Annotated in this window: 47 protein-coding genes and 1 pseudogene (1 of these 48 only partly in view); 33 read left to right on the top strand and 15 right to left on the bottom strand. The window is 60.4% G+C overall.

Going from position 1 to position 57,671, the window contains the following annotated elements:
- From V1290_RS32370 to V1290_RS32420, 11 genes are all read left to right on the top strand, one after another.
- Positions 1-207: the 3' end of a carboxypeptidase regulatory-like domain-containing protein gene (locus V1290_RS32370; RefSeq protein ID WP_442893731.1), read on the top strand. 549 nt of this gene lie to the left of the window's left edge; only the last 207 of its 756 coding nucleotides appear in the window; the start codon falls outside the window, past its left edge; its stop codon occupies positions 205-207.
- A gap of 138 nt (positions 208-345) precedes the next feature.
- Entirely contained in the window at positions 346-1,476 is a 1,131-nt protein-coding gene (locus tag V1290_RS32375; RefSeq protein WP_334368107.1) for a metallophosphoesterase family protein, read from the top strand.
- 10 nt (positions 1,477-1,486) lie between these two features.
- On the top strand, positions 1,487-1,939 hold the full coding sequence (locus V1290_RS32380; protein WP_334368108.1) for a c-type cytochrome: 453 nt from the start codon (positions 1,487-1,489) through the stop codon (positions 1,937-1,939).
- A 109-nt stretch (positions 1,940-2,048) separates the two neighbouring features.
- Positions 2,049-3,506 (top strand): cbb3-type cytochrome c oxidase subunit I, encoded by a 1,458-nt coding sequence (locus V1290_RS32385; protein WP_334368109.1) that lies wholly within the window; start codon positions 2,049-2,051, stop codon positions 3,504-3,506.
- The gene (locus tag V1290_RS32390) at positions 3,503-5,182 is read left to right on the top strand and encodes a cbb3-type cytochrome c oxidase subunit II (RefSeq protein ID WP_334368110.1); all 1,680 of its coding nucleotides are present in this window, start codon (positions 3,503-3,505) and stop codon (positions 5,180-5,182) included. The genes V1290_RS32385 and V1290_RS32390 overlap by 4 nt, the downstream gene beginning before the upstream one ends.
- Positions 5,183-5,188: 6 nt before the next feature.
- A complete protein-coding gene (locus V1290_RS32395) occupies positions 5,189-5,380 on the top strand; it encodes a hypothetical protein (protein ID WP_334368111.1) in 192 nt (63 codons plus the stop codon).
- Positions 5,340-5,549, top strand: coding sequence for a hypothetical protein (locus V1290_RS32400; RefSeq protein ID WP_334368112.1), 210 nt, complete (start codon positions 5,340-5,342; stop codon positions 5,547-5,549). Before V1290_RS32395 ends, V1290_RS32400 begins: the two co-directional genes overlap by 41 nt.
- 62 nt (positions 5,550-5,611) lie before the next feature.
- Positions 5,612-5,734, top strand: coding sequence for a hypothetical protein (locus V1290_RS32405; RefSeq protein WP_334359519.1), 123 nt, complete (start codon positions 5,612-5,614; stop codon positions 5,732-5,734).
- A 14-nt stretch (positions 5,735-5,748) separates the two neighbouring features.
- Complete coding sequence (locus V1290_RS32410; RefSeq protein WP_334359520.1) at positions 5,749-5,871, top strand: hypothetical protein; 123 nt, start codon at positions 5,749-5,751, stop codon at positions 5,869-5,871.
- A gap of 57 nt (positions 5,872-5,928) precedes the next feature.
- On the top strand, positions 5,929-6,654 hold the full coding sequence (locus V1290_RS32415) for a sulfite exporter TauE/SafE family protein (protein ID WP_334368113.1): 726 nt from the start codon (positions 5,929-5,931) through the stop codon (positions 6,652-6,654).
- Positions 6,651-8,822, top strand: coding sequence for a heavy metal translocating P-type ATPase (locus V1290_RS32420; RefSeq protein WP_334368114.1), 2,172 nt, complete (start codon positions 6,651-6,653; stop codon positions 8,820-8,822). Before V1290_RS32415 ends, V1290_RS32420 begins: the two co-directional genes overlap by 4 nt.
- A 17-nt stretch (positions 8,823-8,839) precedes the next feature.
- On the opposite strand, the gene V1290_RS32425 is transcribed toward V1290_RS32420, so the two are convergent.
- The 5 genes from V1290_RS32425 to groL all read right to left on the bottom strand — a co-directional run bounded on the left by V1290_RS32425 (position 8,840) and on the right by groL (position 13,127).
- Positions 8,840-10,108, bottom strand: a complete 1,269-nt coding sequence (locus V1290_RS32425) for an NAD(P)/FAD-dependent oxidoreductase (protein WP_334368115.1) — start codon at positions 10,106-10,108, stop codon at positions 8,840-8,842.
- Positions 10,105-10,422, bottom strand: coding sequence for a c-type cytochrome (locus V1290_RS32430; protein WP_334368116.1), 318 nt, complete (start codon positions 10,420-10,422; stop codon positions 10,105-10,107). Before V1290_RS32430 ends, V1290_RS32425 begins: the two co-directional genes overlap by 4 nt.
- An 89-nt stretch (positions 10,423-10,511) precedes the next feature.
- Positions 10,512-10,838, bottom strand: coding sequence for a thiosulfate oxidation carrier complex protein SoxZ (soxZ, locus tag V1290_RS32435; RefSeq protein ID WP_334368117.1), 327 nt, complete (start codon positions 10,836-10,838; stop codon positions 10,512-10,514).
- Positions 10,839-10,854: 16 nt separating this feature from the next.
- Positions 10,855-11,319: a thiosulfate oxidation carrier protein SoxY gene (locus tag V1290_RS32440; protein WP_334368118.1), complete on the bottom strand. Its 465-nt coding sequence runs from the start codon at positions 11,317-11,319 to the stop codon at positions 10,855-10,857.
- 164 nt (positions 11,320-11,483) lie between these two features.
- Positions 11,484-13,127, bottom strand: coding sequence for a chaperonin GroEL (gene groL, locus V1290_RS32445; protein ID WP_334368119.1), 1,644 nt, complete (start codon positions 13,125-13,127; stop codon positions 11,484-11,486).
- A 234-nt stretch (positions 13,128-13,361) separates the two neighbouring features.
- Here groL and V1290_RS32450 point away from each other — a divergent pair, with 234 nt between their 5' ends.
- The gene (locus V1290_RS32450; RefSeq protein ID WP_334368120.1) at positions 13,362-14,306 is read left to right on the top strand and encodes a LysR substrate-binding domain-containing protein; all 945 of its coding nucleotides are present in this window, start codon (positions 13,362-13,364) and stop codon (positions 14,304-14,306) included.
- Positions 14,307-14,807: 501 nt separating this feature from the next.
- On the opposite strand, the gene V1290_RS32455 is transcribed toward V1290_RS32450, so the two are convergent.
- Positions 14,808-15,629 (bottom strand): universal stress protein, encoded by an 822-nt coding sequence (locus V1290_RS32455; protein ID WP_334368121.1) that lies wholly within the window; start codon positions 15,627-15,629, stop codon positions 14,808-14,810.
- Between the two features lie 701 nt (positions 15,630-16,330).
- On the opposite strand from V1290_RS32455, the gene V1290_RS32460 reads away from it, so the two are divergent.
- Positions 16,331-16,603, top strand: a complete 273-nt coding sequence (locus V1290_RS32460; RefSeq protein ID WP_334368122.1) for a hypothetical protein — start codon at positions 16,331-16,333, stop codon at positions 16,601-16,603.
- Here the strand turns inward: V1290_RS32460 and V1290_RS32465 are convergent.
- The 4 genes and pseudogenes from V1290_RS32465 to aztC all read right to left on the bottom strand — a co-directional run bounded on the left by V1290_RS32465 (position 16,593) and on the right by aztC (position 20,522).
- Entirely contained in the window at positions 16,593-16,799 is a 207-nt protein-coding gene (locus V1290_RS32465; RefSeq protein WP_442894088.1) for a DUF2905 domain-containing protein, read from the bottom strand. The genes V1290_RS32460 and V1290_RS32465 overlap by 11 nt on opposite strands.
- A gap of 396 nt (positions 16,800-17,195) precedes the next feature.
- Positions 17,196-18,190 (bottom strand): annotated as a pseudogene (locus tag V1290_RS32470) (hypothetical protein).
- 133 nt (positions 18,191-18,323) lie between these two features.
- The gene (locus V1290_RS32475; RefSeq protein ID WP_334368123.1) at positions 18,324-19,532 is read right to left on the bottom strand and encodes a hypothetical protein; all 1,209 of its coding nucleotides are present in this window, start codon (positions 19,530-19,532) and stop codon (positions 18,324-18,326) included.
- Between the two features lie 51 nt (positions 19,533-19,583).
- Positions 19,584-20,522: a zinc ABC transporter substrate-binding protein AztC gene (gene aztC / locus V1290_RS32480; RefSeq protein WP_334368124.1), complete on the bottom strand. Its 939-nt coding sequence runs from the start codon at positions 20,520-20,522 to the stop codon at positions 19,584-19,586.
- A 637-nt stretch (positions 20,523-21,159) separates the two neighbouring features.
- On the opposite strand from aztC, the gene V1290_RS32485 reads away from it, so the two are divergent.
- Complete coding sequence (locus V1290_RS32485) at positions 21,160-21,666, top strand: transcriptional repressor (RefSeq protein WP_334368125.1); 507 nt, start codon at positions 21,160-21,162, stop codon at positions 21,664-21,666.
- A gap of 165 nt (positions 21,667-21,831) precedes the next feature.
- Here the strand turns inward: V1290_RS32485 and V1290_RS32490 are convergent, their stop codons facing one another.
- Genes V1290_RS32490 through V1290_RS32500 form a run of 3 tightly spaced genes read right to left on the bottom strand, consistent with a single transcriptional unit; the run spans position 21,832 to position 25,419 of the window.
- Complete coding sequence (locus V1290_RS32490) at positions 21,832-23,307, bottom strand: DUF3526 domain-containing protein (RefSeq protein ID WP_334368126.1); 1,476 nt, start codon at positions 23,305-23,307, stop codon at positions 21,832-21,834.
- Between the two features lie 8 nt (positions 23,308-23,315).
- Positions 23,316-24,713 (bottom strand): ABC transporter permease subunit, encoded by a 1,398-nt coding sequence (locus V1290_RS32495; protein ID WP_334368127.1) that lies wholly within the window; start codon positions 24,711-24,713, stop codon positions 23,316-23,318.
- A 1-nt stretch (position 24,714) separates the two neighbouring features.
- Positions 24,715-25,419 (bottom strand): ABC transporter ATP-binding protein, encoded by a 705-nt coding sequence (locus V1290_RS32500; protein WP_334368128.1) that lies wholly within the window; start codon positions 25,417-25,419, stop codon positions 24,715-24,717.
- Between the two features lie 160 nt (positions 25,420-25,579).
- On the opposite strand from V1290_RS32500, the gene V1290_RS32505 reads away from it, so the two are divergent.
- The 5 genes from V1290_RS32505 (at position 25,580) to V1290_RS32525 (ending at position 32,148) form a co-directional block, all read left to right on the top strand.
- The gene (locus V1290_RS32505) at positions 25,580-27,961 is read left to right on the top strand and encodes a TonB-dependent receptor domain-containing protein (protein ID WP_442895092.1); all 2,382 of its coding nucleotides are present in this window, start codon (positions 25,580-25,582) and stop codon (positions 27,959-27,961) included.
- Positions 27,961-29,403 (top strand): PepSY domain-containing protein, encoded by a 1,443-nt coding sequence (locus tag V1290_RS32510; protein WP_334368130.1) that lies wholly within the window; start codon positions 27,961-27,963, stop codon positions 29,401-29,403. The genes V1290_RS32505 and V1290_RS32510 overlap by 1 nt, the downstream gene beginning before the upstream one ends.
- Positions 29,404-29,537: 134 nt before the next feature.
- Positions 29,538-30,764 carry a CobW family GTP-binding protein gene (locus V1290_RS32515; protein ID WP_334368131.1) on the top strand — a complete coding sequence of 409 codons (1,227 nt, stop codon included), beginning with the start codon at positions 29,538-29,540 and terminating at the stop codon, positions 30,762-30,764.
- Positions 30,765-30,775: 11 nt separating this feature from the next.
- Positions 30,776-31,756, top strand: a complete 981-nt coding sequence (locus V1290_RS32520) for a CobW family GTP-binding protein (protein ID WP_334368132.1) — start codon at positions 30,776-30,778, stop codon at positions 31,754-31,756.
- 104 nt (positions 31,757-31,860) lie between these two features.
- Complete coding sequence (locus V1290_RS32525) at positions 31,861-32,148, top strand: nitrate reductase (RefSeq protein WP_334368133.1); 288 nt, start codon at positions 31,861-31,863, stop codon at positions 32,146-32,148.
- A 248-nt stretch (positions 32,149-32,396) separates the two neighbouring features.
- Here V1290_RS32525 and V1290_RS32530 read toward each other — a convergent pair whose 3' ends face one another.
- A complete protein-coding gene (locus tag V1290_RS32530) occupies positions 32,397-32,696 on the bottom strand; it encodes a hypothetical protein (protein WP_334368134.1) in 300 nt (99 codons plus the stop codon).
- A 373-nt stretch (positions 32,697-33,069) separates the two neighbouring features.
- Positions 33,070-34,902, bottom strand: a complete 1,833-nt coding sequence (locus tag V1290_RS32535; protein ID WP_334368135.1) for a hypothetical protein — start codon at positions 34,900-34,902, stop codon at positions 33,070-33,072.
- 705 nt (positions 34,903-35,607) lie between these two features.
- Between V1290_RS32535 and V1290_RS32540 the strand changes: the two genes are divergently transcribed.
- The 14 genes from V1290_RS32540 to V1290_RS32605 all read left to right on the top strand — a co-directional run bounded on the left by V1290_RS32540 (position 35,608) and on the right by V1290_RS32605 (position 57,656).
- A complete protein-coding gene (locus V1290_RS32540) occupies positions 35,608-38,733 on the top strand; it encodes an efflux RND transporter permease subunit (RefSeq protein ID WP_334368136.1) in 3,126 nt (1,041 codons plus the stop codon).
- Positions 38,734-38,780: 47 nt separating this feature from the next.
- Entirely contained in the window at positions 38,781-39,215 is a 435-nt protein-coding gene (locus V1290_RS32545) for a hypothetical protein (RefSeq protein ID WP_334368137.1), read from the top strand.
- 59 nt (positions 39,216-39,274) lie between these two features.
- Positions 39,275-42,430: an efflux RND transporter permease subunit gene (locus V1290_RS32550; protein WP_334368138.1), complete on the top strand. Its 3,156-nt coding sequence runs from the start codon at positions 39,275-39,277 to the stop codon at positions 42,428-42,430.
- 1 nt (position 42,431) lies between these two features.
- Complete coding sequence (locus V1290_RS32555) at positions 42,432-43,133, top strand: hypothetical protein (protein ID WP_334368139.1); 702 nt, start codon at positions 42,432-42,434, stop codon at positions 43,131-43,133.
- Between the two features lie 107 nt (positions 43,134-43,240).
- Positions 43,241-44,374, top strand: a complete 1,134-nt coding sequence (locus V1290_RS32560) for a PepSY domain-containing protein (RefSeq protein WP_334368140.1) — start codon at positions 43,241-43,243, stop codon at positions 44,372-44,374.
- Between the two features lie 274 nt (positions 44,375-44,648).
- Positions 44,649-44,945 (top strand): PepSY domain-containing protein, encoded by a 297-nt coding sequence (locus tag V1290_RS32565; protein ID WP_334368141.1) that lies wholly within the window; start codon positions 44,649-44,651, stop codon positions 44,943-44,945.
- Positions 44,946-45,009: 64 nt separating this feature from the next.
- Complete coding sequence (locus V1290_RS32570; RefSeq protein WP_334368142.1) at positions 45,010-45,867, top strand: hypothetical protein; 858 nt, start codon at positions 45,010-45,012, stop codon at positions 45,865-45,867.
- Between the two features lie 158 nt (positions 45,868-46,025).
- The gene (locus V1290_RS32575) at positions 46,026-47,774 is read left to right on the top strand and encodes a peptidoglycan-binding protein (RefSeq protein WP_334368143.1); all 1,749 of its coding nucleotides are present in this window, start codon (positions 46,026-46,028) and stop codon (positions 47,772-47,774) included.
- 5 nt (positions 47,775-47,779) lie between these two features.
- Positions 47,780-49,741, top strand: a complete 1,962-nt coding sequence (locus V1290_RS32580; protein ID WP_334369251.1) for an ABC transporter ATP-binding protein/permease — start codon at positions 47,780-47,782, stop codon at positions 49,739-49,741.
- Positions 49,742-51,132: 1,391 nt separating this feature from the next.
- Positions 51,133-53,415, top strand: a complete 2,283-nt coding sequence (locus V1290_RS32585) for a TonB-dependent receptor (protein WP_442895030.1) — start codon at positions 51,133-51,135, stop codon at positions 53,413-53,415.
- 32 nt (positions 53,416-53,447) lie between these two features.
- Positions 53,448-54,677, top strand: coding sequence for an MFS transporter (locus V1290_RS32590; RefSeq protein ID WP_334368145.1), 1,230 nt, complete (start codon positions 53,448-53,450; stop codon positions 54,675-54,677).
- The gene (locus tag V1290_RS32595; protein WP_334368146.1) at positions 54,674-55,843 is read left to right on the top strand and encodes an ABC transporter substrate-binding protein; all 1,170 of its coding nucleotides are present in this window, start codon (positions 54,674-54,676) and stop codon (positions 55,841-55,843) included. The genes V1290_RS32590 and V1290_RS32595 overlap by 4 nt, the downstream gene beginning before the upstream one ends.
- Positions 55,843-56,910, top strand: a complete 1,068-nt coding sequence (locus tag V1290_RS32600) for a FecCD family ABC transporter permease (RefSeq protein WP_334368147.1) — start codon at positions 55,843-55,845, stop codon at positions 56,908-56,910. Before V1290_RS32595 ends, V1290_RS32600 begins: the two co-directional genes overlap by 1 nt.
- A complete protein-coding gene (locus V1290_RS32605) occupies positions 56,904-57,656 on the top strand; it encodes an ABC transporter ATP-binding protein (protein ID WP_334368148.1) in 753 nt (250 codons plus the stop codon). The genes V1290_RS32600 and V1290_RS32605 overlap by 7 nt, the downstream gene beginning before the upstream one ends.
- The last annotated feature ends 15 nt before the right edge of the window (positions 57,657-57,671 follow it).

Below are 57,671 nucleotides of genomic sequence, written 5' to 3' on the forward strand. Positions count from 1 at the left end.
GCCGACAATCCCTACTACGCCATCACTGGCGCCGACGGCAAATTCACCATCCCTGACGTTCCGGCCGGAACCTACAAGCTGGTGGCGTACCAACCCTTCACCGGCCCGAACGAGCAGACGGTGACCGTAGCGGCAGGGAAGCCGAGCGATCTGAATATCGAACTGAAGAAGGGCGCCTCTTCGGTGCAAGGCGGCTCCGGGAAGTGACGGGTTTCCGCGGCTCGACCCGCGACAATCGAGCCGAAGAAACAAGAAATCCGGCGAGTTGCAAACAGCCGGAGACACTTCGCGTGAGCGGAGAGATGCCTTGTAACGACTAACGACACGTCCCAAGGAGGAACCCCCATGTCCGAGCTTGAGCGCGACCGGCGCGAAATAGCCGCGGTGCTCCAACAGCCCGGGGTGCATCCTGACCCCTCGCTGCGGATTACCCGGCGCACCTTTGTTCACAAATCATGTCTGGTCGGGGCGGCGACCGTAGCAGAGACCTTCGCCTGGTGGCCGCTGCTCAACACTCTCGACGTTGCTTATGCGGCCGAGGCGCCATTCAAGTTTGCCTGGATTTCCGACACCCATCTCTATCCGAAGTCCCTCAATACGCGCTTCGTCGAGAAGACGGTGCGTGCCGCCAAGGAGGTGCAGGCCATGAGTCCGCCGGCCGACTTCCTGATCTTCGGCGGCGATCTGGCCCAGCTTGGCAAGGTCGAGGAACTCGAGCTCGGTGTAGAGATCTTGAAAGAAGTCAACATCCGCAAGGTCTTCATCCCGGGCGAGCACGACTGGTACCTCGACATGGGCAAGAAATGGGGCGAACTGTTCGGTCAGCCCCACTGGACCTTCGACCACAAGGGCGTGCGCTTTGTCGGGCTCGACACCGTCAGTCGCGGCCCGGACTATTGGACGGCGAGGAAGATGAGTCCCGAGGAACGCATGGGTCACATGGCCACGCTCGACGGAACAGTCGCCGGCGCGTGGGCGGGCGTTGGTCGCGATCAGCTCGACTGGCTGCAGAAGACGCTTGCCAATTGGGACCGGAACCGGCCGGTCGTCATCTTCAGCCACAATCCGCTCTACGAGTACTATCCGCCGTGGAATTTCTGGGTGCGCGACTGGCGCGAGGTGAACGAGGTGCTCAAGCCTTACACCAAAGTCACCAATATCCACGGTCACACGCATCAGGTGCTCTATAACGAAATCGGCACCATGCGCTCGATCGGCATGCTGGCAACCTCATGGCCTTGGCCGTACGCGCCGGAGGGGGTGCCGAAGCTTACAAAGCCGATGATCCGGGTCGACCCCGGCGATCACTTTGACGGGGTAGGTTGGGCCAAGATCGACGTCAGCGCCCAGGACAAAGTCGAAGCCGAATACATCATGTGGCGTAAGCAGGTGTTCGCGCAGTCCCCGGATGACTATGCGAAGAGCATTCCCGAGGTTTTGCGGCCTCGGATCGCCGACAATATGTGGCCATACTAGGAGAATGGTCATGACCGCGCCCATTACACGTTTCATTCTGTTCCGCGCCGTCCCGGCGGTGGCGCTTGCTGTTCTGGTCGGTCCTGCGACTGCACACAAGGACCCGGTGACGCCGCAGCTGCTGAACTCCTACAAGGAAGTGTTCATGGAGCAGGTCCGCAAGGGCGACCTGCTGTTTCACGGTGATGCAGCAACCGAGGAGGCGATGGGTGTGGTGTTGTCCAAAACTGGAATGGCATGCGCTATGTGCCATCCGATGACAGCCGATACCCACCCCGCCACGTTCCCGAAGTACCAAGCGCAGATGGCTAAGTTCGCGACGCTGCGCGACATGATCAATTGGTGCATCGAGAAGCCCAACCAGGGAGAAAAGATCGCCGATGACTCAGAAGCGATGAAGGCTTTGGAAGCGTACATCTACTGGTCGCAGAGCGGCTCGGTGTTAACCCCGGGCAAGTTCTGATTTCGATGCTGCGAAGCGGAGGCTTCTAGCGCGGGTCATTGCTGTCGAAGCTGCGTCTATCCGAGAACAGGAGAGAGCGCATTAACAGACAAGCAAGGGGGAATGCTCCATGGCGGAGGTGTTTCCTGCAGAGAGACTGCGCGGCAGGTTCAGCGGCGTCAACTTGGATGATCTGGTCGATTGGCGGGTGGTCCGAACCTGGCTTTATTTTGGCATGTTCTGGCTCCTCGTTACGCCTTCGATCGGCGTGGCGATCTCGGGTCTCTTCAACTATCCGGATTATCTTGGGACCAGTAATCTAGGGCTGACCTTTGGCCGGCTGCGGCCGGTTCATGTCAATGGTGTCATCTTCGGCGCCTTTTCCGCCCTCTTCATCGGCGAATGTCACTATCTGGTCCCGCGGCTCTGCGGCGTGCGGGTACCATGGGCACAATGGGGCGTACCGCTGGCATGGCTGTATAACATCAGCTTGGCGGCGGGGCTGATCTCGCTGCCTTTTGCGCAGAACCATGGTCTGGAGGCGGGCGAGCTCCCGCTCTTCGCCGAGATTCCCATCTTCATCGTCATCGCGGCGACGACGGCACAGTTCCTGCTTACCATCGCACAACGTCTCGAGGCGCCGCTCTATGTGGCGCTCTGGTATCTCATTGGGGCCTTCGTATGGACGACGATGAATCTCCTGTTGGGCAGCTTTATCCTCCCATACACGATTCCAGGCATTAACAGCGCTGCGTTCCACGGTCTCTATATCCATTACATTGTCGGACTATGGATCACGCCCGCAGGCTACGTGCTCATCTACTATTTCCTGCCGGTCAGTGTGCGCAATCCGCTCTATGCCCACCAATTGTCGCTGGTGGGCTTCTGGTCGCTCGCGCTGTTCTATCCCTTCGTCGGCATCCACCATTATCTGTATAGCCCGATCGCCGACTGGACCGAGACTCTCGCGATCATCACCTCCATGTTGCTGATCATTCCGGTTTGGACGGTGCTGGTGAACTTCTTCGGCACCGTGAAGGGGCGTTGGGATGGATTCGGGAAGAATCTCCCCGCGAAGTTCCTGATCATGGGCTCGCTGATGTATCTGGCGGGTTGCTTCCAGGGCTCGACCGAGGCGTTGCGCTCGATCCAGCAGCCCACCCATTTCACCGACTTTGTCATCTCACACTCGCACCTCACCGTTTTCGGCACGTTCGTGGTCTGGGCGATGGGCGGACTGATTTACGTGTGGCCGCGCGCGTTCAAACGCGAGCTTTGGTCATGGACCCTTGGCAACTGGTCGTTCTGGCTGATCACCGTCGGTATTTCCACCATGGGTCTGGTGCTGACCGCTGGAGGTCTGCAGCAAGGCTTCGAATGGATGAATGGCACCGAGTGGCTCGACACGGTGGTCCGGATGAAAGCCTATTGGCTGGTGCGTACCCTCAGCGGCATCACGATGGACCTCGGCATGTCCCTGCTCGTCTTCAATCTTATGATGACCGCGCTCAGTCGACCGGCCGAGGAAAGAGAGCCCATCGCAGCCCCAGGTGCAGCCCCGATTCCCGCTGGAGGGCCAGCTGAATGAGTGCGCGCTTTGTCGCTCTGGTAGCCGGGGTTTTCTTCTTCTTCCTCGCCGTGGTCACCCAGGGCATCCTACCCTTTATTGAGCCGACGGCGCGGACGACCGACGTGACCGCCGTGGTCCGCACCGATTTTGGTCAGCTCAAATGGATGGTGACCGATGCCACTGATTATACGCCGCTGCAGCAGCTCGGTCGCCAAGTGTATCTGCGCGAGGGGTGTTGGTACTGCCATTCGCAATACGTGCGTCCGGTGACCGGCGAGACGCGCCGTTGGGGTCCGGTCTCCGAAGCAGGCGAATACGCCTTCGATGTGCCTCACCTATGGGGCACCCGGCGTATTGGGCCGGATCTGACGCGGGTCGGGCTCAAGTTCAGCGACGAATGGCATCTCGCGCATTTCTGGAATCCGCGAATGCTCTCACCGGATTCGAATATGGCGCCTTTTCGGGGACTGTTCGACACATCGGCAGAACAGGTCAAGATTGTCGATGACGGAGCTGGTAATCGCAGCCTGGAACGAACGCCCGTTACTGAGAAGCTCTTCGCATTCGCAAGCAAGGAGCAGGTCAAGCTCACCCCGAACGCCGATGGTCTTCTGTTCGTGCCCATGGCGGCGCGCGGCAAGGCTCCGATCATTTGGACACCGAACAAGGAATATACCGGAGACACCGTCAACATTGCTGCCGAGACAGAAGCGCTGCAGGGGCTCATCGCTTATCTTCAAAAACTTGGCATGAATCGCGGCAAGTGGCGGGACCTGTTTGAGCCGCAAAAGCTCGAAGTTACGGATGCTACGGTGCCGCGATCGAGCGAATGGATCGCCTACGGCAAAGAGGTCTATCAGCGGCGATGCCTCGGCTGCCACGGGGAGAGCGGCGACGGCAATGGACCGGCTGCAACCTTTATGTACAAGCAGCGCCCGCGAAGCTTCGCGGCGGCGGTTTTCAAGTTCAGGCTGACCAAGGAGCCGTTGCCAACCGACGGCGACCTTCTGCGCACCATTACACGCGGCATTCGGGGCACGGCGATGCCGGCCTGGCACGAGCTGCATATAATCGACCGCCTCGCCGTCATTCAGTACATCAAGTATGAACTGGCGGTCGACCGTTCAGACCCCGCAAAGCCCTATGCCTATTTCAAGGAAGAACCGCCAGGTCCTCCCCTGTATATCGGGCGGCCGCCTGTTCCGTCTGAGCAGATGCTCACTCGCGCCAAGGATGTGTGGCAGAGTGCAAAGTGTTGGGAGTGCCATGGTCAAACCGGGAAGGGTGATGGCGAAAAGGCTCCCGGGCTGAAGGACGATCTGGGCTTTCCAAGCCCGCCCGCGGACCTTACCGCCGGTCAATTCAAGTCGGGTCCTACCGTTGAGGACATCTTTCGCACTATGACGACCGGGTTGAGTGGCACGCCCATGCCATCCTACCGAGATCCGCTGTCGGAAGAGGACCGCTGGGCGCTCTCCTACTACGTGCTTGCGCTGTCGGCCTACAAGGATCCGCTGTCGGGTGAACCGCTCCCGATCGCCCCCAGTGATCGCAGGGCGCTCAACGATCCCGCGCTCGAGGCGGATACGCCGGACAAAGCCTACGTTCCAAGCAGCCGTACCGCGAGCCGCGCCCGCGTCCTTGCCGGCCGCAGCGGGAATGGTGCGGTCGAACAACGGGCCGCCAAGGAGTAAAGAGCGATGACCATCTATTTCGAGATCGTCGGCCCCTACATTGCAGCCTTGATGATGAGTCTCGGTGCGCTCTGCGTCTTCATTTGGGGCGTGCTCTCGGGCGCCTTCAGCGGCGCCAACGATGCATCCATCCGGTTCGTGCAGAGGGAGGTCGGCGATGACGGATCCGACGCGAACGCCAAGCACGAAGGCGAGTAACAGCTCGCCTGCCGAGAACGAGGAGATGGAGGAGTATGCCGGCGGCACTATTGAGTCTCGCCACGGCTACATTCCCATCTGGCTGCTGGTTGTCTATGCCGTCCTCTTCATCTGGGCGCTTTACTACCTCGTGGTCTATTGGGGTGGGCTGGGACCGGGACGCATCTAGCGATCGCGGCTCACGTGCAAGCTGGTGACTGACTGATTCCGATTCGAATAAAGGAGCGGGAATTGCCGGTTCAGAAGGAGCAGAAGGTGCTGGTAGCCAGGATCATTCTCGCCCTCGTGGCCTTGAACCTGCTGTTCCTGTTCACCGAGTTAGCCATAAACGTAGTCCGTGTCTATTTCGGCTGACCAGGAGGGCGCGCATGATCGAGAATCCGGTTTTTTCGCTCGCCGATGCGAGTGCGATCCAGATCATCGCGTTAGTCGGCTTCGCGATAGCCACGGTCGCCTTCTTCGTTTGGGTCGCCTATCTCGTGCGTGGGTAGCGGCGGCGGAGCGGTGCCGTCGCTGCACAAGCGTTGGACGGGCAGGGCAATCTGCCGATGAGCGCCTATCTCGTAATCTTCTTCGCAGGGTTCGCAGGTAGCTTTCACTGCATCGGTATGTGCGGCGGGTTCGCTTGTGCGCTGGGCCGCGATCCGCAGGGACGTGGCGCGACAGTTCTGCGCCATCTGCTGTACAATACCGGTCGATTGACGACCTACTGCTTTCTCGGCGGACTCGCGGGCGCCCTCGGTCAGGTCATATGCACGCCGCAGGGAACGACAGTCCCGCTACTGAGCGGTTCGCTTGACACCGGTCAGCGGATTCTCGCGATCCTCGCCGGACTGCTGATGATCGCCATGGCGCTGCAGTTCTTTGGCCTGCTGCCGCGCCTGCATCGCATCACGACCAACTCGGGTCTGGGTACCCTCGCGGCATCCCTGCGCAGCCTGTTGACGGCGCCGGGACACGCCGCCCCGCTTGCGTTTGGCGTATTCAACGGCTTCCTGCCTTGTCCGCTGGTTTACGCCTTTGCCGCCCAAGCGGCGAGCACGGCCGGAGTATTGTACGGCCTTCTTACCATGGCCGCGTTTGGGCTCGGGACCTTCCCCGCGTTGCTGCTGACGGGCGGCGTCGGCCGAGCACTTGCGCCGGCGTGGCGGCAACGTGGCGTGTGGCTGGCCGGCAGCTGCATTTTGCTGCTTGGTCTCGTCACCGTCGGCCGCGGTGTCCTGCCTTTCGCCGCGCACTTCGCGCATGGTTGGCTAGGAGGATATCCCGCATGACGGCACATAACCGTGCGCTGTGCAGCCATTGCCTGTTACCCATCGGGCGGCGGGCGATGCGGCGCACCGTGAACGGTGAGGCTTGCGCATTCTGCTGCTACGGCTGCTGTATCGCCTACCAGGTCAAGAACGGGCAAAACGAGGAGTGGGAGGCCGCCTGGCTGTTGATCCGGCTGGGTGTCGGCGGCTTTCTCTCCATGAATATCATGCTGTTCAGCCTGCTCCTGTATGCCGGCGCCTTCAGCGGCGCGGATGCCGATATGCTTCCCTGGATTCATCTCCTGCTCTGGCTGTTCGCCACGCCCGCGGTGATCATTCTCGGCGGACCGTTTCTGCGCGAGACATGGCTCAACGGCAAGGAGGGACGCCTGACCTCCTCGGCGTTGATCGTCCTCGGCGTCGGCGCCGCCTATCTCTATTCCGCCTTCGCCGTCATCGAGCGCGCCCCCAATGTCTATTTCGACACCGCAAGCATGGTGCTGATGCTGTTCACCGTGGGCTACTATCTTGATGCCGTCGCGCGCGCACGGGCGGCGCGTGACCTGCAGCCGCTATTGGCGGCGGAGAGCGAGTGGGCAACCGTCGTTGATGGCGACGGAGAGTATCGCCGGCCGGTGCGCGAGGTCGGCGCCGGTACGTTGGTGCGGATTCGGCCGGGGGAGCGCATCCCCGTCGATGGCGTGGTCAAAGAGGGCGAATCGCACACCGACGAGGCCCTGATCACAGGCGAAAGCCGGCAGATCACCAAGGACGTCGGATCGCAAGTGATCGCCGGTAGTCACAATCTTGACGGCCCGCTCCTCATCGAAAGCAGCGGCGCGGCAAATGCGACGCGCTGGGCGCAGATCTGTCGATCGGTGCGCGATGCGCTCACTTGCCGCAGCCCAAGCCAGCGCCTTGCCGACAGCATCGTCGCCGTATTCGTACCGATCATTCTCATGCTGGGGGTTGGAGCGTCGGCGTACTGGGCACGGCGCCTGGCGTTTGACCGCGCCTTGTTGATCGGCCTTGCGGTACTGGTGGTGGCCTGTCCGTGCGCGGTGGGACTGGCGGCACCGATGGCCACGTCGCTGGGTATCGGACGACTGGCCCGCCGCGGCTGCATCGTGCGCGACCCTGCCGCGCTCGAGGCGCTTGCGCGCATCCGGCTGATCGCCTTCGATAAGACCGGCACGCTCACGTCGGGCAAGGCGCGCGTTGTCGCCATTGAAACCGACGGCACCAGCGCCGACGCTGCGCTCGCGCATGCCGCGGGGCTGGAACGCCATTCCGAGCACGGCCTGGCCCGCGCCGTCGTCGCCGCCGCTGCGGCGCGTGGACTCGAGCCGATCGTCAGCCGCGACGTTCGGGTCGTGCCGGGACGCGGCATCCGCGGCAACTCGGACGGGCAGACCGTGGCGGCCGGCAGCGCGATCTTGATGCGGGAGTTGGGTTGGCCGCTGGCCTGCGGTCTGGCCGAGCGCGGGCGATTGCGCGAAGCGACTGGCCACTCGGTGATCTATGTCGGCTGGGGCGAGCGGGTGCGTGCCGTGCTCTCGCTCGACGATACGCCGATCCCAGAGGCGCGCGCGACGGTCGAAGCTTTGCGTCGCCGCAAGGTGCTCGCGATACTGTTGACCGGCGACCTTCCGGTGGCCGCGCAGCGAATTGCCGCAGCAGTCGGGATCGAGAGCGACGATATCGAGGCGGGCCTACTGCCCGCTGCCAAGCGTGCGGCGCTGGAACGGCGACGGCGAAACCATGGCATGGTCGCGATGGTCGGTGATGGCCTTAATGACGCGCCGGTGTTGGCCGGAGCCGATGTGGGGATTGCCGTTGGTTCGGCGACTGACCTCGCCCGCGAGGCCGCCGCGGTCGTGCTTCCTCCGCGAGGGCTATGGATGCTGCCGTGGGTGATCGACGTCGCTCGCGCCGTTCGCGCGACTATACTCACCAACCTGGCGTGGGCGTTCGGTTATAATCTCATCGCCGTGGGTCTGGCGATGGCCGGATTACTCCTGCCGGTGTGGGCAGCGGCAGTGATGGCAGGCTCAAGCATTGTCGTCGTACTGAATTCGCTGCGGCTGGAGCGGCTGCCTGAACCAGCTCCATTCGCCGCGGCGGAGAGCGCTCCTCCACCTCGCAGCACCGCCGTTCCGGTCAATAGTGAAGTTCTCCAAGCGGGTTGACACTTCGGAAGCGGGAGCTAGCCGAACGTGTCGCGCGTAAAGGCAGCGTACCAGCTTTGCGCCTCGCGTGCGGTCCGGTGGCGGGTTTCGACGCTTTCCTGCACTTGGCTGACGAAGTTGTCGATGATCTTGATCGTTCCGGCCGCGGGCTTGAAGCTGACAGCATTGCTCACCGCGTCGTCGCGACTAAGAAAAGTATAGCAAGTGTTGAACAAATGAGGCGGTTGGCGCTCGGACGTGGTCAGCGCCGCGGTGATGGCAAACGCGCAAGCCTTGGCCTGGCTATTCGCAACGAACGCCGATTTCGGCATGTCGCCGGCACTGCTCGCATCGCCCACCACATGGATTCCCGGCTGTAGCTTCGATTCGAACGTTATGGGATCGATCGGGCACCAGCCAGATTGATCCACGAGGCCGTTTTGCTGCGCGAACTGGCCGGCCATTTGCGGGGGTATGATATTTGCGACCGCGGCCTTGAATGTCTCGCTCGCAGTCTTGACGGATCGCTCCTTCACGTCGATGGCCTTTATTCCACCGGTGAATTGGGCAGGCAGCCATTCGATCATACCCCGATAGTGTCGCTCCCAGGCATCCAGAAATAGATCCTGTGAATTGAAGCTATCTTTCGCATCGAGGATCAGGATCCTCGAGCGCGGTTTATGTTGTTTGAAATAATAAGCAACCAGAGAGGCACGTTCGTATGGGGCGGGCGGGCAGCGAAACGGGTTAGGGGGCGCAACGAGCACGAAGACGCCGCCGTCCTCCATGTTTTCGAGTTGCCGTCTCAGAAGCTGCGTCTGTGGGCCTGCGCTCCAGGCGTGCGGGATGATCTGAGTTGCTGCCTCGTCATACCCTGCGAGGGCGTCGTAGTTGAAAGCGATGCCGGGGGCAACGACGACGCGGTCGTAAGGCAATTTTGGACCATTCTTGAGCCCGACGGTTTTTCCGACCGGATCAACCGCTGTCACGGAGTCATGAATGACATTGATGCCGTATCGTTGCGCGAGCGTCTCATAGCCATGCGTAAGCGACTCGAGCGAGCATAGCCCTGCGAGATAAAGGTTGCTGAAAAAGCAGGTGGTATAGCGCGGCTTTGGCTCAACCAGCGTGACCTCGATGGTTCGTGCGCTGGCGGCCAAGTACTTGGCGGCCGTGGCACCGCCGATGCCGCCACCGACGACGACAACCTTTGCCTTGGCCTCACCTGCAGCTAATCGAGGACCGAGCCCTGCGAGGACCATTGCTCCAGTCAAGCAGCCGAACTCTCGACGCGTCCGGGACTTCATGGCCTAACCTGCCTGCTCAGCGCTGCGAGATAGCGCGCCACGGTTGCGATTTCTTCATCACTGAGCGACAGGGCGATGGCGCGCATGATATGGCTCGGGCGCTCACGCGATCTGTACGAAAGCATTGCGCGGGTGAGCATCTCCGGACTCATGCCGAGGACCGTCGGAACACCATCATCGCCGCCATCCAGACGATGGCAGGACGCGCACATCGCTGCGAGTTGGGCTCCACCATCGCGATCCGCCGCCAGGCTGGGATCGGCGAAAGCAAAGAACGTACCTACAGCAATGGAAGCGGCGATGATTTTGCACATGCTGAGACCGGCTCCACCCCCGTGTCTGCGATCGCCGATACCTTTGTTCATGGCGTGAAAAGGAGCATGGCAACATCACTACAACACCATTAGGCGACAGTGAGCTGGTGCTCCAATACATAGATGCCGCCGCCATCCTCCTCCCAAACGAACTCGAGCCGGCCACTCTCTGTCGCGCGTAAGTAGAATTCGATAAACGGATTCGCCGCCATGGCTTCGTGGAGATCGACGCTGAACACCATGACGCCATTGTGGCGACAGATGAACCTGTTGACGATCTTGCGCGGGATGGCATTCCCTTTGTCATCGTGTCGCAGCCCGGTCTCCATCGGATGGCTGATCAGGGTCTTGACCGGAAACACTTCACCGTTCGCGACGGCGTTTGGCACGTGCACACGGGGCACCGGAGTGAACATTCCGCACCTCCTTCCGTCACTTGCATCCGTTGGTGGCGACCTCGACCCAGGTTTCGGTCATCAGCAACGTACCGTCGTTCATCTCCGCCACCGCCAGGACGTATTGCGGTTCGGCAAGGCGAATACGCGTCGATACGCGGGGCTCGCTGCGTTGCGGGAGGAAATGAAAGGTGGCGACCTGAATTAGCGGGTTTCGTGGCGCCAGCACAGAAACGTGCCTGACGTGATCGGCTTCCGTCATGGGACTATCGATCGCGAGCGTAAGCGGCACCGTGTATCCATTCGGAAAGGTCCACGGCATCACCAGATGCAGACGATCGGATGCGGTCGGGGTTTTTCCGGTCAGTTGCTTGACGAGATCCACCGCGTAATCGTTCGGGGGCGGTGATAAGGCGCGAGCGGCGCTTGCAAAGCCGGTGCTCCCCGCAACGGCGGCGGTCAAGACGGTTCGGCGCGTAACGCCAAGTGGTTTTGTCTTCAACGCGAGATCCTCGCTACCGACAGGCGGAACTCTCCAAGCGGGCGCTCGATATTTCTAACGTTAAAATCTTACCATGGGTGCTCTCACAAGACGACTCCTCCTCCTCGCGGGGGCTGCGACCGTAGGCGCGGCCGAGGGGGCCGGTGTGCGCGATCGCGATCGGCTCAGAATTCCATGTCGCCGCGATGGTGGTCGTGGTCATGGCCCGGCAAAGGTGGAGGCGGCGGCGTCGGCAACTCGGCAACCATGGCCTCAGTGGTGATGATTAGGCCGGCGACCGAGACCGCGTCCTGCAGCGCGGTGCGCACCACCTTGGTTGGATCGATGATGCCCTTGGAGACCAGGTCGCCGTACTCGCAGGTCTGGGCATCATAACCCCAGTTGTACTGCTCCTTCTCCAGGATCTTGCCGATCACGACCGAGGCGTCGTCGCCGGCGTTCAGTGCTATCTGGCGCGCCGGCCAGCTGATTGCCTTCCTGACGATGTCAACGCCGTGCTTCTGGTCCTCGTTGGCTGGCTTCACCCGGGCGAGCACCTTGGCGGCGCGCAGCAGCGCGACGCCGCCACCCGGCAAAATGCCTTCTTCGACCGCGGCACGGGTCGCATGCATCGCGTCGTCGACACGATCCTTGCGCTCCCTCGCGTCGATCTCGGTGGCTCCCCCGACATGGATCACCGCCACGCCGCCGGCCAGCTTGGCAAGCCGCTCCTCTAGCTTCTCGCGGTCATAGTCGGAGGTGGTCTCCGCGATCTGCTGCTTGATCTGGTTGATGCGGGCCTCGATGTCCGCCTTCTTGCCGGCGCCGCCGACGATCGTGGTGCTCTCCTTGTCGATCATTGCCGTTCTGGCGCGGCCGAGCATGTCGAGCGTGGCGTTCTCAAGCTTCATGCCGAGATCTTCCAAGATCGCGGTGCCACCGGTAAGGATGGCGACGTCTTGCAGCATCGCCTTGCGGCGATCGCCAAAGCCGGGCGCTTTCACCGCCGCGACCTTGAGGCCGCCGCGCAGCTTGTTGACCACGAGGGTCGCGAGTGCTTCGCCTTCGACCTCCTCGGCGATAATGAGCAGCGGCTTACCCGTCTGCGCCAGGGCTTCCAACAGTGGCAGCAGTTCCCGCAAGTCCGAGAGCTTCTTCTCATATGCGAGGACGTAGGGATTCTCCATCTCCACACGCATCTTGTCGGCATTGGTGATGAAGTAGGGTGAGAGATAACCCCGATCGAACTGCATGCCCTCGACTACGTCGAGCTCAGTCTCAAGCGACTTCGCTTCTTCGGCCGTGATCACGCCCTCATTGCCTACCTTTTTCATGGCCTCGGCGAGCAACCCGCCGATTTCTGCATCGCCATTGGCGGAGATGGTGCCGATCTGCGCGATCTCGTCGTTGGAGGTGATCTTCTTCGAGTTCTTCTTGAGATCCTCGACGACAGCCTCGGCCGCAAGGTCGATGCCGCGCTTCAAATCCATCGGATTCATGCCGGCGGCGACTGCCTTGGTGCCTTCGCGAACGAGAGAAGCCGCAAGTACGATTGCAGTGGTTGTGCCGTCACCGGCGACATAAGAGGTCTTGCTCGCGACCTCGCGCACGAGGCGCGCCCCCATGTTCTCGAACTTGTTCTCGAGCTCGATATCTCCGGCGACCGTCACACCGTCCTTGGTAATGCGGGGTGCGCCAAACGACTTTTCCATTACCACGTTGCGGCCCTTGGGCCCGAGCGTCACCTGCACCGCGTTGGCGAGAATGTTGACACCGCGCAGCATGCTTTCACGCGCCCTGCCGGAAAATGCGATTTGCTTCCCTACCATGGATGGTTCCCGATTTGATCAGGTGACCTCGCGGGCGCCGCGGGCGTATAAGTCCGAATTTGCGGTCCTCCCTTTTTGCTTGTCCGTACGACAGAGACCCTCGGAGCGTGCACGTGCGGCGCGCTTGCGCTGGTGATTTCAACCCACACGATTTCAGGCCGTCTAATGTTTTAAGCTAGCGGCCAAAAAGCCAATCAAATTGCTTTGCCGCGGCATTAAGAATATCTTATCGGGGTGATCACGACCCGGCAGCTATGTTATCTTGATGCGCTTGCCCGTCATCAGCATTTCGGACGAGCCGCGGCGGAGTGTTGTGTCAGCCAGCCTGCTCTTTCAATGCAGATCCACGAACTGGAAGGGCTTCTCGGCATAGAGTTGATCGAGCGGCGCCCGGGTGCGCCGATGTTCACCGAACTTGGCATCGAGATTGCGCAACGCGCCGGAGTGATCCTTGGTGCAGTGCGCGATCTGACAGACCTGGCTCAACACAGAGCCAAGGTGCTGAGCGGAACGTTGCGCCTTGGCGTCATCCCGACGCTGGCGCCGTATATATTGCCGCGGTTGCTGCCGCAACTGGAGCTCGGGTATCCCGACCTGCGCCTTGATTTGGTGGAAGCACAGACTAAGGTGCTGCTCGCTGATCTCGAGCGTGGCGCTCTCGAAGTATTGTTGTTGGCGTTACCGCTCAAGGCGGCCGCGGTTGAAGTTTTCCATCTCATGAGAGACCGCTTCCTCTTTGCTGTACCCGCCCACGACCCTCTTCCGGAAACGGCGCGCGTGACGCCCGGCGACGTGAAGAAGCGTAAGCTCATTCTGCTGGAAGAAGGCCATTGTCTGCGGGATCAGGCGCTCGACTATTGTGCCAAGGGGCGTTGGACCGTGGCCTCGAGCCTCAGTGCAACGAGCCTTGCAACGGTCATGCAAATGGTGGCAAGCGGATACGGCGCCACGCTAGTTCCGGAAGTCGCGGCCGATGCCGAGTTGCGGGACGACCGAGTGAAGCTCCTCCGTTTTGTCGAACCGCAACCCGGCCGTAGTATCGGGCTGGCGTGGCGCCGGACGTCTCCACGCAAGGTCGATTTCCTGGCGCTTGGTCAGATGGTGAAGAACGCGCTGAAGGCACCCGCCTGGCCGCAATGTATCCGCCACGAACGCACCGCTCGACGAACGGAAATCTAGTGGTGCTGATTTAACCAATGGGGGGCGTTCGAGACTCTGGCAGCTTACGAAGATGCAAAACTGCAAGATGCGCAAGGGCATCGTGGTCTGGTGAAGGCTACGACTGCGGATCGCAAGCGGCTTCCAACGATCGTAGCCCGCCGCAGAAGCGACTAACTCACCTTTCTCCAACTCGCACAACAGGGCCACGACTGCGTGCTAATCTTTCGCGCCCTAGGTAATCTTGTAGTTTCACCGATATATACGTGTTCGCAGTTTTCATTCTGTATGACCACTAGCCCGGTTAAGCAGCCCGGCGATAGGAAAACAGTGCTTCTGCGATAGTGGGGCGTCGCGATGTAGCGCTCTACCGTCTCGAACCCCCAGCTTAAACGCGGATATCTGCGCCGTGATGGTTACGCGTCATAAGTCGATTTTGCACGCGCGATGTCGATATCACGAGGTTGGGCGTTGTTTGCTGAAGCTAGCTCAAACTTGCTCATGACGGGTTGGAATATCCGATCAGTGCGACATCAATGTGGGTTTGGTCATCGAGGCAAGCATACCACGTGTCGTTCCGCCAAGAATAAACTCCCGCAGCCGGGAATGCCCGTACCCGCCCATGACGATGAGGTCGGCACCTGTATCGGCTGCATATGACAGGATTGCATTGGAAACATCGATCTTGCTGACGGGAATGCGCTCAATCGTGGCGTTTACTCCGTGACGGGTCAAGTGGGTCGCGATGTCCGCACCCGGACGGTCTGCGCTTTTGGCGCTCTGGGTGTCCGCAACAACAATACTCGTCGTGCCCGATCGGGTAAGAAACGGCATGGCATCGGCGACCGCTCGGGCGGCTGCCCGGCTGCCATCCCAGCACACCATGATATGATCGAGTTTGAGGCGATCCTTCTGAATAAAAGGTACGATGAGCACCGGTCTTCCGGATTCGAACAGCGCTGCCTCAAGGACGATATTCGTGGTTCGATGATCCCGGTCCCCTTCAAATTGGCCAATGACGGAAAGATCGAATCGTCTTGCGATATGCGCAAACTGGGTTGGTACGTCGCCGACGTCAGCTTGAATTCTGCGCGTTTCAGCTGAAACGCCGGCGCGACGCGTCGCCTCGTCAAACGCGGTGGCCACGGACTCTGCGCGTTCTTGAGCTTCAGCTTGCTGGGCTCGAATAAAGTTAGCCGACAGGTCAACGCCACCGACCACTGCCGGATAGAAGGCGGTCCCCATGATGTGTGCGCCGAATGTTTCCGCAACCGATAAGGCGTAGTTGGAAACGCCATCTTGCGATGCCCCGTAAGACAGGTTGACAAGAATATCCTTGATCATGCGTCTGCCTCCAGTTAGGTGATCGCCTCCCTTTCTGTTGAAATAATATAGTAGTGGCTTTCGGCAGTCCTAGTGCCAGCTCCTATCGTTCACGGTCGACTCGGTAAGGGCACTGGCGCGAAAGCGTCAGATAACAGCGAGGCTCCGCAAAGGGCCACCACTTCAAGGCTCCTCTCTACCATCCTCCGTGTTTAGTTCTCGGTACACACACACCGGAAATCCGATCAGCCGAATGCGGTCCGCAGTTTTGGGACGACCTTCTCGGAATACAGGCGAAGAAACTTCTCCTGGTTGGGACCCGGTGCGTGGAAGCCGCAAATCTTTACCGCGCGGAAGCATAGCCAGACCGTCGTGCTCGGCTCGCTCTGGCGCGCCCGCAGAAGCCCGGCGCCCGCGTTGGGTTGCAGGCGATCCGCCGCGGCAGGACCCGGGAGCCGGAGCGAACATCAAGCGCGCCACCACAGCTAGAGGATCATGTGCCACTAGGCGGCGGGGTTCCGACCTTCCGCAAGGTGCGGCCATGGTCGTGGCAGCAACTTTCCGAGCTTTCATTGCCGGGAATGATGAGCGATAATCAATAAGCCGATCGCGGCAGGTAGGTGCGCGCTGCATGAATCGGTGCACGGAGATGGTAAAGGCCGATGCCTGAGCGGACGTACAGTCGAGACAGCGATATCGATGCCACAAGAGCAGGAGCTCGTTTGCCCGGCCTCGACATCGACATCATTCACCGGCAATCGCCGAATGGTGATTGGGAGCAGATGTCGATCAACCTGCGGGCAACACCGTCCTTCGAAGCGCTCGTGTCCTTGTTCGAGGCAGCTAACCCTTTCACGTTTTGGGTGCAGGCCACACGATTTATGTGGATGCCGTGGCTGCTCACGGCGCAGACGATGATGCTGCCGGCAGGCCGGCCGCGAACGCTCCCGAGCGCCGTCCACCCAGAGCGAAAGGCGCCGACGGCTAACGGTTAGCGAGCCAAAGGATCAGAGAAAGGGTCACGCTGACCAGCAGCGATGTTGCGAGCGGGATATAAACGCGGAAGTTGTCGCGCTCGATGACAATGTCGCCGGGCAACCGGCCCAAGCCGATCTTGTTGATCACTGGCCATAGCAGCCCAAGCGCAACGAGCGACAAGCCGAAGATGATGAGCAGACGCGAGATCGACATTGCGCCGAGCCTTCGATCACCGTGGGTGAGCCGATCGAGGGAGCGCAAGCGGGATTTGGCGTGCTGCTGTGACCGCGTCCGTCGCACGGCTCGGATGGGTCAGTATAGCGTTTTCGAGCGAATTGGACACACGCACTTGGGCAAGCTGACACCATGATTGCGCTGTTCACAGGATTTTGGGTTGAATGGCCCGTATATGGGTCAGATGAAGGGGCATGACGGAGAGTTGCGCCACAATGTCTAGCCGGGCCCGCCTACGGGCACGAGCACCCGCGGATATTGGTTCATTCTATTCCTGATCGGCGGAGACCGTAAGCCGAACCGTCGACAATCTCGGCCGCTGAGGTCCAAACTCTGCAACGCTCATTCGTCACGACCAGCGATGAGGGATAAAGTTCACGGCTCCTTGCAAATCGGCGGGGGTCGCGACGGCGGCGCCGGATGATTCTTCTTGTACTGAGCAAGGATTGGCTCGAGATCTCCTTTTGACCAAAATTTCGGAGAGCCGATCTCTTTCAAGCAGGATGCATTCCAATATAATCCCGGCGCGATGGCAATTGCCCAGCCGCAACGGCTTTGCCGATGGCGTCGATGTCGTGTGATTCAGGATAAATGTAGATCGTGGTCGGATTGTCTTTCAACATCGGGATGATTTGCCGGACGTCCGACGGTGACCAACTTGTGCAGCCATTGCTACGGCCTGCAGAGTAATCAACCAGCGTTCCAAACGGAACGTAACCATCGTGGTTTGCGTATGGGCTGTGTGGATCCTTTCGAAGACATACGCCCTTTAGCGAAACTGCTGCATGTCCGCCGATCGCGCGCTGCCTGGCATTTGCGGTCTCGCCTTCGCCGTCAAACTGAACGAAAGAGCGTACCAAAGCGGCGTCTTGCCTTGCCGAAACGCGGTAATATCCTTTGAAGGATGTTTTCGTTTCGGCCGTCACATACGCACCGCCGGTCGTCAGGTTGGAATCGATCGCGTTGCTGAAGTTCTTCGCGCACCGCCTCCCATTTGCAAAATCCACGATGCCCTTCAAATCGTGACCGCTGCCGTGACCCGCTGAAATTGCGCGGAACGACCGGTCGGCTTCGCAGATAATGTAAAACCGGCGCCCCAATATGCCTTCACTTGCATAGTTGGGCCGCGTGGCATCCATGGCGAAGTAGCAGAGACTTCTGACCGCGCCTTCACGCACTTTTTTCAGATAAAGCGCGCGAGCTCTCTCCAAGACCGCTCGTGCGATTTGACCATCGCGGTCGCCGACATGGGCCTGCAACCAAGCCGGTACGTCCGACGACTGCCCCATCGCAAGTGCCGGACCCGAACTGGACAAGGTGGTTATGAAACCGAGGCCGGCGATATTCAGAAGGTGTAATCTGGACCGCAACGGATCATCTCTCTTGTCGACTCATTGTGCACTTTGACGTGGATATCGCCACGTCCCGCAAAGACGTCCTCGCTTCAGAAGACTTCCTGTCTTTATCAATCGGAGCGATGACCATGGCTGTCGGATACCGTGCCTACTTCTCGTCATGAATCTGACCTGACCCGCCCACCGCCACAATGTTGAAGGGCCTCCCGCCGAGGGTAATTTCGCCGGCCTTCGTGAGGCTCATCGCGTCGACGAGCGAAACGACGCCTCTTGCCGGATCAGTGACCACGACCATGTCACTAGCGACTGCCAGCCGCGGGCGCGGATCATTCCAATCGCCATCCATGGAATAGGGCTCGGTCACTCGTAGCGATCCGTCAAGCTTTCCGGCGATAACGTCCAATCGATGCAATCGTCCATCTTCCGTGAAGACGTACGCGAATCTTGCGCGGACTGGATCGACGGTAAAATCCACCCGCCGCATTGGCAATGTCACGAGGCGGAAAGGTTCCGCGTCGGTGGGCTCCATCAGGACGACCTTGTCCGACCCGTAATTGCCAAGGAAGTATTGCAAGCCTCGTCCGCCAAGCATGGTAGTCGTCTTGCCGCTTGGCAGCGCGGCGGCGTAGGGAAGGTGCTTAACCTGCGGCGTGGACCCATCCATGCTGGCAACGAGAAGTCCGGTAGCGCAGCTGAAAACTAGGATGCTTCCTGATGTTGCTTCGCCGTGCAGGTCCGGGCACGAATGAATGCCGCCGATTTGCGCACCGGACTTGTCGACGATCTTGATGCCAATGGGCAATTCATCCGAGTTCTTGACGTTAGGCTCGGAAATGAGCGTGTGGCGATCATTCGCAACCGCTACCCCATGGTGAGGCATTCCCGGTGCGGTTTCGCGCAGAACAGACTTCGATTCCTGGATCATCCTTTCGGATGCGATTCGAGCGCGGCCCTCGCCATCGAAGAAGATCGCGATCTCACCACCATACTCGACCACGTGCGATGGCTGCTTGCCCGCAATCTCGACGCCAAGCAATCGCGGCGCCTTGACTTTGATGTCGCCGTGATCGCCATGATCTTCAAATGATATACCACTATCAATCGCTGTGACCAAGTCCGCGCCTCTCTGCACGGCAAGGACCGTCCGTCCGGTCTTGCTGCGGTAGAGACGAGCTGGCGCTTTGGTCGCAAAGGTTTCGATCTTCTCCTGCTTGGGGAGATCGACGACATGCACAATTGGCTCGGAATGATCGGAGACGAACAGGCGCCACGCCGTTTTCTCGGCAGCAAAAGCACCGCAGTTGAGGGCGATTGTCGTCAGAAGGACAACGATGGTGCCGGATTGAACTCTGGTCATCGGATATTTCCTCTCAAAGCAACATTCGCATTCCGAATAAGGCGCGTTCGATCAGGGGACATCAGGCACGATGGCTTTCCGAATTGTCGAGGCGTTGTGCTTCATCATGTCAACGTAGGTGGCCGCCGGCCCGTCGGGCCGGGACAGAGCATCGGAGTAGAGCTCTCCGCCGACCTTCGACCCTGTTTCCGCGGCAATTCGCTGCACGAGACGGGGATCGGTGATGTTCTCCACGAAGACCGCGGCGACCTTGTCCCGCTTGATCTGCCGGATGAGACTGGCGATGTCGGATGCTGCGGCCTCGGCGTCTGTTGAGAGGCCTTCTGGCGCAAGGAATGTCAAACCGTATTCGTGAGCGAAGTAGCCGAATGCCTCATGCGCGGTGATGACAACGCGCTTGTGGGGCGGGATGGGTGCGATCGTCGCTCTGATCTCGTCATGGAGTGCACTGAGAGTCGAATCGTAGGCTTTGGCATTTGTCTCATACGTCGTGCAGCCGGGTGGATCGATCGAACAGAACGCGTCTACGATATTTTTGACGTAGATCCGGGCATTCGGAACCGCTTGCCACGCGTGGGGATCATGGTCGCCATGGTGGTGATGAGGGCCAGACTGCCCGTGATGGTGCGCTTGCTCAGTGCTCTTGAGCGGCTGGACTCCTTTCGTAAGCTCGACAACCGGCGCCTTTGTTCGACTCGCTTCGATAAGGCGTCTCAAGAAGCCTTCGAACTGAAGGCCGTTGACGAGTACGATATCGGCGGCGGCAATCGTTCTGACGTCCGCGGGCTTGGGTTCGTAAACGTGGGCATCGCCGTTTGCTCCGACGAGTGAGCGAAGATCGATACGGTCTCCGCCGACATGACGCGCAAAGTCAGCAATAATCGAGAAGCTGGCGACCACATTGAGCTTCTTGGCCGACGCGGCACCAGCAGCAAGCGGTGATAGCGAGACGAGTCCCGCAAGCACGACCGTTCTTAACGTCTTGAGCATGAGCCGTCGTATTCTCGTTGTTTCAGGTGCTTGATGGCGGTGGCGCTGGACAGTTCTTGGCGAGGAATCGATCGCTGCGGTTGCCGACCGCACCCGGACGCTTTCCGATGATCGCTGGATTGGAGCCGCGCTCGCACGACCCCGGGACAGAGGTGACCGCATTGACGGCGCAGCTCAGATTGAAAAGGGCGAAACGAGGTATCCTCGCCAAAAGGCGCGCGGATTGACCGAACGCGGTGCCTACACTCCCTAATGATCGCGTCCATGCGGTGCTCGCCTCAGCCTGAATTGTTGCAGCGACTATGTAATGTTATAACATAACAATCACGTCGCGCGAAAAGGGGCGCAAGATCACTTCCGCGCGCAATCGCCCTAGATCTCTGTGTAGTCCAGGATCGTATGTTCTCCGGACCAGACCTTGTCTGCGTCGTAAATTCGCTCTCGGCGCTTGGACCTGAAGTCAATCCCAAGAATGATCTGGCCCATGGCCCTCTTTCTGCCGCCGAAGAATCGGGACGGAATAGAGACGGGGAGCAGGGGGGCCTCCCCTGTTTGGGACTTGGTCATGAACGATCCTGGGTGTAATGTTGTAACAGCACAATAACTGTTATACTGTTACACCGTCAAGGTGAACGGAATGCATCGCAATCCAGATCCGCGCGTAACTTGCGCGCACGAAGAGACGCATGGTCACCCCGTCGATGGCGATGCAGTTGAGTCTCGCGCCCGCTCGTACGCGGTATCGAAAGGGGTGCCGTTCACGCCGATGCGCCAAAGCGTGCTTGCCTTGCTTGCGGCGTCCGGAAAGCCGATGAGCGCCTACGAGATCGCAGAGAAAGTGAGCGATGCGCGAAAGCTCAAGGCCGTGCAGGTCTACCGTGCGCTCGAATTCCTGCAGGAGGCAGGGTGCGTCCATCGGCTGGCGTCCCGCTCGGCCTATTTCGCCTGCGATCATCTGCACGGAGAAGGCGAAACGGTAGTCTTCATGGTTTGCGCGCAATGTGGCGCGGTTCAGGAGGCGGCCTCCGAACTGGTGGCGCGCGGCTTGCGGGGCGCAGCGAAAACAGCCGGCTTCAGGCCCCGCCATCCGATGATCGAGGTGGAGGGCGAGTGTGCGGAATGCGCGGGTACGCCCGAACGCTGACCCCCATGGCTTGTGGCAGGATCGGCCAATCTCGCGGCTAGGCGCAAGGAGCATTGCCGGCGAGCAGCGGCAAGCGTCATACCCCGTCTCGGCTTCACTGCAGTTGTCGATAGCTTTGGCGACTCTCCGTACGAGAGGTGTCTTGATCGGAAACGCTTTGGACAGTTACTCGATCGATCGGCGGGACGAGCGCGCAAGCGCGAGGCCGCCAGGCACGGACGCGAGCGCCAGCATCAACATGGCCCGCCACCAGATGCTCCAGTTGATTTCGCTTGCCGGCATCTCAATCCAATGCCACCGGGGCAATGATGACAGGTCACGCATGGTCATAGCGCGGCTCTCCAGGATTCGGGGAGAGAAATACTGCCGCCATTCTTTGTGAAACGCCTCTGTTTGATCCTTGAACGCGAGGAAACGGCGTGAATCAGTGCCGGCGATAGAGGTCAGTGCTTCATTGACGAGCATTGCAGGCGATAGCAAGCTCAGCCTGTCGACAAGTTTTTGCTGTTGCAGCAGTTGCTGATCAAAACGTTTCAAAAGCGGCTCGATTCGTTCGTCGACTTTTTGCTTGGCCAGAAAAAATGCACGCATGCGCGAAGGCACTTCGATACGTTCATTTTTTACCAGCAGCGCTTCCGGATCGGAGGCATAACGATAATCCGCGCTATAGAGGTCCTCGTATTCGCGCAATGATTCGGCGGTTGCGACACGCGTGCGGTTGGCCAATTCGGTGCGGGAAGGAGCCGGGCTAACCAATCCCACGGCAAGGTTCATTGTCACCGGCAAGATGAGCACAAGAATCGTCCAGAGTGCCACCATGATCAACGCGTTGGTCGAAGATGAGAGGCCAATGGTGTTGACCAAGGCCGCGACCGCGAACCAGAACAAGGTATACGCCGCCACCAGCGCCGACCACGACAGCATCAAGACCAGTTGCTCCGCGCCGCGGGCTTCGGGACGGATCAAAAGCAGGACCACGAGCGGCACGGGAATGACGATCGCCAGCAGCGCAAGCATGCGCACGACGACTTTCCCGGTCATCAACGTTGCGATGGAAAGCGGTTGCGAACACAGCATGCGCAAGGTGCCATGTTCGCGCTCTGCCGACAGCAGGTTGTACCCGAGCGTCGTAACCAGCAGAGGCAGCACGAATATGATAACGAAGGCGAGATCGAAGTGTCCGCTGAGCAGATTCCAGGGATTTTCGATTTCCGTGTCGTACATGAACTGAACTTTGCTCAAATAGGTGATGCGGTAATAATTGGGCATCATGTCCGACTGACCGATCGCCAGCGCCGCGAGCGGCGCGTTGGGCATTGTGGCGTAACGCCCGGACAAGGTGCCGGCCATGGCAGCGGGGTTCGCGGGATTGGAGAACGGTATCAGCGCGGTTTGGCCAGCGAGAACGGATTGGAGCATCCCGCTATTTGCCGTTTGGGTCTCTTGTTCGTGTTTGAGGACTTGAGCGACCATGCGGTCGCGGAGCGTTGCTTGCGCCAGTCCCACAAATAGTCCGTAACCCACCATGAGGGCCAGAACGCAACACACCAGCAGCAGCGTGCGATCGCGGACAAGGATGCGGGCCTCGTGCAGTACGATCAGCGACAAGGTGGAGAGCGGGCGAGGCTGCATTATCTTCATTCGACTACCTAGCGCATCAGCGGACGGGAGAGCGCATATTGCGCAAGCGCGACGGAGAGGCAGAACATGACGGCGAGCAGCACAAGGCTCGCCCAATGGTGCGCCAAGGCAAACGACACAGACGGACGTTCATACTTGAATTGCGGCACGCTTGCCCACAGCTCGGGGCCAGCCCTGTAAGTGAAATGCGCATTACCCAAGCGATCGGCGTGTTCAATCAAGTCCTCGCTGACAATGTTCTGAATCTTCCGCCGTTGGGCTTCGGCCGCGGTTGAGAAGTCGCGATGTTGGGAAAAGTCCGTTCCCGCCAGGCCCATGGAGAAGCCGCGGAGTGCAACGACCGGAGCAACAAGGCCGACCCACTCTTGCGCGCGCTGTTGACGCTCGAATGTGTCCCAAAGCCTGCCGAAGTTTTCATCAAGTGCGCCGTAACCCGCCTCGTCATCAACTTTCAGCGCCGCGCCCCACTTGCTGAGCGGAACCGATGGATCCCACGGCGTTCGCGCACCGAAGTGGGTGGACCAGGCCTTGCGGCCAGCGTCTGCCACGTCGTGCGCGAGTTGATTGTCAAAGTCTAGCCGGGACGGCGTGGGATGGAGCAAATTCGTCGCTTCGGAGGCGGTGCGCGGAGCAATCAGCGTTGCGGCGACCCAGAAGCCCAGGAGCAAGACCAGGGCGGTCCGCGATGAACGCGCGAGGGCCGATACCGCCAGGGTCAGAAACACAAAAAAGCCGAGATAGAGGCCGTATCCCGCCGCGAGCCACGCGATCCGATAGACCACGTCCACGCGCTCTCCAGCGGGTAGGCGAGCAACGATGAGTACTGCAAACGCAAGGCCGACTGGAGCAATCAGAATGCCAACGCAGCTCGCAAGCGCCGCCGCTTTGCCGTAAAGAAGGCTCCGCGCGGGCACGCCCAGGCTGAGCAGCTGGCGCAACGTTCCGCGTTCGCGCTCGTTGCTCACAGAGTTGAAGCCGATGACGATAATGAGCAGGGGAAGCAAAACCTGAAGAAGCCAAGCTGGCGATAACTCGCCGAACCGCTGCAAACCGGTTGCATCCTGGGCCGGCCGGAATTTGACTTCGCTCTGGCGATGCGCCTGTAGCCAGACGGTCGAGCCAACAAATGGCCCAATGCCGGGATCGAAGACGGCAAGCGATGGTTCAGGCTTGAACACGTGCATGCCCTGTTCCGCCGCATCGTGCGGGTGCCGATAGCCTTGGTGAAGCCAGGCGTCATGGTCGAGGGCTTGGCCTGCCGACCGTTCGCTATTGAGCTGAACCTGCCGATTCCATCCGGCCGCCAGAGCCACCAGCATGAGGATAACGACCAGTCCTCCGGCCCAGAGCAGACGCCCGTCGCGGGTGAGCTCGCGAAGATCTTTGGCGGCGATGATTGCGAACACGTCAACTCTTCATGTGCTTGAGGTACAGCGCTTCAAGATCGGCATGGCTGACCTCCTCGCTCCTGAGTTCTTCCACCAGCCGCCCTTGCTTCATGATGCCGATGCGGGTCGCGGTCTGCTTGGCGTGGAAGAGATCGTGTGTTGTCGTCAGGACGGTCACGCCGTCGTTGCTGGCCTTGACGAGAAGCTCCGAGAACTCGTTGGCCGCGGACGGGTCCAGTCCTGAGGTGGGCTCGTCGAGCAAGAGGGCTTTGGCATTCTTGGCCAGCGCGATGGCAATTCCCACCTTCTGACGCATGCCTTTCGAGTAGGTCGCGACCCTGTCATCGGCTGCTTGACGAGGGAGACCTGCCGCCTCGAGCAGTTCAAGCAACCGCTGCCGCGGCAAATGCTCTCCGATTGCGAGTGAAGAGAAGAATGCCAGGTTTTCCAGACCTGAGAGCACGCCATAGAGCGTGACCTGTTCGGGGATATATGCAAGGAGCCGCTTCGTCTCCAGCGGCTGACGCACGACGTCGAGCTTGCCGATTTGGAGGCTGCCGGATGTCGGCTGGAGAAAATTCAGGAACAGATTGACCAGCGTCGTCTTGCCCGCGCCGTTCGCCCCCAAGAGGCAATAGATCTCGCCAGGCAGGACGCTGAGCGAGACATTATCCAGGGCACTCTTGGCGCCAAACTGCTTCGTCACTTCAATCGCATCGAGCATGGATCTCACACCTCCACTGGCCACGTCGGCCGCTGATCTGCGGTCGCATGACGAGGCCTCTTGGCTGCCTTGACTTCTGTAACGTTATAACATTACATATCTCTTGTGAAGCCTTGACGTGGGTGGGGGCGGTTCGGGGTGGGGGGCAAGTGTGCGTTACCTGTTGTGTTCGGTTTCTCTATCAACTCTTTTGATAGCGGCAGGCGTTCTGCCTTTTGGTTTGGCTGAAGCGCAAGCTCAGACGGCTTCGTCATCACCCGACCAGCCGGCGAGCTCGTTGCCGCCTATTACCGTTGACGCGCCGCAGCGGCGACCAACGGCGAGAGTGCCGACGCTGTCGAATTCGCAAAGAGGCCGTATCTCTCGGACAAACAGAAATCCGCGACCCTCAACCATCGCCGAGGCGTCACCGCAGTCGCAAGGGCAGCAGCAGACGCCGGCGACGCCCTTGAACACAAACGTAGTGACGCCGAGCGCAAGCCGGCTGGGCCTGACCCCGCGCGAAATCCCCGCCACCGTCGAGGTCGTCGGAGCGGAAACGATCCGGGAGCAGGGCTATCACACGACGATCGATACGGTGAAAGGCGCAACCGGCGTGACCGCCAGCGACGCGCCGAACGACGTGTCGTTCTCGATGCGCGGTTTCCAGGGCGAACAGGTCAACGTGACCCACAATGGCGTCAATATCGGCCCGACGGGCTTCACGGCGCTGACCATGGAGACGTTCAACCTCGATAGGGTCGAATTTCTCAAGGGCCCATCGTCCTTGATGTCGGGGCAGGGCGCGGTCGGCGGCGCCATCAACTATGTCACCAAGGTGCCGCATACCGGTCCGATCAAGAGTGAGGCGTTCGTCGGTTTCGATTCGTTCGGCAGTATCCGAAGCGGCTATGGTTCAGGGGGCAGCGCCAACATCCAGGGCCTCGATTATCGCTTCGACATCAGCCGGTCCGTGCAGAACGGCTTCATCGACGACACCAATACGAAAAACCTGCACGTATCCGGTCAACTGAACTATCGGTTGACGGAATCGTTCAAGGTCTTCGTTGCGACCGAGTACAAGGACTACAACGCGCGCGTCTACGAAGGTACGCCCCTCGTTCCCGTCGCCTTTAGCGGTCCTTTTGCGACCACGGGCATCGTGTCCGGAACGAAAGTGTCCGATTATAACGGCACCAATCTCGGGCCTGTCACCATCGACAGTCGTACGCTGAAAACGAACTACAACGTGCTCGACAACCACAAGACCATCAAGGAGTCATGGGTACGCGGAGGATTCGAGTGGGATCTCACGAGCAACGTTACTCTGAGAAGTCAGGTCTATAACTACAATGCCAGCCGCGACTGGTACAACAATGAGGTAAGCGCCTTCAACTCCGCCACCAACCTGGTTGATCGTGAACGGTTCTATGTCCATCACAACCAGAACTTGGTCGGCAACAATACGGATCTCACGTGGAATTCGCATCTATTCGGCATGGAAAACCGCCTGGTCACGGCGCTCGAATTCTATCACCTGGATTTTTCAAGGCCCGCCGCGGCAAACTTTCCTTCTGATCAAGTGACGCTGGTCGATCCCTTTCGTGGCTATTATGGTTTGCTGACGACGCAGCGACAGACCGCTACCATCGACAGCTTTGCGATCAATCTCGAAGATCGGCTGAAGATTACGCACAATTTCGCGCTTATCGGCGGTCTCCGCTACAATCCCTTCGAGCTCGATCGAACGTCCACCGACGTCAACGGCGTCAGCGGGGCTGGTTTCCCATACACCACAAGCTGGCAGCCCGTGACCGGCCGTATCGGATACACGTGGGAAGCGATTCCGGGGATGACGTTCTACAGCCAGTATGCGACGGCGAGCGACTTGTCGGCAGGCAGCATTTTCCTGCTGAGCCCGACGCAGCAACTAACCTTGACGTCTGCCCGCAGCTACGAGACCGGTGTCAGGAATCTGCTGTGGAATGGTCGCGCCGAATGGACCTTTTCGGCTTTCGACATCGAGCGCAGCAATGTGTATTCAGCGCAGGCTGGCCAACGCCTCAACATCGCTGGAAAAGTCAAATCGCAGGGCGTGGAGTTCGCCGCGGCAGTGCGTCCGACCCCTGAGCTCAAGTTCTGGGGCAACGTCGCGTATGTCCACGCACGCTATGCCGACTACGAATTTACGGGCGGATCGTTCTCGGGAAATACCCCTCCGAATATTCCTGCAGTTGTCGTGAACGGCGGGGCCTCGTATCGTTTCCTTAATCCGGGTTGGCTGCCGGTCGAGCTCGGAGTTTCGGTTCGTCATGTCGGCGACCGCTATAGCACCGATGCCAATACGGTTAAGCTTCTCGCATATACGACGGCGGATGCCTTCGCCTTTATCGACATTCCGAAGTCACCGACATTCCCGACTTTTGACAGCACGCGCGTCACCTTCCGGGTACGTAACTTCACCGATGCGAAGTACGCGGCATGGAGCTCTCCATTCTATCCAGACCAGATCCTCCTGGGGGCACCGCGGACCTACGAGGTCGGGGCGTCCTTCAAATTCTGATGGTGGTTCGCCCGTTGCGGGTCCTGGTCCTTATCCATCGCTGGCTGAGCATCCCGCTGTGCCTGCTGTTCGTGATGTGGTTTGCATCTGGTATCGTGATGCACTTTGTGCCATTTCCGGCGCTCACCGAAGCTGAGCGCCTCGGAGGATTGTCCGTCTTCGACGTTTCCAAGGTGAGGCACAGTCCCGCCGAGGCTATCGCGGCGAGCACGCTCAAAGGCGTCACGCGGGTACGTCTGTGGCAGCGCAGCGACGGTCCCGTGTACCTGGTGTCGACTGCCTCCGGCATGAAAGCCCTGCATGCTGACGATTTGCGCGCGGCCGATATTAGCTCCGAGCAAGTGGCACTCGCCATCGCGTCCGAGTGCGCGCGCTTGCGCGGCTTGAACCCTGCTGCGGCCACTTTCGTGGAACTGGCAGAATATGATCAATGGACGGTCCCGAACAACCTCGACGGACACCGACCTCTCTATCGCATTGCTCTGAACGATGTTGCGAGAACCGAGCTGTACGTCTCGTCACGCACCGGCGAGATCGTGAGAGATACGACGCGCAGTGAACGCGCATGGAACTACGTTGGAAGCGTCGCGCATTGGATCTATCCGACCGCGCTGCGCAAAGACTGGATGACCTGGAACGTCACGGTCTGGTGGTTGTCCCTTGCTGCCGTCATCGCGGCATTGTCGGGCCTCATGGTTGGCCTGTTTCGTCTGAGGCGCGTGCGAGACCGTATCGTGTCTCCCTTCCGAAAATGGCATGCTTGGCATCACTGGCTCGGATTGGCGTGCGCTGCGTTCGTGATGACGTGGATTGTTAGCGGATGGCTATCGATGGACCATGGCCGTCTCTTTTCCACCGGCGTGCTTACCAGATCGGAAGCCGACCGGATCGCCGGGACGCCGGCATGGGTCGAACTGACCGCGACAGTGCCCGCATCGCTTTCACCGACTACCCGTGAGATCGAGTGGTTCACCTTCGGCGGTCGCATCCATCAACGTAATCGAACGGGAGTTGACGCGCAGCAGCTCTCCGTCGTCGTTCCAGCGTCTACTGCACTTGCTTCACCGTTCCTGCAAGCCGATCAGATCAATGTCGTGATCTCGCACGCTGTCGGTAGCTGCTCGAGCACTTCGGCTGTCGCGCCAGATGACCACTACTTCCTTGCATCTGAAGTTGCACCGGCTCCCGTATATCGGTCCATATGCGGGGACGTTTGGTACCAAATCGATGGTGCTAGCTGTGCCAACCTGGAAAAGCTTGATGCGCAGCGTCGAACCTATCGCTGGCTGTACCGCGCGCTGCATACTTTCGATTTTCCTGCCTTGATGGCGCGCCCTAGCCTGCGGAGCGCGATTATTGTTGTTCTATGCGCGTTCGGAGCAGCGTTCAGCATCACCGGAATCGTGATCGCCTGGCGGCGACTGAGACTTGAATTTCGCTGACCATTCGAATTGGCCCTCCTACCCATGCGCTGCAAAGGCAACGACCACAATCAATCGTGATGGGCCCCCGAGGGCTGTTGCGCGCCTTAATGTAACGTTATAACATTACGTGTCGGCGATTTGATTGCGTGGCAATGAAGATAGACCAACCGATTCCGGTGACGATCCTTACGGGCTTCCTGGGCTCGGGGAAATCCACGCTGCTCAATGAGCTCTTGGCGAGCGAGGCCTTTGCGGACACCGCCGTCATCATCAACGAGTTTGGCGACATCTCCATTGATCATGACCTTGTTCGCGTGAACAAGCGCGAGCTGATGGTGACAACGACAGGCTGCCTCTGCTGCACAGCCGCTAGCGACATCAGGTCTTCCCTGTTCGAACTTTACGACGCTGTGGAGAGCAAGGCTGTCCCGCCGTTCAAGCGCGTGATCGTCGAGACGACCGGGCTTGCCGATCCCGCTCCGATCATCAATCAGATCACACCGGGCGGTCTTCCGGCGGTCGGATATCGGGACCATGTCGTGGCAAGATGCTTTCGACTGTCCGGCGTCGTCTGCGCAATCGACGTGACCATGATCGAAGAGACGATGGAGCGGCACTTCGAATGCATGAAGCAGGTGGCGTTTGCGGATAGTGTCGTGCTGACCAAGACCGATCTTGGCGCAGAAGCCGCCGCGGCTGCCGGTCTCTCCGGCCTGCTGCCGAAGATCCGGCAGATCAACGCTGCCGCGGCCATCGTGGACCGTCACGGGAACGACTTCGATCTCGCAGCGGTCTTTGCTCCGCGTCGCTACGTTCCCTCCGAACAGGGGGCCGATGTCGAGGGGTGGTTGGCCTTGGAGGTCGCGTTGGCCCAGCAAGGGCAAACTCACAACGATGCCACAGGCGCGAGCCGCCATGCGGCGGCTGGCATCCAGAGCCTGGCATTGCTCGAAAGCCGGCCCGTATCGCCGCGAAATCTCGCCACATTCATTGAACTGCTCAAGGCCGTAGGCGGCCCGCAATTGCTCCGTCTGAAGGGACTTGTTGGGCTGGAGGACGATCCGGAGCGGCCTCTTGTCGTGCACGGCGTTCAGCATGCGATTCAACAGTACCGGCTTCCGGCCTGGCCCTCGGACGATCGTCGCACGCGAATGGTCGTCATCGCTCATGGCCTTGATGAAGCGGTCGTCAAGAATCTGTTCACGGCGATAACAGGCATTTCAGCGCGCGCAAAGGCGCAATTGCTGCTGACGGTCGCGGGTCTGAGCGTTCTCGGCTTTGCGCTTGTCGCAGGGCTGTTGCTGTTGCTTCACGAGCGCGCCACTGCCCAGTTTGAACCCCCGCTTGTGATTCAGAACGCAACGAGACCTCAACGCTGAAAGGGCCAAGCATGAACAATGTGATTTCACAAACACCGGTCACCGTCCTCACCGGGTACTTGGGCGCAGGGAAGACGACTTTGCTGAACCGTATCCTGACCGAGACCCACGGTAAGCGTTATGCGGTGATTGTGAACGAGTTTGGCGAGGTCGGAGTTGACAATGATCTGATCGTCAATGCGGACGAAGAAATATTCGAAATGAACAACGGGTGCATCTGCTGCACGGTGAGAGGTGATCTCATCAGGATTCTCGAAGGGCTCATGAAGCGGCGCGGCAAATTTGACGGGATCATCGTGGAGACCACCGGGCTTGCTGATCCGGCGCCCGTGGCGCAAACCGTTCTTGTAGATGACGACGTTCGTCGCAACACGAAACTTGATGCCATCGTCACGGTCATCGACGCAAAGCACCTCCTCGGAGAGATCGACCAGGCGCACGAAGCGCAAGAGCAGATCGCATTCGCCGACGTTGTCTTGCTCAACAAGACCGATCTGGTCTCGGAGGCGGACCTTAAGCTCGTCGAGGCAAGGATTCGTTCAATTAATCCCTATGCGATGATCCATCGCACCGAACGTTGCGCGCTTGACCTCGAAAAAGTCCTGGATCGAAATGCGTTCGATCTCAACAGGGTTCTTGAATTCGAGCCTGGCTTTCTCAGTGAAGCTCACGACCATGAGCACGACAGTCACGTAAAGAGCCTGTCATTGACGACGCAGACACCTCTCATTCCTGAGAAATTTTTCCCCTGGATGCAGGAGACCGTTCGTCAGTTCGGAACCGATATTCTGCGGCTGAAGGGGATCATCCAATTCCAGGATGATCCCGATCGCTTTGTTATTCAGGGAGTGCACATGTTGCTCGAAGGAGACCATCAACGCCCCTGGAAACCCGATGAGCCGAGAACAAGCCGCCTGGTCTTCATCGGGCGCGATTTGCCGGAGGACGTCTTGAAGGCAGGCTTTGAGCAGTGTCGGGGCTCAAGTCACTGATTGAAGGCACGGGTGATGCGCCAAGCTTGCAGCATGGCAGCGGAGTTTGTCCGTTGCCATGCTGAGGCTGACAGCCCTCGCAAATCCATTCGGACGCCAAAAGCATGCCAACGATTGCCTTACCTATGGGGCGGCAGGTCCAAAGAATCGGCTATCCTCAGGCAGTTCAGGAATTAAAGCTGCAAACGCAGAAGCTGTTGGGCTTGTCGGATGACGTGACTATCTCGGTTAGCGAGTTGACCTGTCGAGAGCCAGGATGTCCCGATGTGGAAACCGTCGTCGCGATCTTGAGAGACGGGGAAAAGCCGATAATTGCAAGAATCCACAAATCGATTCCCGACGTCACTCTCGATGAACTGAAAGAAGCGCTTGATCTGAGACTTCGTACCTAAAGCGCGCCTTCACGGACATTTCACCAGGATATTGTTGGCGAAAATTTCCCCGAAGCTGCTCGATGCATCGAGCGGAGCGTTGTCGAGTTGGCCGAGCCGCAACCGGGGTCTAAATACTCCAGCTTCTTGCCGTCTACGCGCCCACGTCGCGCGCTTCCACGCATCGAAGGCGTGGTGCAGCCTGTACTCTGTGAAATCGGCTTTCGTTAACTTGAGGCGGCGCCAGAGAGTGGCCTTTTGCTTGCTGGCTACCAGCCGCGAATGATGAACCTTGGTCTGCCGTCGCCGTAGCTGCGATCGTAGTAGCCGGGGCCAGCGTAGTAGTTGTAGCCCCGGCCGGGAAAGTAGCTGGGGTCATAATAATAGCGCAGGACGTAGCGCGGTCCTCGGGTCCGCCAGCAGCGTCCATAATACTCGTTGCAGACCAGACCGACCTGATCGACGTTGGAGGCTTCGGCGGAGCTGATCGTTGTCGCATTGAGGGGCGCGGCGGAAGCGGCGGACGCGAGCAGCGCGGCACCGAATGCGCCCAGCGCGATGGCCTTCATAGAATCCTCCCTTCGGTTGGGCGAAACAATCGATCTCTGACGCGGCGTACCGCCTCGAACATCGAACTATTCTACGGATTCCCCAACTGCTGGCCGTGCGGCAGGTCGAGATCAGTCCGCAGTATTGCCGGGGGCAGGGCGCACATTAAGCGGCCAATAAGCCTCCGCGCCAACTAGGATGATGAACGCCACCGCTGACGATCGGTTTCTGGTGGCTCCGAAACGCTCCAGTCTGATATCCGGGCGACGAGAGCGGTGTTGCTGCGCGCAGGCCCGCTTAACGCGACCAGCCACGTTGCTACTAACGCGGCTTGCTCGTCCCCGGGGGATATTCTCAATCGCTTCCAGGATTTAAGCTCTCGGCGGAGACGGATCAAAAATTGAGCTGGATCAGTCCGAATGCACCATGCGCGACCTTTCCCGTCCCGCCGGCGCTCACCGGATAGTCCCAATTTGCTGAATATTCCACGGCCACCTTCAGGCCGTCCATCACCCACTCGCCTCCGGTCAGGAAAAGCCGGTGTTGCGGCACGAATCCGATCCGGGTTGGCACGCCGCTTTGCAGGATGGACGCACCCGCCATGTCTTTGCTGCCGGAATATCCCACCGAGATGTAATTACCCTGCGCGCCGATCTCCTGTACCCACGGGTTCCAGTCAAATTGGTAGGCAATCGAGGCCTGCCAGGTCATCGGCATCATGCTCCTCGCAATGCCGAGCCCATCGATAAACCTGGCGTCCTGAATTGCGGCATTCACCTCGCCCACGAACGCGAACGGGCCGAAGCTGCTTTTAAGGCTCGCGGCTATTCCGGGAATCTGTCCGATCTGGCTCAGGAATGGGAGGTAGGAGGAATGCAGAAATCTGCTTTCGAAAACGGAGGAGCTATAGTCGACATGGAAGTCAAGGGTCCATGGACAAACCAGCGAGTCCTTCAACTGGTCATAGGGCACGCCGCAATGGCCCCTTGTCCGGAAACCGAGACTGGCATTGTAATCGTCGATTTTCGTCCGGCCGGGGATGATGCTGTCGCTGCCTTTGTAGGTCACGACTGAGCCGTAGAAGGGCGCCGGGTCGAAGGGGAATGTCACTGGCGTAGGCCGGAAAGGCCGCTCAGGCAGTGGGGTGTAGCCGAGCCAGCGCATCAGTTGGCTCACAGCCGGTGCGACGACCAACGGACTAACGCGTGGAACAACGACAGGCGCCGGCGGTGGCTGCCGCGGCGGGGTTGGCCAGGCGAATTCCAGGCCTCCTGCGGTCTGACGGTTTTCGAACACCTCGGTTGTCAGCGGAGTGCCGATCGAAAGCGTATCCAGGCGTGCCACGCCCGTGGACGTACCGAAATGCAAAACCTCCACGCCGAAGCGGGCCGCGATCGGGAATTGCATCAGATCGCCGACGGAAACGTGAGTCCGATCAAGCGTGAAGCGATCCACGCCTATGCCGGGGAGGTTGGTCGGCACCACCGGTTGATTCCCGGTCGGGAATATTGCGCCCGTGCCATTGTCGAAGTGCAGAACCAGCGCACCGGTCAACCAGTCGCTGAGCTTGATATCGAAATCGAGTTCAGCCGTACCCAGCGACAGGTTTTCCTGGGTAGGGCCGGTGAATGAGCCGGTCCGCGAGGCCAGACCTTCAACTACGCCGCTCAGCGAGAGGAAGCTATTAATTTTTGGTCCGGTCTTCGAGAGCGAGTCCCGGATGATCTGGCGCGTTGCGTTCTCATTCGCCGCCCAGCCGATTTCCAGATCTCTTATACGCTCGTTAAGCGGCCGCTTCGCTGCGGCGTCCGACAAATCTGGCGCGGGCAATGCGGGCGGATCGACAGGCGGTGATTGAACCGTGGGTGCGGGCTTCGCCGCCGTTACGGCAGGTGCCGGACGTTGATGCTCCGCAGCGGGCTTGGTCCGCCGCGCCGGCGATGTCCCCTCCAGGGCGCTGAGACGTTCGGAAAGTTTGCGGTTCTCCGCCTTTAGCTCTCCGAGCATACGCCGGAGAGCTGCGATGTCCTCGTTCTCCGCGGCGGCGGCATGGGAAGGGACGAGCAGGACGAGGCTGAACAATGCGGGCGCGGCACGAAACACAAATGGGTACACGGAGCAGACGCGGTAACAGCCGCGCGTGGTTGACTTTACGGTTCTTGTTTCTGCAGCCTGCCAACGTCGCCCGGATCCGGCGACGCGCCTATCTCGCTTACCCCAGATCATGCGCGGCCCCATCACTACCGCAGTTCGACGTCACTCACGTGGTCGAACTAACTCGTCATACCAATTCGCTCTGGTAATCAGACTGTCTCAGCCAGCGTTTCATCCGTCAGGCCAACTACAGACAAGAGCCCGCTCAACAAGGCGGAGCAATTAATTGCCGGACCCCCCAGCAATGTTGGGATAAGAGTGACGCAGACGACGAATTACGCAAGCGCCACGAAGTGATACATCTAAAGTGATGTATCCTACAGTGCAGAAGAAGCCGCGAACAGCCTCGTCGGCTGTCAGCCAACTTCAAGTGGCGGTAGGGTTTTTGCCACCTAAGCTCGCAAAGTGCGTAAACACGCGTGACCCAATTTGGGACCTGTCTTGTAATCCAAATGGGTGGATTGTCCCGACAAGAACATCAACTTAAGATTATCAGCAGATTATCAGCGTCTTAATCTGGTTCTCAGTCTGCTTTTTGGGAAGGCAGTATTGGGGTTTTGATTACGGCGCAGCCTCACTAGGCGTTAGCACGACCGAAATAATGCCGGCGCATGGCCGATAAAAATTCGGACTCGTGGGAATAGTGGGGAACAATTGTGTCGCCTCTACGAGCGACACAGCGATCAGAAAATCCCGCATTCAACGGGCCCTCTCAAACGGAGTTTCGATTTCAACTAGAGGTGAAATGCAACCAGGGGTCAAAAGAGGGGCGTCGAAATGTTGGCGTGGCTCATTTCCTCTAGCGTGCGTTTGCGCACTCTCATTGTAGTTGCCGCCTCGGGCCTGCTTATCCTCGGCGCCGTCGACGTCAGGAACAAGCCGCTCGAAGTCATCCCCGAGCTGGCGTTGCCCTCACTCACCGTGAAGACCGAGTCACTTGGCCTTTCCAGCGCCGAAGTCGAATCGTTGATTACCGTGCCGCTGGAGGCGGACCTCCTGAACGGTGTGCCGTGGCTTCAGGTCATCCAGTCGGAATCGATGGCGGGACTTTCGACGATCGAGATGATCTTTGCTCCCGGCACCGATCTGATGAAGGCGCGCCAGATGGTGCAGGAGCGGCTGACGCAGGCGCATGCGCTGCCGAATGTCTCCAGTCCCCCGACTATGCTTCAGCCAGTTTCCTCTGCCAGCCGAGTGATGAATATCGGCCTGAGCTCGAAATCCGTCTCGCTGATCGACATGTCTATTCAGGCGCGCTGGAACATCGCGCCGCGCCTCGCCGGAGTCCCGGGTGTGGCAAATGTATCAATATGGGGTCAGCGCGACCGGCAGGTGCAGGTGCTTGTCGATGCCCGGAACCTGAACAAGAGGGGCGTCAAGCTCGATCAGGTGATCAAGACAACCGGTGAGGCGGTGTGGTCCTCGCCGCTCACCTACCTGAGCTCATCCACGCCCGGCACCGGTGGCTTCATCGAAACGCCAAACCAGCGGCTCAGCATCCGTCACCAACTGCCGATCTCCACCGTGGGCACCTTCGCCAAGGTGCCGCTGAGCGGTACGACCGTGAGTGTCGGCGACGTCGCCTATCTCGCGGAGGGTCATCAGGCGCTGATCGGAGACGCCATCGTCGGCGAAGACCCCGGCCTGATGGTGGCTATCGAGAAGTTTCCCGGCTTCAACACAGTGGACGTGACGCGCGGCATTGAACGAGCGCTCAACGAACTGAAACCCGGGCTGCCCGGTATCGAGATCAATACGACCATCTACCATCCCGCGAGCTTCATCGAACGTGCGACCAGCAATCTGGGCAAGGCCATGCTCATTTCGATCATCCTGGCCACCGTCGTGCTTGGCCTTCTGATCGGTAGCTGGAGGGCCGCGGTTATCGCCCTCGTCGCGATCTCATTGTCGTTCGTCTGCGCCGAACTGCTGTTAGAGGCCGCGGGAATCCCGCTTAGCATGATAGTCGTCGGCGGCCTGCTGATGGCGTCCGGGGTAATCGTGCATGACAGTATTTTCGACGTCGAAAATGTGCTGCACCGCCTACGTGCGCAGCAACGCGATGGTCGGTCCGGCTTCATGGTCGTCGTCCGCGCGATGCTGGAAACGCGTCGGCCGATGCTGTACGCGTCGCTGATCGTTGTAGTCGCAGTGCTACCCGTTCTGTTCATGTACAGCCGGTCCGCCGCGTTCTTCGCGCCGATGGCCTGGGCCTATATCGCCGCCGTGTCCATCTCGATGCTAGTGGCGTTGATCGTGACCCCCGCGCTGGCTGCGGTGCTGCTTGCCAATGCGCCACTGACCCCGACGGGCGGATGGGTCATCGATAGGCTGGCCAAGCCTTTCGATCGGATCGTCGGCCGCGTCATCCGCGCGCCGTTTGCCTGCATCGGCGCCTGCGTCGTGGCGGCGATCGCGAGCTTCGCGATCTGGAGCCCGCTCGAACGCAACATGGTGCCCAGCTTCAGAGAGACGGATCTGGTGATCGAATGGCAGGGGCCGCCCGGCACCTCGTTGCAGGCAATGACCCGATCGACCGAGAACCTGATCCGCGATCTGCGGCAAATCCCGGGAGTGCAGAACGCTTTCGCCAATCTCGGACGGGCCGTGCTTTGCAACTGCGAACGCGCGGCGGACGTCAATACGGGACAAGTATGGGTCAACATCGATCCGAAGGCCGATCGCGAAACGACGGTGGATGCCGTCGAAGCTGCCATCACCACCTATCCCGGGATGCGCGGCAAACTTGGGACATACCTGTCAACGAAGCTGCGCGAGGCGCTCACCGGTGACCCGGATAGCCTCACTGTCCGCGTCTATGGCAACAGCCTTGAGATCATTCGCGCCAAGGCGGAGGAGATCCGCGCATCGATGGCGAAGATCCCCGGCATAGAAAATCCGCGGGTCGAGTTACAGGTTGAAGAACCCTCGATCGAAGTAAAGGTGGATGTTGATCGCGCGGCCGGTTACGGCCTGAAGCCTGGCGACGTCCGCAGGGCGACCTCCGCGCTGGTCGGCGGCATCACCGTCGGTGCGCTTTTCGAGGACCAGAAGGTTTTCGACGTGGTTGTCTGGGGGCGACCGGAGTTGCGCGACAACATCGATGACGTGCGGAATCTGATGATCAACAGCGAGAGCGGGTCGCAGGTTCGCCTGGCTGAGGTCGCAGACGTCCACATCGCGCCGGCCACCAGCATCATCCAGCGACAGGGGTCTTCGCGTCGCATCGATGTTTCCGCGAAGGTGGACGAGCGGGCGCTCGGTGATGTGGCGGATGATGTCGCCAGGAATGTCAAGCAGATCGCATTCCCGTTCGAGCACCGTGCCGAGGTGCTCGGCGAATACAAGGAGCAGCGAGCTTCTCTGCGATCGATATACAGCTACATGGCGGCGGCAGCGGTGTTGATGTTCCTGCTGACGCAGGCGGTGCTCCGCAGTTGGGCACTCAGCGCCCTGTCGCTGCTGGGCGTACCGGTTGCTGCACTCGGTGGCCTCGCTGCGGCCGCAATCGATGACGGTGACTTCTCGCTTGGCTCTCTGTTGGGTCTGGCAGCGGTGCTCGCACTGATGGTGCGGCAGGGTGTCGGTCTGGTCGCCCGTTTCCAGCACCTGCAATTGAACAAGGGTGAGCTGTTCGGCGAAAAGCTGGTGCGTCGCGGCGTGCTGGAACAGTTCCCGAGCATCATCGCGTCGTCGGCGACAACGTCCGCTCTGGTGCTTCCGTTCGCGATCATGGGTGATGTCGCCGGACTAGAGATCGCACATCCGCTCGCGCTCGCGGTCGTGGGCGGCGTCGTTACCATGACGCTCGGAACGTTGCTCGTGCTGCCGGCGCTTTACCTCCGGTTCGGCAGTGGCTGGACGGCCGACCGGCTCGATCTTGAAATGGAGAACGCGTCATGACTGCCGCTTGTGCCGCTTCGAAGGCCGTCAAAAGGGAGAAACGTCCCATGGTCCGCTTCAACGCATTGATGGTCGCGGCGTCCGCCGCGTGCCTTGCAGCGTCCGGTCTCTCAGCACTGGCCGCAGAGTCGACGGTCAAAAAGAGCGCGCCAGCCCGAGTCGAGACCACGCTCGACGCAAGGATCAAGAAGGTAACGCTCACGCCGAAGGCGGCCGAGCGGCTCGGCATCCAGATCGACGAGGTGCGGGTGGATCCGTCGGGCCGACGGATCGTGCCATACGGATCTGTTCTCTACGACCTCACCGGAAAAACCTGGGTCTATATCAGCGCCGATCCGTTGACCTTCTTCCGCGGAGCGGTGGAGATCGACACCATCAAGGGCGACAACGTTTACCTGAGTGACGGGCCACCTGCTGGCACGAAGGTGCTTGCCGTTGGAGTGCCGCAAGTCTTCGGGAGCGAGGTGAAGGTAGGTCACTAGCTTCCCGCCGAAATCGTTTTCCATAACGGCTTCGGCCTGAGTGGAAGGATGCGTTTTCAATGATGAGGCTGATTATTGGTTCTAGTCTGCGCTTTCGCTATCTCGTCCTCGCCCTTGGCGTGGTGCTGACCTGGTTTGGCCTCGCACGCCTGCGGGACGTGCCAGTGGATGTATTCCCGGAATTCGCGCCGCCGAGGGTCGAGATCCAGACCATCTGTCTTGGGCTTTCGTCCGCCGAAGTTGAACAACTCGTCACTGTGCCGCTGGAAAATGCGCTGAACGGTGTCCCGAACATCGAGGTGATGCGTTCGAAGTCGGTGGCGCAATTGTCGTCAATCCTCCTAATCTTCAAGTCCGGGGTCGACGAAATTCGCGCGCGGCAACTGGTCAGTGAGCGAATGGTGCTCGCGAGCAAGACGTTGCCGACGTGGGCCTCGCCGCCTTTCATGATGCCGCCACTCTCCTCGACCAGCCGGATCATGAAGATCGGCATTACGTCCCAGGACAAGTCCGTAATGGACCTGTCGATGCTGGCCTATTGGACCATCCGGCAGCGGCTGCTTGGCGTTCCCGGCGTTGCGAATATCGCGATCTGGGGGGAGCAGCTGAAGATGCTTCAGGTCATGGTTGATCCGAAGCGGTTGGCTGCCGCCAACGTTACGCTTGACCGGGTTCAGGAAGCGGTTTCCGATGCGCTCGATGTAGGCCTGTTGCGCTATGCCCGCGGCGCACACATCGGTACCGGCGGCTTCGTCGAAACACCCAATCAGCGCTTTCAACTCCGCTTCGCCGCCGCCGGCGTTACACCCGAAACGCTCGCCAGGGTGCCGGTGACCGCACAGGGCGGCAAGCCGCCACTATTGCTGAGCGATGTAGCCGATCTCGTCTATGCGCCGCAGGGCATGATCGGCGATGCCGTTATCAACGACGGTCCAGGCCTCATGCTCATCGTCGAAAAGTTCCCCTGGGGCAACACGCTCGCCGTCACCCGCGGGGTGGAAGAGGCGCTCGAGAGGATGAAGCCAGGTCTTCCGGGAATTGAGATCGATACGACAATCTTTCGGCCGGCAACCTTCGTCGAGGATTCGATCAGCAACCTCTCATGGGCGCTGTTGCTGAGCTGCGTGCTGGTCGCGGGAATCATACTCATCTTCCTTTACGAATGGCGCACCGCGATCGTCTGTATCGTCGCCATTCCGCTGTCGCTCCTCGCAGCCGGGCTGGTTCTGTCCATGTCCGGCGCTTCGGTCAACACAATGACCCTGGCCGGCTTCGTAATAGCATTGGGGATCGTCGTCGACGACGCGATCCTCGACGTTGAGAACATCATGCGCCGACTGCGTCTGGCGCGGCGGGGAGGCGATACGCGAAGCACGGCGCGCATCATTTTGGATGCTTCGCTCGAGGTGCGGGCGCCGATCGTCTCTGCAACCCTCATCGTGGTCGCCGCCGTAGTCCCTGTCCTGTTTATGGAAGGCCTTGCCGGATCCTTCTTCAAGCCGCTGATTGCTTCCTATGTGCTGGCGATTGCGGCCTCGCTCGTCCTGGCGATGACGGTAACGCCGGCGCTCTGCCTGATCCTGTTGCGTAACGCGCAACTCGAAGGGCGTGAATCACCTGTCGTCGTCTGGCTGCTGCGCCATTACGCGCCCCTGCTGGAACGTGTCACCCGGACACCACGCATGGCCTATATTGCTGTTGCAGTCGTGACGCTCTCGGGGATCGGTGTTTGGCCGCTCCTCGGCCACTCGCTGCTGCCTTCGTTCAAGGAGCGCGACTTCCTGATGCACTGGGTAACCACGCCCGACGCGTCACTTCCCGAGATGCTGCGTATCACGACCCGCGCGAGCAGGGAGTTGCGCGCTATTCCGGGCGTGCGCAATTTCGGTGCGCATATTGGCCAGGCGTTTGCTGCCGATGAGGTCGTCGGCGTCAATTTCGGCGAGAACTGGATCAGCATCAGCAAGGAGGCCGACTACGACAAGACGTATGCCAAGATCGAGGAGATGGTGGAGGGCTATCCCGGCCTCTACCGCGATGTGCAGACTTATCTGAAGGAGCGCATTCGCGAGGTCCTGACCGGCACCGGCGAGGCGATCGTCGTGCGCATCTTCGGCCCGGATCTCGACGTTCTGCGGGACAAGGCAGAGGAGGTCCGCGCGGCACTCGCTGATGTTCCGGATCTCGTCAACCTGCACAAGGAGTTGATGGTCGAAGTGCCGCACATTCAGGTGACGGTGAAGTTGGACGAGGCGCAACGCTACGGTCTGAAGCCGGGCGATGTGCGGCGTGCCTCCGCGTCATTGATGTCTGGAACCGAGGTCGGCGACATCTTCATCGAAGGACGCACCTACGACGTGCAGGTGTGGACCGCGGAGGAATTCCGCCGAAGCGTGGACTCGGTTCGCGAGATGCTGATCGACACTCCGACCGGGCACCGCGTCCGGCTGGCGGAAGTGGCCGATGTCGATATTGGACCGACGCCAAATGTCATCAAGCGTGAGGCGAGTTCCCGCCGGATCGACGTGCAGGCGAATGTCCGGGGCCGCGATCTCGGCGCAGTCGCTAGCGACGTGCAGGCGCGTTTGCAGAAGTTGACGTTTCCACTCGGCTATTACGCGGTGCTGCAAGGCGAGTATCAGGAACTGAGCGCCGCCCGCAACCGCCTCCAACTGTTGGCCTTGCTGGCGCTCGCCGTCATATTCGTGCTTCTGCGACAGTCCTTTGATAGCTGGCGCCTGGCAACGCTGAGTTTTCTGACCCTTCCTTCGGCGCTCGTAGGCGGTGTCCTGGCGGCGTGGCTCGCGGGCGGCGTGATTTCCCTTGGCTCGTTGATCGGTTTCCTGACGGTGCTTGGCATCGCCGCTCGCAACGGGATCATCATGATCAACCACTTCCAGCATCTGGAACGTCATGAGGGAGAGACGTTCGGCATGGGGCTCGTGCTTCGTGGCGCGAGCGAGCGGTTACGGCCGATCCTGATGACGACCGGAGCCGCTGGGCTGGCGATCGTGCCGCTGATCATTTTCGGCGACCTGCCGGGCCACGAGGTCGAATATCCGATGGCGGTAGTCATTCTGGGCGGCCTCGTGACATCGACGCTGCTCAACCTGTTTATCTTGCCTGCATTTTATCTCCGTTTCGGCCGCGGTGCTGGCCAGTCGACGGATCTTCTGACTGTACCGGCGCCGGCGCCAGTATCCGGGAGCGCGTGAGATGAGAGCCGTACGTCGTCGCAATGGTTGGATTGTCGTCGCCGCTGCGACGTTATCTGCGCTTGCGTATCCGGTGACAGGAGCCGCGGCCGAGGATGGCCGCTTTGAAAAGCTCTCCGTCTATCTCGAACGCAATATACAGGATCGCGATGCCGAGATCCGGTTCGAGGCAACCGGCGGGGACGATGGCCTGGCTGCGCTGAAGGTTTCGGCGCCCGGCGCGCGTACCGTGATCGAACTGAAAACGCCGGACTCGAAACTGGGAATCCGGAGCCTCACGCTCGAATCGCCGGAACCCGACGACGATAGAATCGTACGCGCCGATTTTCCGGCGGGCGCGTATCGCTTTGAGGGAACGACGACCAAAGGGGAAAACCTGCGCGGCGAGGCGCTGTTGAGTCACGTGTTTCCGAAACCTGCGGCATTCGAATATCCGCGGCCTGATCAGAGGGACGTGCCCGCCACCGCGCTGACCCTGCGCTGGTCTGTGCCGGAGGGCATCGAGGCCTGTGCCATCGTTATCGAGCAAACCGGCTCGGCCTACGAAGTCCGGGCACTGCTGCCCGGTTCGGCCAAATCCTTCACGGTACCGGAGGGGTTCTTGCGCGCCGGTAAGGTCTACAAATTCGCAATCGGAACCGTCGCGAAGGACGGCAATCGGTCATTCATCGAAGCAGGCTTCACCACGGCGAGGGGGAGATGAACCCGCAAGAAATGTCAGATCAGCCCATCGGCTACACACGGCTGAACACTTCCGCAACCTAGGGCGACACGTGGCCGGACCGCCGCCCGCGACTGGAGGGCATTGAGATGTTCGACAAGCAGGGATTGAAGCGACAGATGAAGACAGCGAGGGAGCAATCTAGCCGACTCGCCAGGTGGCGTGCCGCGCTCATGGCAGGCACTGTTCTGGTGGCGGCCGGGTTCATGCTGGCTGGCGGCACCTGGCTGGGTTTGCATGGCGACAGGGCCATGGCACGGGAATTCAAGGATCAGCCAGGCCGCACCCAGAGCGGCGCCCGCGTCAATTTTTCCTCACTCAAGGACTGGAACTTGAAGGCGGAAAACCTGCTGCCGAGTGGACACAACCCACTCTATTTTCCACTCAAGCCAGGCTTTCGATACATCATGGAGAATCGAAACCATCCACATGGACTCCTACGGATAGAAGTCAAGGTTCTCGACAAGACCGAACCGTTTGATGTTCCGGGTATTGGCAAGTTCGAATGTGGCGTCGTCCAGGAAGAGGAATTCTACGACGGCGTATTGGACCAGCGGGCGGAAAACTGGTTCTGCTTCGATAAGACGACCAATGCCCTGTACACGTTCGGCGAAGTGAGCTGGGAGATAGACCAGGTAGGACGCAAGGTCTTTGCGGGGACCTGGCGTGTCGGCGACCCCGATGGCAACGGTGTCGCCGAGCCCGGCTTGCTGATGCCCGGGGCCTTTACCGTCGGTGACAAATACATCTTCGACGGGCACGAGGCCGAGGCCTATGGCTATACAGAAAACATGGAAAGCGGGATCGCAATAACCGTTCCAGCCGGGACCTTTAAGGATTGTGTGAGAACACGCGAGAATAGCCTCACCAACCCATCCGATATCACGGACAAGTGGTGGTGCCCTGGAGTGGGACTCGTCAAGGACACCTCGGATGGCGAACTGGTTGCCTCTGACGCATTGCCCGGCACGGACATCGAGAGCTTTGGAAAACACCATCGAGAGCCTCGGAAGCAGACGGTGCCACCGGTTGCAAAAGTCAGCACGTCGGAGGCGACGAAAATCGCACTCAAGGAAGTCCCGGGCAAGGTTACGTCGACGAAGATCGAGAGATACGGCAAACACAATGTCTACGCCGTGGAGATCGTTGCCGAGAAGGACGGAGTGGAAACCGATGTCTTCGTTGACATCGAATCAGGAAAGGTGGTGGGCACGGATAAGTAACCGCTGTTCGCGTTGTCCACGTCCGTGAAGTGCTGAGCATACGAAGGCCGCGCCCCTGTCGCTGGGTGATTGACCGGCGACGGGGCCAGCTCCACCGAGTTGGAGCTGCCTTCGGCGAACGGCCAACGGATCGAGATGGAGCGCACGCGGCGCCGGGTCTATGGCGTTGGAGGCAATGCCCAGCGAATACGGCGAGAAAGATGCACGTCGTCCGTGGACAGTCCGACAGCGGAACGCGAGTTTCCATGGGGGCTTGATCGGAAAGGATACCGCCATGAAGAGGACGATCCACTGGGGCCTGCTCGCCAGCCTTTTTCTTGCGCCAGCCATGACCGTCGCGCAGGCGCAGCAACCACGCCCTTCGAAAGAGCGTGCGCCGTCCGCGGCAAAGATCACGGAAGAACAGGCGAAGAAGATTGCGCTTGAACGCATCCCCGGCGAAGTCACGGACGTAGTGATCGAGAAGAAGCGCGGCAGGAATGTCTACGTGATCGAGATCCAATCACCGGAACAGGGCGAGAAGGACGTGTTCGTCGACATCGAGACCGGGAAGATTGTCGGGACGGACTGACATGTACCGGCTGCATACGAGGTTCGTTATTGGAAAGGATAGCGTCATGAAGAGGGCAATTTACATGGGCCTGTTCGCCATCCTGTTCGCTCCAGCGATCGCCGCCGCGCAGGCGCAGGCACCGAAGGGCCTTGGCACCGAGGAATTCGGCATGTCGCCACGCGAGCTGGTCCAGGCGATCGAGAAGACCGAGGAACTGATCGCGCGTTGCATGCGCGAACAAGGCTTTCAGTACATTGCGGCCGACCACAACACGGTGCGGGCGGGCATGGCGGCGGACAAACGCCTTCCAGGCCTCAGTGAAGAGGAGTTCGTCAGTCGCTATGGTTTTGGCGTAACTACCTTCTATACCGGTTTGCCGCCTCAGCTCGCCACCGGCTACAGTCCGGCCCGCGTTGGTCTCGGAGAACGCAATGTGCAAATTTTCCGCAAGCTATCCCCCGCGGATCAGGTCGCCTACAATCGCGCGTTGCTCGGGGACGACGTGAGCAGCACCCTCGCGGTCGCTTTGGAGATCGAGGATTTGTCGCGGACCGGTGGTTGCACGCGCAAGGCCCTCACTGAAACATTCAAACCGGATCAGTTGAAGGCCACTCACTACAATCCCCAGGACGCGCTGATCAACAAGGACCCCCGGATGAAGGCCGCGCTTGGATATTGGCAGCGCGAGATGAAGAAGGCCGGCTTCGAATACGGCCACCCGGATGAGATCGAACCCGACCTGCGGAACCGGCTCAGCGCGCTGACCGAGGGCGGCAAGTTGTTGGCTTCCAAGATGTCGCCGGACCAGAAGGCCGCTCTGCGGAAACTACAGGACTACGAGCGCCTGGTCTCGGCCAAGAGTTTCAAAATGCAGGAGGAGGTGTTGGCTCCGGTCGAGGAGCGCATCCAGGAGGAGCTGTTCTCAAGGAAGGTGCAATAGACCAGTTAGGATGTACACTTTAGGATGTACACTTCCATACTTTCCCCGATCGGCGGCTAGGAGTAATCTCCTTTTCTGGCAGTGCTTCGCATGACGAAGGCGGACGCAACGCTTCCTGCGAAGATGGCCCGCACGCTGTCGATGGCGGGAGGGACGGCATGGTCGCAAAGCGCGTAAACGTTCTCTGGGCCATTCTGGGCGTGGTCGGCGGCATGGCGGTTGGCGCCTGGTATATGGGCTCCAGGATCCAGTCGCCGGCAGAGGTGGCGGCGCGTACCGCGGCCCCCGAGCCATCCGCGATTCTCGTGCCCGTGGAGTCGCGGGTATTGAGTTCCGATGTCGTCACCCGCGGCACCGTCCGCTTCGGGCTGCCGCAGCCGATTTCCATCGCGCCTTCCACGGTCAAGGGCGGCGCCGGACTGATCTCGTCGCTACCCCGACCCAATACGAACTTCGGGGAAGGCGAGGTGATTCTATCCGCATCCGGCCGTCCGGTCTTTGTCCTCATCGGCGCGGTTCCGGCTTTTCGCGACATGGCGCCCGGAACCAGCGGCGGTGACGTCCGCCAGCTCGAAGAGGCCCTGGCTCGCCTTGGCTTCGATCCGGGCACAGTCGATGGCAATTACGATCAGAAGACATCCGCCGCGGTCGAGCGCATGTATAAGAGGGCCGGGTGGGATCCGTACGTACCGACCCGCGAGCAGCGCGCTGCCGTCGCGGCGCTCGAGCGAGAGTGGTCGGATGCCGCGCGCGCCCAGCTTGCGGCCGAGGCCACGCGCGAAACGGCGGTGAAAGCGGTCGCCGCCGCCCGGGCCATCGCCGAGCAGAACACGCGCCAGGCTTCTCTCGACAGCGCGGCACGCGTTGGTGACAACCGCCAGCTGGCGGATGCGCGCGCCGGAAAATCGCTTGCGCTTGAAGCCGAACGCGCGCGGGCCGCGCATTCGGCGACCGCGGCCAGCGCCGATGTCGCCACGCAAATGGCCGATCGTGCCCTGATCGTTCTTGATCCGCGCCAGACCGAAACGGCGCGTGCTGCGGCCGAGGCCAAGCTGAAAGTGGCGCGTGCCGCGCAGCGCAAGGCAAAGATGGAAGCCGATTTGGCGATTCAGACCGCGACGCGCGAGGCCGCGCTGGCCGAGGAACGGATCCGGGTCGCCGAGGGCGCCGTGAAGGCGGCCCGCCTCGAAGGCGAGCGCAGCGTGCGCGCCGCGTTGGAACAGCAAGAGCTCGCTGAATTTGACGTCAAGGTCGCGAGCGAACGAGCGCAGCGGCTGAACGCCGAGTTCACGGCCGCCCGCGCGAAGCTTGGCGTGCAGGTGCCAGCGGACGAGGTCGTGTTCATCCCGTCGCTCCCGGTTCGCGTCCACGAGGTGACCGCCGCGGTCGCGGCCAATGCTTCCGGGCCGGTTATGAGCGTGACCGATAACCAGCTAAGCATCGACTCGCAACTGCCACTTGAAGCCGCGCCGTTGGTGAAGCCCGGGATGAAAGTTGCGATCGACGAGCAGGCGCTTGGGATCAAGGCGACCGGCGTTGTTGAGACGGTGGCGACCACGCCCGGCACGCGCGGCGTGGACGGCTACCACTTCTATCTCGGGGTCAAGGTGGAGACCACGCCTGTGCTGCTGGCGGGGTTTTCCGTCCGACTGGCAATTCCGATCGAAACGTCGAAGGGCGCGGTCACTGCGGTCCCGACCAGTGCGGTGTCGCTTGCCGCTGACGGAACATCGCGTGTGCTGGTCGAACGCGGCGGTAAGCAAGAGTACGTCACCGTGCAGCCGGGGCTTTCTACGGGCGGCTATGTCGAGGTCAACACCCCCGATGGGCGACTTGCGCCCGGTCAACTCGTGGTAGTCGGCTATAAGACAGCTGAGCCGACGGCAGCGCCGGCGGCGGTCAAATGAAGCTCATGGAGGACATTCGGCCGGAGGTGCCGACGGCTTCTGTCGATGCCGACCATGTCCTCGACCTGCGGAAAGTGTGCAAGCAATTCGGGACCGATCCCGCGGTCGACGCATTGATCGATGTCGACCTCGTGTTGCGGCGCGGCGAATGGCTGTCGATAACCGGTCCGTCCGGCTCGGGGAAATCCACGCTGTTGAACATCCTCGGTTGCCTCGACCGGCCAACCAGCGGACAGTACGTTTTTGATGGTATCGAAACGACGAAGCTGAGCGAGAATGAGCGGGCCGGGCTGCGCAGCCGCCGCGTTGGATTCATCTTTCAGTCATTCCACCTGCTGCCCTATCGCACTGTCCTCGAGAACGTCATGCTGGCGGAAGTATACCGCCGGCACACCGGGCGCGGGCGGCGCGAACGGGCTATGGAGGAAATTCGCCGCGTCGGCCTCGAGCATCGTGCGGAATTCCTGCCTTCCAAATTGTCCGGCGGCGAACGTCAGCGGGTGGCGATCGCCCGCGCTCTGATGGGATCACCGAGCCTGCTCTTGTGCGACGAGCCGACCGGGAATCTTGATTCCAAGAACACCGAGTCGATCCTGGATTTCTTCACCGAGCTCAACAAGGAGGGCATGACGATTGTCGTCGTCACGCACGACGAAAACGTTGCACGCCGGGGCTCGCGCCGGGTCAACATGAAGGATGGCCGGCTCTTCGGTGGAAGCGAGACGGCATTGCCGCCTCCATCCAGGGCGCGCATTGTCGCTTCGGGAATCACGATGCGCGATCTTCTCTCCGAGGCGATCGCCGGGGCGATTGCGCGGCCGGCGCGCATGGCGTTGACGGTGCTTGGCATCGTGATCGGCATGTCGGCGCTGGTGGCCACTGTCGGTCTCACCCGAACCGCCGGCAACCGCATCATCAGTCAGTTCGATCAACTTGCGGCCACGGAACTTTTCATCACGGCGCGGCCGGGAATGGCGACCGGCACGATTGATCCACGTGCCATTCCTTGGGACGCTCCGGAGCGGCTTGTCCGGTTGAACGGCGTGGTGGCTGCGGGCCTGCTCAGCGACGTTAATGTCCATGACATGCTCGTCAGCGCCTCTCCGGTGGTGGATCCGTCCAATCAGACAGCATTCAAACTGGCGGTGCGCGCTGCCTCGCCGGATTTGTTTCGCGCCGTGCGTGCCGACCTCGCCTCGGGACGGCTTATCGACGACGGGCATTCGGCGCGCGCCGAGCGCGTCGCAATCCTTGGTCCCGATGCCGCGCGCCGCCTGGGCATCGCTGGAGTCGAGCGGCTGCCCGCGATTTATGTCGGCGATCACCTCTACCTCGTGATCGGCATCCTCCGCGATGTGGTGCGAAAGCCTGAACTGCTTGGCTCGGTGATCATTCCCGAGGGCACGGCGCGACGGCATTTCAGTCTCTTCGGCCCTGGCATGGTGGTTGTGGAGACCAAGATCGGCGCGGCCAACCTGATAGCGATGCAGGCGCGGGCGGCGCTGCGGCCCGACGACCCGCGCGCGCTTCGCGTGCAACTGCCGCAGGAGCCGCGGCGCGTGCGCGACGACGTGCAGACCGATCTCAATATGATGTTCCTGCTGCTGGGCGGCCTGTCGCTCGTGGTCGGCGCGCTTGGGATCGCAAATATCACCTTGGTAGGTGTGATGGAGCGAACGGCGGAGATCGGACTGCGTCGTGCCATTGGCGCTACTCGTCGCCACATCGCTTCACAGTTCCTGATTGAGAGTGCGTCCATGGGTGTCGTGGGGGGACTGCTCGGATCCAGTGTCGGCGTGCTGATCGTGGTGGGTGTCTCGGCGTATCAGGTCTGGACGCCGGTGCTCGACCCAATCGCTCCCTTGCTTGCTCCGGCCGTAGGCGGAGTGATCGGTTTGCTGTCCGGCGTCTATCCCGCCTCGCGCGCCGCCGCGCTCGAGCCAGCCGAAGCGTTCCGACACGAATGACCTATTCCATGACATGCCAGCCAGATGGGAGATTGTTGTCGTCTCATGCTGTTTCGAATTGACCGCGCCCGAGGCGGGATGGATCGCGTCGGCGGAAGGCGAACAGAATGTCTTTTGATCAACGGCTCCATAGAAAGCTCGCGTATATGAGCACCTCTATTCCTGCCAGAATTTTTGGGCGCGTTTGGAAATGGAGCTTCTGATGCTCGGTCCAGAATCGAACTAAGCGGCGTCGTGCATTACATCAACCATATTGGATTATCTCCGTAGCTTTCATCCCAACATATACCGCGGAGGCTACTCGGGCAGGTCTGTTACGCCCTCATCGAAGAATAGAGTATTACGGCGAACAAATCGGACAACCAGTCGAGATTATGCACTTGTGCGCAATTGGCGTCGTGCTGCGGTTCGCCCAGCGGATAGCCTCGGGGGGGTCGAGTCGCTCCCCGACTCGAACCCAGGCTAGGGAGCCGGCAAATCGCGTAACGAGCTGTTATGGAATGGGGTGAGGCGCGCCGTGCTGCAAGTGGTAGCGCTGCGTGGTTCCGTAGGGATACTGCCACGCTGTTTCTTGCGTCGTCATGCTGTCCTCGGATGTTGAAGTCGGTGCCAGATATCGCGTGGTTCACGAGCGGGCAGGTGCTTTCCCCCATATCATGACGTGATGAAGAGGTCTGTGTCTCCTTATATCCTCGCCACCACTTTCCTCGTCGAGGTGATCGCCGAATTCAAGGCTCACTAATGCCGACGATCATCTACAAGACAGGTGATGGTAGACGCAGGCTCATTCGAGGAATGCCGCGTCGCAAGAGCAGTGCAATCGCTTACGACTAAGGAACTCACAGCGCCCTCACGAGCAGTGTTCAGTTTCCGGTGCGGCAGGTGTTGTCGCAATGAGGGCGACGTACAGGAACGGAATGGTGATGCGCAGTCAGTCCATGACGAGGTCTGGAGCGTTCCTGAAAAGCGAGGCCAGTCAAGTTGCCGAGCCGAGGGAAAGTATGGCCGCTGGTGAGAGCGCTCTCGTCCATCGTTCCTGCCAAATTTCAACAGCACTGGAATCTCCCAAAGCATCTTTGGAATCTTTCCAAACTGGGTGTCAGCTGACTCAAGCCGTCGATGATTGAAGCATTCTAAGTCGCAGCGCACGCATTTGTCGTTGCGGTCACCATAGCGCCTCTCTAAAGAGGCCGGAGCAGATCGCTAGTGATCGGAGTTTGCCGATAAGGCACGGGCAACCAACGCGGAGTGCGAATCTGCGGGGGCGCTGATTCACAGGCCATAAGTGTCGATCGGACGCGGAGAGCGGATCTTTGATCCATGGTCATTGCAGGCCGAGCGTAGAGCCATTTCACGTTGGGCAACGTGTTGTTGTGGGGAACTTTCTGGAAATGCGACGTGCAGGTGGAGTTGGAACAGTAGCTCGCTTTAGTGCGACACTATTGGGTGGAGTGGCGTTGCTGGCGTGGTCCGAATCATCAGCTCAATCCCAGACAACGCAAGGCGGCAATTCCCTTCCACCCGTTACTGTCGATGCTCCGGCGCAACAGTCGGTTCGCCGCGCGCCAACCAAGCGAAGTGACGCCAGGGTCCGATCGACGTCACGGCGCACCACCGCGCCTGCCGCCCCGCAAGCTGAAACCGTCGCGGCGCAATCGCAACCGTCGCAGCCGGGTGTCGTGCCTGCCTTTGCAGGCGGCCAAGTCGCTCAGGGCGCGCGGCTGGGAATGCTCGGCAACACCAATACGATGAAGTCGCCGTTCAACGTGACGAGCTATACGGACAAGTTCATCCGGGATCAGCAGGCCGCAACGGGTGCGGATGCCCTGATCCTGGATCCCTCCGTGCGCAGCACCCACCCGACGGGTGGCATCGTCGATTCCTTCAACATTCGCGGCTTCCCGATCAACGAAGGCAACAATGGTGAATTCGCCTTCGAGGGCCTTTACGGGATCGCGCCGAGCTACCGCATCTTCACGGATTATGTCGAGCGCATCGAGGTGCTTAAGGGGCCCTCTGCCGCGCTCTCGGGCATAGCGCCCAATGGCGGCGTCGGCGGCGTCATCAATGTCGTGCCCAAGCGTGCGGGAGAGGACCTGACCCGCCTCACCGCGAGTTACGGTTCGGCCGCGCGGTTCGGCGGTCATTGGGACGTCGCGAGGCGCTACGGCCAGGGCAAGGAATGGGGCGTGCGCGCCAGCGGCAGCCTGCGCGGCGGCGACACGCCGATTGACCGCCAGTCTGAAACGACGGGCGTCGGATCGCTGGCTCTCGACTATCAGGGCGAACGGTACAGGTCTTGGCTCTACCTCATTGCCCAGACCGATCGCTTTGACGCCCCTTCACGTCCGTTCCTCATGACTGCCGGCGTGCCAGTGCCGAAGGCACCGGACGGTCGGCTCAACGTGACGCAACCCTGGGAATGGTCGCGCATCAACGATCAATCTGTCCTGTGGCGCAACGAATACGATGTAAACGATCAGGTTACGCTGTTCGCCGACGTCGGCGGATCGCGGACCAATGTCGAGCGGTTCTTCGGTCTGCCGACGATCACCAACGCCATCGGCAGCACTACCTCGACGCCGCAATTCTTCGGGCTCAGCATCGATCGGCACACCTATGATGGCGGCGTCCGGGCCCGATTCGATACCGGATTCGTTCGTCATGCCGTCACCTTCCAGGCCTCGGTCTATCATGACGCGCTGCACCGGCGGCTCACCAATGGCAGTCCGGTCACGTCGAACATCTACAGTCCGACGGTAGCGCCAACTCAGTTCGCAAACGAGATCAGCGATCGCCCACGGCTCTCGGACAGTCACCTCACAGGGCTTTCGATTGCTGACACCTTGTCCGTGCTCGATGAGCGTGTCCTGTTGACCTTGGGCGTCCGGCGTCAGGGGGTCGAGGTCAACAACTATCTCTCCAATGTCGGAACGCTGATGAACGCCTCTGACAAGAGCGCGACCACGCCCGTGGTCGGCCTCGTCGTCCGTCCCAGGGACAACGTCTCCCTGTACGCGAACTATATCGAAGGTCTAAGCAAGGGCGACGTAGCGCCCCAAGGGGCTTCCAACCAAGGCGAGGTGCTCGCGCCCTACATCGCCAAGCAATACGAGGCCGGCATCAAGGTAGACTTCGGCCGGATCGCGACCACCTTCAGCGCCTTCGAAATATCGAAGGCGAGCGGCGAGCTGTTGGCTGGACGCTTCTCGGCGACCGCCGAAACGCAGGTGCGTGGGCTCGAGTTCAACGTCTTCGGCGAACTCAGGCCCGATGTTCGTGTCCTCGGAGGCGTTTCGCTGCTGGATGGCACCCTCACGAAGACCGCCATCGCGGCAAACGTTGGCCACACGCCAATCGGCGTTCCGAACGTCCAGGCCAATATTGGAGCCGAGTGGGATCTCCCGTGGGTGAGGGGGCTCACTTTGAACGGGGCGGTCATCTACACGGGCAGGCAGTTCGTCGATGCAGCGAACAAGCAGCCGATTCCGGATTGGACGCGACTCGATCTCGGCGCCCGCTACACGACGGCGATCAATGGCAGGAAGACGGTTTTCCGCGCCAACGTTCAGAACGTGACCGGTGAGAGTTACTGGTCAAGCGTGGCCTCATTCGGAACGTTCTTCTTGGGGGCACCGCGCACGTACCTCCTGTCGATGACCGTGGACATGTAGTTGCTGCACATGCTGTCGGTGGCGGAAGCGGAATGACAGACACTTCCGCCGCGCTTCGCGGCTTCGGACCGGTTTTTGTTTTGTTGTTCGGGCTGCAATTCATTTCCATGGGTGCCATGGAAATGAGTGGTCCATTCTGGCCGATCCAGATCAAGGCGCTGAGCCCTTCCGACAGCGTCTTTGGGTTAGCAGGCGTTGGTGTCTACGTTGGCCCGATGATTGGCGTGTCGCTGACCAGCGCCTTCTGGGGGCGAATGGGCGATCGCTACGGCAATCGGCTGATGATGGTTCGGGCGCTCGGCGGTCTCGCGGTCACGCAACTGCTTGTTGCCGTTGCACAGGATGTCTGGACGATCATCGCGCTGCGTTTCGTGCAGGGCGCCTGCGCCGGCTATATCGCTCCCGCGCAGGCCTATGGCGTGCAGATCACCGGCGGGAAGGATCGCGCCAGCCTCTTCGCCTGGCTTCAGGTTGCCACCAATGTGGGGTCGCTGGGCGGTGCTTTCCTGGGCGGGCTCATTCTCGATCGCTTTCCTTTCGCCGCAATAAATCTGACCGCCGGGGCAATTTGTGCGCTGTGCGCTGCCGTTGCCTGGTTGAGCCTGCCCGTGCCGACGCCAGCCGCTGTAGCCGCCAGTCCCGGAAGCGCGGGTACCGCAAGGCCCAAGGCGTCGACCGGTGCTCCCATCGTAGCTGTTCTTGCGTTGATGGGGATGCTGCTTGCCAGCCGCATGGTCCTGCAGGTTCCCTTCTCACTGTACATGACCCAGGTATTTGGCGCCCCGCACTGGGTCGCCGGCTTCACCTATGGGCTGCTCGCGTGCGGCTTCGTCGTGGCCGCGCCGCTATGGGCGCGGCTCTTCGAGAATCGAGCGCCATCCCATGTGCTGGGCGGGAACGTGCTGATTTCGGCCGCGTGCGTTTTGGTTACACATCTGGCGGGAGGCACGGGCTCGGTTGCCGTATTCGCGCTCCTGTATTTTATCTGGGGCGCGCTTCTTGGCGGAACGACGCCGGTCCTTCTTGCGCTCATTTCTGTAACCGTGGCTAATGATCGGCAAGGTTCGGTTTTGGGCCTTGCGCAAGCTTCCCAGCAGGCTGCGTCCGCGAGCGGCATCATTGCCGGCGTCGCGGTCACCCAGTTCTTTGGTTTCGAAGCCGCTTTCCCGCTCGTCGCCACGCTTTACGCCTTGTCATTTTTGTCGGCTCTCGGCATATGGCTCAAAATTTCGCGCTCCACTCAAAAAGGAAGCCGATCATGACCAAACACCGATCGCTGCTGCATGCCGCGGTGACGGCTATTGTTCTGATCGCTTTGCTTCCCCCAGCAGCATTTGCCGGCGAATCCAGACCGACGCAGGCACAAGCGCCACTTACCGTCACTGATATCGCGGGCCGCCAGGTGACGCTTAACGCGCCCGTCAAGCGCATGCTTCTGGGCGAAGGCCGGCAGCTCTATCTCATCGCATCGCTCGAACCCCAAGATCCTCTGGCCCATGTTGTTGCCTGGCGCACCGATCTGATCGCGGCCGACCCGGCCACTTACGCGCAGTATCTCAAGGTGTTTCCCGAGTTGGCGAAGCTTCCTTCCTTCAAGGGCCAGGAGGACAGCCTGATCGACATCGAATCGGCGATCATCCAGAAGCCTGATGTCGTGCTGCTCAATCTTGAAGCCATGCAGGCCAACAGGGATGCCAACTACATCGAGAAGCTCGCGGCGCTGAACATACCGGTTGTTTATGTCGATTTTCGCCACCGTCCTCTGGAAAACACCGAGCCGACCATTCGGCTTCTGGGCAGGATCATGGGGCGCGAGGCGCGCGCTGAGGAGATCATCGCGTTCCGTCGACAGGCCATGGCTGCGGTTGTCGACGTCCTTGCCGCCCGACAGCCGAAGCGCCCCAAGGTGTTCGTCGAGCGGATCGGTGGCTACTCGCAGGATTGCTGCCTGTCTTTTGGCGCTGAGAATTTCGGAAAATATGTCGAACTCGCTGGCGGCCACAACATCGGCAGCGATATCATTCCTTCGACCTTCGGGCAGATCAGCCCCGAACAGGTTATCGTCGCCGATCCCGTGCATGTGGTGGTTACCAGCGCCGACTGGCAAGCCTATGTGCCCGGCGGCCACTGGATTCCACTCGGACCAGGGGCGGATCCTCGCCTGACGCGCAAGAAGCTCGAATGGTTCACCACGCGCGACGCCTATACCGGTATCGCGGCAAAGAAGGCGCGGAATTTTCACGGCATCTGGCACCAGTTCTACAATAGTCCATACGAATTTTTTGCCGTCCAACAATTGGCAAAGTGGTTCCACCCTGACCTGTTCGCCAATCTGGACCCCAATGCAACCTTTGCCGAATATCATCGTCGCTTCCTGCCCATCGACTACCGGCCCGGCTACAGCATCAGCCTTTCCGACAGCCCGTGATGACAGATCGTCCTACTGAAGCACTGACATTGGCCGGACGTGACGCCTATCAGGCGCTCAGCATCAGGCGGTGGGTCGTTCTCATTGTGCTGGTGGTCGGAGTTTGCATCGCACTGGTCGGCGAGCTTGCGACCGGACCGGCCAGGTACGGGCTTGGAGAGGTGGTGCGCACGCTCGTCCTGCCGGCAGAGGCGGATGCGCAGATGCGCGTCATCGTCTGGTCGATCCGCATGCCGTCGGCCCTCATGGGCGTCGTGGTCGGCATGGCGCTTGCCATCGGCGGCGCTCAGATGCAGACCATCTTGAACAATCCGCTGGCGAGCCCTTTCACGCTGGGCATTTCCGCCGGTGCAAGCTTCGGCGCGGCCCTGGCGCTCGCCTTCGGTGTCGCGCTGATTCCCATGGCAGGCGACTACATCGTCGCGGCCAATGCTTTCGTCGTGGCCATGGCAACCGCCCTCCTGATCCATTTGGCCAGCCTTCGGCGCGGAGCCTCGATCCAGATGATTGTGCTTCTGGGCATAGCGCTGGTTTTCAGTTTCAATACGGCGCTCGCTATTACCCAATATTTCGCCGCCGAGCAGGCCGTCGCGGCCATCGTCTTCTGGACCATGGGCAGCCTCACCAAGGCAACATGGCCCAAGCTCGCCATCACCGCACTGGTCGTAGGTGTCACCTTGCCGGTCTTTCTGCGCCGCCGGTGGCAGTTGACGGCCTTGCGCCTTGGCGAGGCGCGCGCGGCGAGCTTCGGCATTCCCGTGCGGCGCCTGCGGCTCGAAACCCTGATCCTTGTCTCGCTTTTGTCGGCGATCCCCGTCGCGTTTGTCGGCACGATCGGTTTTATCGGTCTGGTAGGTCCGCACATCGCCCGCATGATGGTCGGCGAAGACCAGCGCTTCCTGCTGCCCGCGAGCGCACTGACTGGAGCGCTGATCATGTCGTTGAGCTCGATCCTGACCAAAATCGTGGTACCCGGTGCCGTCCTGCCGATCGGCATCGTCACCTCAGCGATCGGATTGCCGGTCTTCCTATATTTGATCCTGAGAAGCGGAAGAGACATATGGTAGTGCTGAGCACGCATCGCCTCGGCGCTCGCTTCGGATCACGCGAGGTACTGCGTAATGTGACGCTTCCGCCCTGTCATGGCGGCGAGGTGGTGGCCGTCATTGGACCGAATGCTGCGGGCAAGTCGACAATGTTCCGGCGCCTCGCAGCCATTCTTCCGGGGCCCGGCGAGTGCCGGTTGGAAGGTGTGCGCGATCGCGAGCGCGCCATCGCCTACATGCCTCAGGACCAAACGGCAAGCGCAGTGCTGACGGTATTCGAATCCGTGCTTCTTGCGCGCAAGCAGGTCAGCGGCTGGCGCCTGGAGCGATCTGATCTGGTGGCGGTGGACCAGGCGCTAGCAGCGCTCGACATGGGCGATCTTGCCAATGAAATCCTTTCCGAGCTGAGCGGTGGACAGCGCCAGCTCGTCGGGCTTGCACAATGTCTCGTGCGCGAACCGCAGGTGCTGCTCCTGGATGAGCCGACCAGCGCGCTGGACATGCACCGCCAGCTGGAAGCGATGCGGCAGGTGCGCAGCCTTGCGCATGACGACGGCATGCTCGTGCTGATCGCGCTGCACCATCTCGACCTGGCACTGAAATTCGCCGACAAGGTCGCTATCCTCTTTAATGGAACGTTGCACGATTTCGGCACGGCGGCTGACGTCCTGACACCGGAAAACCTTGCCGCAACCTTTCGCATCAGGGCACGCGTGGAATCGTGTTCGCAGGGCAAGCCACATCTGATCGTCGACGACGCGATCTGACGCCCTACGCGTCAG

It is taken from the genome of Bradyrhizobium sp. AZCC 1578 (genome assembly GCF_036924675.1).
Classification (GTDB): domain Bacteria; phylum Pseudomonadota; class Alphaproteobacteria; order Rhizobiales; family Xanthobacteraceae; genus Bradyrhizobium.

Coding starts and splice junctions, on each gene's coding strand:
- V1290_RS32375 (WP_334368107.1), top strand. CDS start 346: ATGTCCGAGCTTGAGCGCGACCGGCGCGAAATAGCCGCGGTGCTCCAA.
- V1290_RS32430 (WP_334368116.1), bottom strand. CDS start 10,422: ATGTGCAAAATCATCGCCGCTTCCATTGCTGTAGGTACGTTCTTTGCT.
- V1290_RS32590 (WP_334368145.1), top strand. CDS start 53,448: ATGACAGACACTTCCGCCGCGCTTCGCGGCTTCGGACCGGTTTTTGTT.
- V1290_RS32560 (WP_334368140.1), top strand. CDS start 43,241: ATGTTCGACAAGCAGGGATTGAAGCGACAGATGAAGACAGCGAGGGAG.
- V1290_RS32585 (WP_442895030.1), top strand. CDS start 51,133: ATGCGACGTGCAGGTGGAGTTGGAACAGTAGCTCGCTTTAGTGCGACA.
- V1290_RS32390 (WP_334368110.1), top strand. CDS start 3,503: ATGAGTGCGCGCTTTGTCGCTCTGGTAGCCGGGGTTTTCTTCTTCTTC.
- V1290_RS32530 (WP_334368134.1), bottom strand. CDS start 32,696: ATGAAGGCCATCGCGCTGGGCGCATTCGGTGCCGCGCTGCTCGCGTCC.
- V1290_RS32455 (WP_334368121.1), bottom strand. CDS start 15,629: ATGATCAAGGATATTCTTGTCAACCTGTCTTACGGGGCATCGCAAGAT.
- V1290_RS32565 (WP_334368141.1), top strand. CDS start 44,649: ATGAAGAGGACGATCCACTGGGGCCTGCTCGCCAGCCTTTTTCTTGCG.
- V1290_RS32410 (WP_334359520.1), top strand. CDS start 5,749: ATGATCGAGAATCCGGTTTTTTCGCTCGCCGATGCGAGTGCGATCCAG.
- soxZ (WP_334368117.1), bottom strand. CDS start 10,838: ATGTTCACTCCGGTGCCCCGTGTGCACGTGCCAAACGCCGTCGCGAAC.
- groL (WP_334368119.1), bottom strand. CDS start 13,127: ATGGTAGGGAAGCAAATCGCATTTTCCGGCAGGGCGCGTGAAAGCATG.
- V1290_RS32475 (WP_334368123.1), bottom strand. CDS start 19,532: ATGACCAGAGTTCAATCCGGCACCATCGTTGTCCTTCTGACGACAATC.
- V1290_RS32395 (WP_334368111.1), top strand. CDS start 5,189: ATGACCATCTATTTCGAGATCGTCGGCCCCTACATTGCAGCCTTGATG.
- V1290_RS32575 (WP_334368143.1), top strand. CDS start 46,026: ATGGTCGCAAAGCGCGTAAACGTTCTCTGGGCCATTCTGGGCGTGGTC.
- V1290_RS32580 (WP_334369251.1), top strand. CDS start 47,780: ATGGAGGACATTCGGCCGGAGGTGCCGACGGCTTCTGTCGATGCCGAC.
- V1290_RS32400 (WP_334368112.1), top strand. CDS start 5,340: ATGACGGATCCGACGCGAACGCCAAGCACGAAGGCGAGTAACAGCTCG.
- V1290_RS32380 (WP_334368108.1), top strand. CDS start 1,487: ATGACCGCGCCCATTACACGTTTCATTCTGTTCCGCGCCGTCCCGGCG.
- aztC (WP_334368124.1), bottom strand. CDS start 20,522: ATGCTCAAGACGTTAAGAACGGTCGTGCTTGCGGGACTCGTCTCGCTA.
- V1290_RS32535 (WP_334368135.1), bottom strand. CDS start 34,902: ATGATCTGGGGTAAGCGAGATAGGCGCGTCGCCGGATCCGGGCGACGT.
- V1290_RS32525 (WP_334368133.1), top strand. CDS start 31,861: ATGCCAACGATTGCCTTACCTATGGGGCGGCAGGTCCAAAGAATCGGC.
- V1290_RS32490 (WP_334368126.1), bottom strand. CDS start 23,307: ATGAAGATAATGCAGCCTCGCCCGCTCTCCACCTTGTCGCTGATCGTA.
- V1290_RS32385 (WP_334368109.1), top strand. CDS start 2,049: ATGGCGGAGGTGTTTCCTGCAGAGAGACTGCGCGGCAGGTTCAGCGGC.
- V1290_RS32520 (WP_334368132.1), top strand. CDS start 30,776: ATGAACAATGTGATTTCACAAACACCGGTCACCGTCCTCACCGGGTAC.
- V1290_RS32510 (WP_334368130.1), top strand. CDS start 27,961: ATGGTGGTTCGCCCGTTGCGGGTCCTGGTCCTTATCCATCGCTGGCTG.
- V1290_RS32550 (WP_334368138.1), top strand. CDS start 39,275: ATGATGAGGCTGATTATTGGTTCTAGTCTGCGCTTTCGCTATCTCGTC.
- V1290_RS32540 (WP_334368136.1), top strand. CDS start 35,608: ATGTTGGCGTGGCTCATTTCCTCTAGCGTGCGTTTGCGCACTCTCATT.
- V1290_RS32465 (WP_442894088.1), bottom strand. CDS start 16,799: ATGTCGATCTCGCGTCTGCTCATCATCTTCGGCTTGTCGCTCGTTGCG.
- V1290_RS32545 (WP_334368137.1), top strand. CDS start 38,781: ATGGTCCGCTTCAACGCATTGATGGTCGCGGCGTCCGCCGCGTGCCTT.
- V1290_RS32555 (WP_334368139.1), top strand. CDS start 42,432: ATGAGAGCCGTACGTCGTCGCAATGGTTGGATTGTCGTCGCCGCTGCG.
- V1290_RS32595 (WP_334368146.1), top strand. CDS start 54,674: ATGACCAAACACCGATCGCTGCTGCATGCCGCGGTGACGGCTATTGTT.
- V1290_RS32570 (WP_334368142.1), top strand. CDS start 45,010: ATGGGCCTGTTCGCCATCCTGTTCGCTCCAGCGATCGCCGCCGCGCAG.
- V1290_RS32605 (WP_334368148.1), top strand. CDS start 56,904: ATGGTAGTGCTGAGCACGCATCGCCTCGGCGCTCGCTTCGGATCACGC.
- V1290_RS32600 (WP_334368147.1), top strand. CDS start 55,843: ATGACAGATCGTCCTACTGAAGCACTGACATTGGCCGGACGTGACGCC.
- V1290_RS32515 (WP_334368131.1), top strand. CDS start 29,538: ATGAAGATAGACCAACCGATTCCGGTGACGATCCTTACGGGCTTCCTG.
- V1290_RS32420 (WP_334368114.1), top strand. CDS start 6,651: ATGACGGCACATAACCGTGCGCTGTGCAGCCATTGCCTGTTACCCATC.
- V1290_RS32425 (WP_334368115.1), bottom strand. CDS start 10,108: ATGAAGTCCCGGACGCGTCGAGAGTTCGGCTGCTTGACTGGAGCAATG.
- V1290_RS32485 (WP_334368125.1), top strand. CDS start 21,160: ATGCATCGCAATCCAGATCCGCGCGTAACTTGCGCGCACGAAGAGACG.
- V1290_RS32500 (WP_334368128.1), bottom strand. CDS start 25,419: ATGCTCGATGCGATTGAAGTGACGAAGCAGTTTGGCGCCAAGAGTGCC.
- V1290_RS32415 (WP_334368113.1), top strand. CDS start 5,929: ATGAGCGCCTATCTCGTAATCTTCTTCGCAGGGTTCGCAGGTAGCTTT.